Annotated in this window: 41 protein-coding genes; 16 read left to right on the top strand and 25 right to left on the bottom strand. The window is 34.6% G+C overall.

What is annotated here, in order from left to right; all coding sequences use genetic code 11:
• The 4 genes from HOG71_04270 to HOG71_04255 all read left to right on the top strand — a co-directional run.
• Positions 1 to 505, top strand: a 505-nt coding sequence (locus tag HOG71_04270) for a DUF3822 family protein (GenBank protein ID MBT5990048.1), incomplete at its 5' end; no start/stop codon positions are given.
• Positions 496 to 1,041 carry a methyltransferase domain-containing protein gene (locus HOG71_04265; GenBank protein ID MBT5990047.1) on the top strand — a complete coding sequence of 182 codons (546 nt, stop codon included), beginning with the start codon at positions 496 to 498 and terminating at the stop codon, positions 1,039 to 1,041. The genes HOG71_04270 and HOG71_04265, both read left to right, overlap by 10 nt.
• Positions 1,042 to 1,686, top strand: a complete 645-nt coding sequence (locus HOG71_04260) for an MBL fold metallo-hydrolase (protein ID MBT5990046.1) — start codon at positions 1,042 to 1,044, stop codon at positions 1,684 to 1,686.
• Between the two features lie 9 nt (positions 1,687 to 1,695).
• Entirely contained in the window at positions 1,696 to 2,205 is a 510-nt protein-coding gene (locus HOG71_04255) for a GNAT family N-acetyltransferase (GenBank protein ID MBT5990045.1), read from the top strand.
• Between the two features lie 107 nt (positions 2,206 to 2,312).
• Here the strand turns inward: HOG71_04255 and porV are convergent, their stop codons facing one another.
• A complete protein-coding gene (gene porV / locus HOG71_04250; GenBank protein ID MBT5990044.1) occupies positions 2,313 to 3,512 on the bottom strand; it encodes a type IX secretion system outer membrane channel protein PorV in 1,200 nt (399 codons plus the stop codon).
• A 60-nt stretch (positions 3,513 to 3,572) separates the two neighbouring features.
• Positions 3,573 to 7,409 (bottom strand): type IX secretion system sortase PorU, encoded by a 3,837-nt coding sequence (gene porU / locus HOG71_04245; protein ID MBT5990043.1) that lies wholly within the window; start codon positions 7,407 to 7,409, stop codon positions 3,573 to 3,575.
• A 77-nt stretch (positions 7,410 to 7,486) separates the two neighbouring features.
• On the opposite strand from porU, the gene HOG71_04240 reads away from it, so the two are divergent.
• The 3 genes from HOG71_04240 (at position 7,487) to HOG71_04230 (ending at position 10,937) form a co-directional block, all read left to right on the top strand.
• Complete coding sequence (locus tag HOG71_04240) at positions 7,487 to 8,473, top strand: type IX secretion system membrane protein PorP/SprF (protein MBT5990042.1); 987 nt, start codon at positions 7,487 to 7,489, stop codon at positions 8,471 to 8,473.
• Positions 8,474 to 8,535: 62 nt separating this feature from the next.
• Positions 8,536 to 9,966, top strand: coding sequence for an SUMF1/EgtB/PvdO family nonheme iron enzyme (locus HOG71_04235; GenBank protein MBT5990041.1), 1,431 nt, complete (start codon positions 8,536 to 8,538; stop codon positions 9,964 to 9,966).
• A 29-nt stretch (positions 9,967 to 9,995) separates the two neighbouring features.
• On the top strand, positions 9,996 to 10,937 hold the full coding sequence (locus HOG71_04230) for a PorT family protein (protein MBT5990040.1): 942 nt from the start codon (positions 9,996 to 9,998) through the stop codon (positions 10,935 to 10,937).
• A gap of 63 nt (positions 10,938 to 11,000) precedes the next feature.
• Here HOG71_04230 and HOG71_04225 read toward each other — a convergent pair whose 3' ends face one another.
• The 7 genes from HOG71_04225 to HOG71_04195 form a co-directional block, all read right to left on the bottom strand.
• Positions 11,001 to 11,219 (bottom strand): hypothetical protein, encoded by a 219-nt coding sequence (locus tag HOG71_04225; protein ID MBT5990039.1) that lies wholly within the window; start codon positions 11,217 to 11,219, stop codon positions 11,001 to 11,003.
• 66 nt (positions 11,220 to 11,285) lie between these two features.
• Entirely contained in the window at positions 11,286 to 12,599 is a 1,314-nt protein-coding gene (gene der / locus HOG71_04220) for a ribosome biogenesis GTPase Der (protein MBT5990038.1), read from the bottom strand.
• 132 nt (positions 12,600 to 12,731) lie between these two features.
• Positions 12,732 to 14,363 (bottom strand): chaperonin GroEL, encoded by a 1,632-nt coding sequence (gene groL / locus HOG71_04215; GenBank protein MBT5990037.1) that lies wholly within the window; start codon positions 14,361 to 14,363, stop codon positions 12,732 to 12,734.
• A gap of 30 nt (positions 14,364 to 14,393) precedes the next feature.
• Entirely contained in the window at positions 14,394 to 14,669 is a 276-nt protein-coding gene (locus HOG71_04210) for a co-chaperone GroES (GenBank protein MBT5990036.1), read from the bottom strand.
• Positions 14,670 to 15,149: 480 nt separating this feature from the next.
• Positions 15,150 to 15,818, bottom strand: a complete 669-nt coding sequence (locus HOG71_04205; protein MBT5990035.1) for an HAD family hydrolase — start codon at positions 15,816 to 15,818, stop codon at positions 15,150 to 15,152.
• 7 nt (positions 15,819 to 15,825) lie between these two features.
• Entirely contained in the window at positions 15,826 to 17,295 is a 1,470-nt protein-coding gene (locus HOG71_04200; protein MBT5990034.1) for a hypothetical protein, read from the bottom strand.
• Positions 17,296 to 17,307: 12 nt separating this feature from the next.
• A complete protein-coding gene (locus HOG71_04195; GenBank protein MBT5990033.1) occupies positions 17,308 to 19,119 on the bottom strand; it encodes a hypothetical protein in 1,812 nt (603 codons plus the stop codon).
• An 84-nt stretch (positions 19,120 to 19,203) separates the two neighbouring features.
• On the opposite strand from HOG71_04195, the gene HOG71_04190 reads away from it, so the two are divergent.
• Both HOG71_04190 and HOG71_04185 read left to right on the top strand, forming a co-directional pair.
• On the top strand, positions 19,204 to 20,679 hold the full coding sequence (locus tag HOG71_04190; GenBank protein ID MBT5990032.1) for a proline--tRNA ligase: 1,476 nt from the start codon (positions 19,204 to 19,206) through the stop codon (positions 20,677 to 20,679).
• A 13-nt stretch (positions 20,680 to 20,692) separates the two neighbouring features.
• The gene (locus tag HOG71_04185) at positions 20,693 to 21,421 is read left to right on the top strand and encodes a hypothetical protein (protein ID MBT5990031.1); all 729 of its coding nucleotides are present in this window, start codon (positions 20,693 to 20,695) and stop codon (positions 21,419 to 21,421) included.
• Here the strand turns inward: HOG71_04185 and HOG71_04180 are convergent, their stop codons facing one another.
• From HOG71_04180 to HOG71_04165, 4 genes are read right to left on the bottom strand one after another with little or no spacing between them, the layout of a single operon-like run.
• Positions 21,422 to 21,922, bottom strand: a complete 501-nt coding sequence (locus tag HOG71_04180; protein MBT5990030.1) for a dihydrofolate reductase — start codon at positions 21,920 to 21,922, stop codon at positions 21,422 to 21,424.
• Complete coding sequence (locus HOG71_04175; protein ID MBT5990029.1) at positions 21,922 to 22,410, bottom strand: dihydrofolate reductase; 489 nt, start codon at positions 22,408 to 22,410, stop codon at positions 21,922 to 21,924. Before HOG71_04175 ends, HOG71_04180 begins: the two co-directional genes overlap by 1 nt.
• Before the next feature lie 11 nt (positions 22,411 to 22,421).
• A complete protein-coding gene (locus HOG71_04170) occupies positions 22,422 to 23,216 on the bottom strand; it encodes a thymidylate synthase (protein ID MBT5990028.1) in 795 nt (264 codons plus the stop codon).
• Positions 23,217 to 23,223: 7 nt separating this feature from the next.
• Positions 23,224 to 24,024, bottom strand: a complete 801-nt coding sequence (locus HOG71_04165) for an alpha/beta hydrolase (protein MBT5990027.1) — start codon at positions 24,022 to 24,024, stop codon at positions 23,224 to 23,226.
• A gap of 150 nt (positions 24,025 to 24,174) precedes the next feature.
• Between HOG71_04165 and HOG71_04160 the strand changes: the two genes are divergently transcribed.
• From HOG71_04160 to HOG71_04135, 6 genes are all read left to right on the top strand, one after another.
• Positions 24,175 to 25,212: an isochorismate synthase gene (locus HOG71_04160; protein ID MBT5990026.1), complete on the top strand. Its 1,038-nt coding sequence runs from the start codon at positions 24,175 to 24,177 to the stop codon at positions 25,210 to 25,212.
• A 9-nt stretch (positions 25,213 to 25,221) separates the two neighbouring features.
• Complete coding sequence (gene menD, locus HOG71_04155) at positions 25,222 to 26,880, top strand: 2-succinyl-5-enolpyruvyl-6-hydroxy-3-cyclohexene-1-carboxylic-acid synthase (GenBank protein MBT5990025.1); 1,659 nt, start codon at positions 25,222 to 25,224, stop codon at positions 26,878 to 26,880.
• Positions 26,881 to 26,933: 53 nt separating this feature from the next.
• Entirely contained in the window at positions 26,934 to 28,091 is a 1,158-nt protein-coding gene (locus HOG71_04150; protein ID MBT5990024.1) for a metallophosphoesterase, read from the top strand.
• Positions 28,092 to 28,161: 70 nt separating this feature from the next.
• Positions 28,162 to 29,277, top strand: coding sequence for a hypothetical protein (locus tag HOG71_04145; protein ID MBT5990023.1), 1,116 nt, complete (start codon positions 28,162 to 28,164; stop codon positions 29,275 to 29,277).
• A 21-nt stretch (positions 29,278 to 29,298) separates the two neighbouring features.
• A complete protein-coding gene (locus HOG71_04140; GenBank protein ID MBT5990022.1) occupies positions 29,299 to 30,357 on the top strand; it encodes a hypothetical protein in 1,059 nt (352 codons plus the stop codon).
• Between the two features lie 10 nt (positions 30,358 to 30,367).
• Positions 30,368 to 30,859, top strand: coding sequence for a gliding motility lipoprotein GldH (locus HOG71_04135; protein ID MBT5990021.1), 492 nt, complete (start codon positions 30,368 to 30,370; stop codon positions 30,857 to 30,859).
• A gap of 20 nt (positions 30,860 to 30,879) precedes the next feature.
• Here the strand turns inward: HOG71_04135 and gyrB are convergent, their stop codons facing one another.
• From gyrB to HOG71_04090, 9 genes are all read right to left on the bottom strand, one after another.
• Entirely contained in the window at positions 30,880 to 32,838 is a 1,959-nt protein-coding gene (gene gyrB / locus HOG71_04130; GenBank protein MBT5990020.1) for a DNA topoisomerase (ATP-hydrolyzing) subunit B, read from the bottom strand.
• Between the two features lie 111 nt (positions 32,839 to 32,949).
• Positions 32,950 to 33,543 carry a dephospho-CoA kinase gene (locus tag HOG71_04125; GenBank protein ID MBT5990019.1) on the bottom strand — a complete coding sequence of 198 codons (594 nt, stop codon included), beginning with the start codon at positions 33,541 to 33,543 and terminating at the stop codon, positions 32,950 to 32,952.
• The gene (locus HOG71_04120) at positions 33,540 to 34,511 is read right to left on the bottom strand and encodes a YbbR-like domain-containing protein (protein MBT5990018.1); all 972 of its coding nucleotides are present in this window, start codon (positions 34,509 to 34,511) and stop codon (positions 33,540 to 33,542) included. The genes HOG71_04125 and HOG71_04120 overlap by 4 nt, the downstream gene beginning before the upstream one ends.
• A 5-nt stretch (positions 34,512 to 34,516) precedes the next feature.
• Positions 34,517 to 34,822, bottom strand: a complete 306-nt coding sequence (yajC, locus tag HOG71_04115; GenBank protein MBT5990017.1) for a preprotein translocase subunit YajC — start codon at positions 34,820 to 34,822, stop codon at positions 34,517 to 34,519.
• 29 nt (positions 34,823 to 34,851) lie between these two features.
• A complete protein-coding gene (locus HOG71_04110; protein MBT5990016.1) occupies positions 34,852 to 35,385 on the bottom strand; it encodes a hypothetical protein in 534 nt (177 codons plus the stop codon).
• Positions 35,386 to 35,391: 6 nt separating this feature from the next.
• Entirely contained in the window at positions 35,392 to 35,841 is a 450-nt protein-coding gene (locus HOG71_04105; GenBank protein MBT5990015.1) for a DUF1573 domain-containing protein, read from the bottom strand.
• A gap of 38 nt (positions 35,842 to 35,879) precedes the next feature.
• On the bottom strand, positions 35,880 to 36,803 hold the full coding sequence (gene nusB, locus HOG71_04100; GenBank protein ID MBT5990014.1) for a transcription antitermination factor NusB: 924 nt from the start codon (positions 36,801 to 36,803) through the stop codon (positions 35,880 to 35,882).
• A gap of 178 nt (positions 36,804 to 36,981) precedes the next feature.
• Complete coding sequence (locus HOG71_04095) at positions 36,982 to 39,228, bottom strand: T9SS type A sorting domain-containing protein (GenBank protein ID MBT5990013.1); 2,247 nt, start codon at positions 39,226 to 39,228, stop codon at positions 36,982 to 36,984.
• 154 nt (positions 39,229 to 39,382) lie between these two features.
• Positions 39,383 to 40,393, bottom strand: coding sequence for a dihydroorotate dehydrogenase-like protein (locus HOG71_04090; GenBank protein ID MBT5990012.1), 1,011 nt, complete (start codon positions 40,391 to 40,393; stop codon positions 39,383 to 39,385).
• 158 nt (positions 40,394 to 40,551) lie between these two features.
• On the opposite strand from HOG71_04090, the gene HOG71_04085 reads away from it, so the two are divergent.
• Entirely contained in the window at positions 40,552 to 41,238 is a 687-nt protein-coding gene (locus HOG71_04085) for a DNA alkylation repair protein (protein ID MBT5990011.1), read from the top strand.
• Positions 41,239 to 41,277: 39 nt separating this feature from the next.
• On the opposite strand, the gene HOG71_04080 is transcribed toward HOG71_04085, so the two are convergent.
• From HOG71_04080 to HOG71_04070, 3 genes are all read right to left on the bottom strand, one after another.
• Positions 41,278 to 42,066, bottom strand: coding sequence for a YARHG domain-containing protein (locus HOG71_04080; protein ID MBT5990010.1), 789 nt, complete (start codon positions 42,064 to 42,066; stop codon positions 41,278 to 41,280).
• Positions 42,067 to 42,119: 53 nt separating this feature from the next.
• Positions 42,120 to 42,500, bottom strand: a complete 381-nt coding sequence (locus HOG71_04075) for a hypothetical protein (protein MBT5990009.1) — start codon at positions 42,498 to 42,500, stop codon at positions 42,120 to 42,122.
• A 274-nt stretch (positions 42,501 to 42,774) separates the two neighbouring features.
• Positions 42,775 to 43,221: SDR family NAD(P)-dependent oxidoreductase (locus HOG71_04070; protein ID MBT5990008.1), on the bottom strand; the 447-nt coding region annotated here is incomplete at its 5' end.

The raw sequence follows: 43,221 nt of genomic DNA, 5'->3' as shown, positions 1-43,221 counted from the left end.
TGAAGATTGTAAGTGGGATCAAATAACAAAAGCAGATTCCTATCTCGTTTATAGCAGAGGAAAAGAATACCAAAAAATAGCAGCCTTATTCCAGCCCGATATCAGTATCCATGCTAGCACTGCCCTTTTGAATGCTTTATTGGCCAAAACATATTATGCTGACTCAAACGATATGTTTATTGATATCTCAGAAAAGTTTTTCAGTGTTTTTCTGATTAAGAATAAAAAGTTTTTATTGTTTAACTCTTATCCTTTCAAAAAGGAAGAAGATATCTTGTATCATTTACTGAATATCAGCGAACACTTTGAATTTAACACACAAAAAGATAACTACCACTTTAGTGGATTAATTGACCGAAATTCGGCTCTTTACGAATTGCTATTCAAATACATCCGTTATCCGTTTTTCTTGCGAAAGCCAGAAAATTACAAGTACGATTCTATTTTTGAAGAGCAGTCAATGCACCCTTATTTCAAATTATTTTCATTAGCATCATGCGTATAATATCTGGTAGTAAAAAAGGAATTGTTATCCATCCACCATCTGGATTACCAATTCGTCCAACAACTGATTTTTGCAAGGAAAGTTTATTCAATATTCTCGAAAATCAAGTCTATTTTGATAAAATTAGTGTATTGGATTTATTTGCAGGAAGTGGTGCAATTTCTTTTGAATTTGCTTCTCGTGGATCAAAAGACGTTGTTGCAGTAGATAAATTTTCAAAATGTGTTGGGTTTATTCGCTCTGAAAGCATCCGACATGGACTTAAACAAATCAAGACTTTTCGCGAAGACTGTCTGAAATATTTGAAAAGAAGCGCTAAAACTTTCGATATCATTTTTGCGGATCCTCCTTATAATTACACCCAATACCACGAAATGATTGATCTTGTTTTTGGCAAAAATCAATTAAATAAAAGTGGCATGCTGATTATTGAACATGCTGAACAAATAAACTTTAGTGATCATGCTTTTTTTAAAGAGAAAAGAAAGTACGGCCAAAGTATCCTTAGCTTTTTTCAGGACAAAACAGACAAATAAATGATTCATATTAAAAAATTTGCAGTAAATCCCTTTGGCGTAAATTCACTTGTGGCCTATGATGAAACCAAAGAATGTATTGTAATTGATCCTGGCTATTCTACCGATGAAGAAAAACAAATGCTTCAATCATTCATAGAAAATGAACAGTTGAAAGTCGTTAAACTCGTCAACACACATTGCCATATTGATCACATTTTAGGAAATCGTTTTATTTGTGACACGTATCAGGTTAAACTTCATGCTCATGCAGAAGATCAATATAATATTGACTCATCAAGTCAAACAGCTATGATGTATGGGCTTCCCGAACCTAATTCACCCGATATTGATGTGTTTTTGATGGAGGGAGATACAATTGACTTTGGCAGCTCAAAGCTTAAAATACTATTAACACCCGGGCACACAAAAGGCCATATTTGTTTATATGCTGATCAGGAAAAGTTTGCTATTTGTGGCGATGTATTATTTCAGGGAAGCATTGGCCGAACCGATTTACCCGGAGGAGATTATGACACATTAATTCAAAGTATTAAAACAAAACTCTTTGTATTGCCCGATGATACCAAAGTATATTCCGGACATGGAGAAGAAACGTCAATTGGCTTAGAAAAGAGGTTTAATCCGTTTTTACAAGATAATTAAAATGTCAATATGCAATTCTCAAATTTATCATTCAGACTTGCACAAACAGTAGATCTTAAAGATATCAATTGCATTTACAACCAATCTGTTCCTTCAAGATGCTCGGTTGCAGATTTGGACGAATGGGACATGAGTCGTAGAAAAATCTGGTTTGATCACCACCATCCAAAGGATTACCCAATTTATGTTTGTTTATTGAAAGATGAGATTATTGGCTGGTTTTCGTTTAGCGCTTATCGACCTCAAAAAAGGGCACTTGCTCAGGTAGCCGAAGTAAGTTATTTCATTAAGTCTGATTTTCATGGGCAAAAGCTGGGAACACACATGATGGAATTCATTCTGCAGATTGCTCCATCCCATAACAAGAAACACCTAATTGCCATATTGCTAGATAAAAATGCAGCAAGCATTAAGTTGCTTACAAAATTTAACTTTAAGGAATGGGGACGAATGCCTTCTATCCTCAATTTTGAAGGAGAAATATGCGACCATTTGTATTATGGTTTGAGTTTAGGTTAAACTTCTCATAAACACACCCTAAGAAAATCAAATAGCACTAATACCTTCAGTTTAACCAAAAAAAAACGCAAGCTTTCACTTACGTTTTGTGTCTTTTAATAAGAAATTTACTTCCCTGTTCCTAAATTAAACAGTAATGAAAAACGAACCGTATTCTGTAAAGGACTGGTTTCACTTGCTGTTTTCTTACCCGTTGGCAGAATATAAGAAACATCCAGGTTTAGAATATTATACTTTAAACCAATACCCAACGTTAAATATTGTCGATTACCTTTTGTTTCGTGCTCATAAAAATAACCAGCTCGTGCTGCCACCATTCTATCATACCAGTACTCAATACCAAAAGCAGGATTAATCTCTCTCATTTCTTCTTTAAATCCACCTGGTGCATCACTAAAGGATTGGAAGAGACCTTGCATAACTGGAACGTCAGGATTTTTCCCCCAAAGAATGAGGAATTCTCCATTAACAAAACTATCTGGATCATAAATTGGAGAAGTAGGTACCAATAATTTATTCAAATCGAAAGTGAAAGCAAATTCATTGTATTCATCAATGTGATAATTAAAATAAGCACCAACCCGTAAATTCATTGGAATAAAATCTCTGTCAGTTTCCACTGTATAAGTAATTCGGGAACCAAGATTTGAAATATTTCCGCCAAGAGCTATATCCAGTTGTTTTCCGTCTAACTTAACAGGTTCTGGTTTCCAATATGCGGATATATCACCTGCAAAAGCAACACCTGGTTTAGTTTCTGTTCCATTTGATAAAGGAGTATTTCCTGCCAAATTAGAATAAATTAAACGCAAGGCTAAACCCAAAGAAAATGTTTCAGAAAGTTTTCGTGCATAAGCTCCATCAACAGCCAATTCATAAGGTCGAAAATCGCCTAAAAACTCACCATAATCATTTGTAAAAGTAATATCACCCAAGGAAAAATACCTAAGTGAAGCACCAAAGGCTGATTTTTCATCAATGCGAGAATAACCTGATAAATAGGATAAATTAATGTCAGGCACCAACGCTTTTAACCAAGGAACATAGGATAAGGTAAGTCCCATATTTTCTTCTGCAAATGCCAGCTTAGCCGGATTCCAATGAATTGCATTGGCATCCATGGGTAGTGCAACTCCTGCATCTCCGAGTGCTCCTGAACGTGAATCCGGAGTAATCATTAAAAAAGGAACTGCTGTAGTTACAACATTTCTTCTGCCATCGAAAGTAAACTGGGCAGATAAAGTAGAAGGAAGCAAACTTAACAGTGCAACCAAGGAAAGGAAACTTAATCCTTTGATATTTTTCATATTTTCTCGTTCAGATTGATCTACAAAAATAGTAAAACGAATCAATTGTTAAATTATTATCTAATGTACATAAATAAGTCTACCCGATTTTTGGGCAGATTCTCCTTCAGGAGTAGTAATTATTAGCCTATATAAATAAATACCAGCCTCAATAGAATTTCCATAGTCATCATAAGGAGACCAGCTAATACTTGTTTCCCGATTTCCAAAAGTAAACAAATCATCTTCAATCATTTTGATCAAATTTCCCTGCAAACTATAAATCCCTAAACTATAATGTATATCTGTTTCAGCCTGATTATGTTCAAACGAAAATGTAGTTGATCTGGAAAACGGATTTGGGTAATTGAACAAATCTTCTATCAATAACTGATCTCCAAAGGTGACCACAAAATCAATACTGGCTGTTGCTGAATTATTTTGAATATCCCATACTTTAAGCACCAGACTATGCAAGCCTTCTGTGAGATTAAAAAATTGATAATTTATTTCACCTGCCTGATAACTGTTTAGATAGGATTGGTAGTAATCATTCAATACGGTTGGATTATCATCATCCAGGAAAGCAATTATTTCGTGTCCTATCCCATTTCCTACTGTATTAATTCCACTTTCATCATAAACACGTGCTAATAATATCGGATTTTCATTGGTCAAGCCGCCTGATACAAAATTGGTGTCACCAATATATAATTCTATCATTGGCCCTAATGTATCGTAATTAATAGTATCAGCCGTACCTCCAACAACAATATTGTCGTAATAACCACTTGCTTCTATTGTGTCGTTGCAAGCATAAAAACTTATTTTTCCCTGACCATTGAAATAGGAAATATCTTTAGGTACAACAAATTGGAATGAAAAATCGCCATTAACAACAGAAGCTTTTCCTTTATAAATGATGTTTTTTCTTAAATTAAAATCACGTGCTTTGCCTGTATTGTCATTATCTAATGTTCTAAGCTTGCTCTGTTTATCGAAAATAGTTGGATATACTGTTCCATTAAAACCAGACATCTTACCACCCAGATAATCCCTGACTTCACCTTTTATTTCAACCAATTGAAAAGCTTTTAAAGTATCAGGAACGGAAGTAGCCACAACCTGATTGTCAGGTAAAGCCAACTTCATAGAGGGATCACCAAGCAAAATAAACTTTCGTGTATTTTCGTGAAAAGTTGCCCGATTCTTTGTCATTACAATTATTTGACCCAGAGTTTTATGTTTATTATCCTTCAAATCAAAAATATTACTATCATAAAGTTTATTGGTCAAGTCATTATTTGCATGTACCCATACTACACGTGAAGTTGTCAGTAAGGCTACACCTCCTCCATTTGGATTTAGTAAAACCAACTCTCCGGCTGAAACACGCTCTGGATCATCATAACGACTGAATTCACATGTTGCTGTTACAAACACAGGCAACTTATCGAAATTATCCCAAGACTTAATGTCAGCCACTTCAAGAACTCTTTCATGTGCCCAACCTACTTCTCCACCATGTCCAATATAATTAATGATTAGCGCTCCACTATTCATTCTATTGTTTATGGCTTTTGTTGCTTCTGGATATTTATGACCATTGGCAGACGCTACTTGCTCGTATGCATCCATGTATATTTTTTGTGGATTTAATAGTTTGCTTTTGTATGAGATGAGGCCAGTTAATACTTCTGATTGTTCGAAATGAGCATTTAATCCGCTATCGTCCACATCATCAGACACAAATGCAACAATGTTACGCCAATCGCCAAAGGATGGTTTTTCTGTATAATTAATAATTTTGTCAACCACATCCATAGCTTGACTGGCAGAATTCACAGGCAATCGACCAATTCCAATATCTAATTTATGATATCGGGTTGCTGAATCATCATCCCAATCTCCTTCGTTTTCGTCCAAAAATCCGTAATAATCATCCGAAGCATAGGAATATATTGGTGAGTATATTTCAAAGGATTGGTAAGTCGGAATGTCATTTGTGTTTCCTGTTAGTACATCCTTAAAATCGTATGAGGCATCACCTATCAGCAATAAATATTTTAATTCCTTTCCAGGGGCATTTTCCTGATCATATACATGTTTCACAAAATCACGGATCGCAGTTATATCCTGAGCTCCTGAGCAAAACTCATTATATACAGCTCCAATTTTTACAACTTCAACTGTATAGCCATCTTTATTTCTCCGATATTCTGCTAATTTATTAGCTGCATCAATATATTTGGGGTGGGTAATAATTATTAATTCAACATCATGAATCGCATGCAGGTTTTGATTATCTATTTTCTCAACAAAAATAGGCACTTTGGCATTTGCATGTTCAAAAGCTACATATTCAGTTAAGGCTGTATCAATTGATCGGAAATAAAAATAACCGGATTGTTTTTGTGCTAGAATCTCTTTTGGATTTTGAATGTCGGCTACATTCCAAATAGTCATATTGCTTAGTGTAGATGAAATACGATATTCTGTAACGTTAAAATTAATTGATTCAATATCCCTGAATTTCATCTGACCTGAATTCAATACTAAATTGGATGTGGCATTTAAAACAATATAATTCATCCACCCCATGGAATTACTGTTGGGCTTCAAATACGTATAGGAAAAATTGAGGTCACCACTTTTCGGGATGAAATCATTGGTTTGTGTATTTACATTACAATATTGAGCTAAATAATCAGATGTAATTGTTTTATTAAAAGATTGTGTATAGTTATTCCCATCAACCACTAATTCAAAACTATTAAAGGATGATGATCTTCCTGCTAAACTGGAAACAAACTTAACCGGATAGGACTTATTTATTGTAGGGATATTAAAAGGAAAAGATTTCTGTGTTGTTAAACTGAATTCATCTGCAAACCAATCGCGACCAGATTTAACATAATCGGTTACTTCTGTTCGCATGTTTTTTTCATAAAAAGCACGATACTGGTAAGTAGTACTGGTATAATTAGCAGCTTGAGTAAGGCTGGCTTGATTTTGCACACGATTTCCTGCTTCGTTTCCAACGGTGATAAAATAATAGGCAAAATCGCTATAGTAATTGTATTGGTGCAGAAACATTTCCTTTACATCATTGTACACCCATGGATGAGGCCCTTGTGCATAAAACAAAATGTAATCTGATTTATCAAAAGAATTATCGGCCTGACCAGCAACATAAATTGCATTTTCCTGCAAATCATCAGGACGCTCAACAAAATTTGGTTGAGGAAGCATGCCTCCTCCATTGCCAAAAATTCGAATGTTCTTGGGATTAATTGAATTTACATCAATGCCCATATCTTTCAGCATATCATAACCAATGCGATAAACACCTGATTCTGTAACTTTTACTTTATACCAACTACCACTTGATAAAACTGAATTTGTTGTTGCTCTTTTACTAACCACAGTTTTATCAATAGCAGGACTACTGGAAACATTCAATGTAAAACTAATTAAACGTTCAAGCTGATTTGTTTCTTCCGCCAATCGGAAAGGAAATATCAAAATATCAGCAAATACTTCTTTAGCGGCATAAGATTTAGAAGAATTTATCTGAAAATCCTGTTTAATATCGAAATTAATATAAGGGCTTTTATTTATCTGTTCTGTAACAATATTTGTAATCTCAACCTGTATAATTCCATCCAAATTAAGCGGAATTGACTCAAAAATATAGGGCATATTACTCTCTGCATCAGGATAATAGGCACTCTCAAAGCTTTGAACAAGCTGCTGCATACCAGTCCTCTCATTATATTTGGAAATTTCTTGCCAATTAATCCTTTTATTAATTGCTATTTCTTGTGAAAATCCTTGTATATTAGCTGTTGATAAAAAAAGTATTATAATAATAGATATAATTGTCCGTTTTTTATAAATATCAATCGGTTGGTTCATCATTTATTATTTTTATTCATTAAACGAAATTAATTCGTTAAAATTGTGGCTCAAAATAAGTCCTAAGTGAAAGTTATATGAGAAAGCTTTTATTTGCAATTTTACTACTAATTCAAGGATTATACCATTCCTATGGACAAGACCCTCATTTTACCCAATTCTACGCAAATCCCTTATTTTTAAATCCTGCCATGGCTGGATCTGCCATGCAACACCGTGTCATTTCCAATTATCGCAATCAATGGCCCAATATTTCAGGAGCTTATGTTACATATGCAGCATCTTATGACGGATTTTACGAAGAAATTGCAGGAGGTTTAGGTTTTCAGGTTATGTATGACAAAGCAGGTGAAGGAGATTTATCGACTACTTCAGGAAGTTTTATGTACTCATATCACCTTGCTGTTTCAAGAAAGTTTGCCATCAAAGCCGGGCTTCAAGCACAGTTTATGCAAAAAAGCATTGACTTCTCCCGCCTTTCCTGGTTTGATATGATAGAACCACGTGCAGGTTTTGTAAATGGTACTGCAGAACCTTATCCTGATAATGGGTTTTATAAATCTAAATTGGTCACTGATTTTTCAGCTGGTTTAGTTGGCTTTACTGAAAAATTTTATGTAGGTGTTGCAATGCATCACATCAATCAACCAAATTTATCTTTTTACGAAAGTAATCAAAGCATCATCCCAAGGAAATTTACAGCACATTTGGGCATGCAACTACCTTTGGATAATGAACGTAAACCAAAACATTATTTTTCACCCAATGTTTTGTTTATGCAACAACACAATTTCGCTCAGTTTAATATAGGCGCTTATTATATAAAGGATTTCTTGATTGCCGGTGTTTGGTATAGACACACATCTGTTGGAACAGAAGGTTTTATGGCATTGATCGGTTTAAAAAAGGATCCATTTAAAATTGGATATAGCTACGATTTAACCAATACAGATGTTCGGATTGGTTCAATCAGCAGTCATGAAATTTCAATTTCTATTGAATTCAAGACCTACAAAAGTCCTCCACAGAAGAAATGGATTAAATTAATTTGCCCCGGATTCTGATAGTATTATAATTTTTTGATATAATTTTGCGTTACGTAACTATAAAAAGTAAAATCTGCATCATGAAAAAGATATTTCAATTACTATTTTTAGCAAGCCTTACAATACTTATTTTAGGCTCCTGCTCTAAAGAAAGATCCAGTACCACCGGCTGGAAATATAATGATGTGAAATGGGGTGGATTCGAAAAGCATGAATATAAAGGTCAGGAAACCGGACCTAATTTAGTATTTATACAAGGTGGTACCTTTACCATGGGACAAGTCGAAGGCGATGTAACCTATGATAACAATGCATATACACGTAGAGTAACTGTATCGTCATTCTTTATGGATGAAACCGAAGTAATGAATATTGATTACCGCGAATATTGCTATTGGTTGCTTCGTGTATTTGTCGATTATCCTGAAGTATACGAGCAAGCTTTACCTGATACCAATACATGGAGAAACAAATTAGCTTTCAATGAGCCAATGGTCATGTATTATTTCAGACATCCAAATTATAATGACTATCCTGTTGTTGGCGTTAATTGGATTCAGGCATCTGGTTTTGCTGCTTGGAGAACTGATCGTGTGAATGAAATGATTATGATTAGAGAAGGTTTCCTTAAGCCTAATCCAGATCAGATCAATGAAGACAATTTTAATTCAGAAGCTTATTTGGCTGGCCAATACGAAGGCTTGGTTAAAAAGAAAGTAAAGAGCTATAGTACAACTGCAAAAGAAAGAAGAGTTAAAATGGAAGATGGTATTTTATTACCAGCTTATCGTTTACCAACTGAGGCTGAATGGGAATATGCAGCATTGGCACAAATTGGTGATGCTTTATTTGAAAATGTTAATACCCGTAGACAATATGCATGGGCCGGACATTCATTAAGAAAAACGGATACAAAATATAGAGGAAAAATTCTCATTAACATGCGTAGAGGAAAGGGTGACTTGATGGGTACTGCAAGTGAACTTAATGATGCAGAATCAAGAACAGCAGCAGTTCGCTCCTATTGGCCTAACGATTATGGCTTATATAACATGGCTGGTAACGTTAGCGAATGGGTTCAGGATATTTACAGACCTCTTTCACTTGAAGATATTGTTGACTTAGATCCTATGAGAGGAAATGTTTTTCAAGTACCTGCTAAAGATGAAGACGGATACCTTCTTGAAAAAGATAGTTTAGGACGTATTATTTACAGAGATGTAACCCTTGAAGAAAATATTGATAGAAGAAATTACCGCGATGCCGATAACATTGGTTATTTGGATGAAGCGAATTACGAAGCAGGTGCTCAAATGTATGATTATGGTATTTCTTCATTGGTAAACAATAAAGCCCGCGTATACAAAGGTGGATCATGGTGGGATCGTGCCTACTGGCAAAACCCTGGTACCAGAAGATATTTGGATGAAGAGCAGAATTTACCGGTTCTCGGTTTCCGCTGCGCAATGGTTTCAGTTGGTGAAGCTAAAAAACATTCACGCAATTTCTAATTAAGATCAAATACACAAAAAACAGATTTATGAAATTTGGTAAAATTCTTTTATTCGTTTCTTTGTTTGTTCTCGGAATTGCCTTGAGCTCACAAGCACAATTATTTTATGGGTTTAAAGGTGGTTATACCGGATACAAACTATCTGGAGATACCTATGGTGGAATCAATTCCCTCAAGAGTCCTTCAGGAGGAGCAATCTTAGGATATAAAATGAAAATTGATTTTAGCATACAAGGAGAATTTCTGTATGTAAACAAAGGTGTTCATCAACTATTTACACATCAAAAAACAGTTCATTCATTTGAAAGTGATACCACACCTGTTACAATATTGGATACCAAGAAATACGATAACTCCCTTACCTTATCTTATATTGAAGTTCCCATTTTGTTTAAGAAATCATTTTCCTTTAAAGGAGGCGTTTTCCCATATGACAGAAAAACGGGCAAACTCGATTTAGATATTTTTCTAGGCCCCTATATGGGATACCGCTTTGGATCATCTAACAAGCTAACCACTGTATGGAAACAAGATGTAACTATCTATAATAACACAACAGCTGGTGTTGAAGCGAATTATGATACCACTTCATTTTTCATTGGTCAGGATGTTACAATAACTCGAGTCGATACATCTTTTCCAGAAGCTTTATTTCTTAATTACATTCCAAAAGATAAGCCATCTATTTCTGGCCTGAGTTCTTTTGATGCTGGAATAACAGCAGGTATTGGTTTTAGTTTAGAAATTTCAGAGAATTCAAAGTTTACAATTGATGCTAGATACTCTGTAGGAATATTATCAATCGACAAAACCTATTTCAATGATGTTGAATATGAGTTTTCACCATCAACTACTGGAGACTTAACTATTGCAGGAAACAAATTTGCTATGGTTGAAAGAAGAACAAAAGTAGATTTGAAAAATACAGGAATGGGTGTATATGTTGGTTATATATATTTTCTAAGATAAGAGCACAAATTCAAATAAAGAAAAAGCCCTCAGAATATTATTTCAGAGGGCTTTTTTTATGTCTTATTCAGAACTTACATCTTCACTGGGCACTTCATTTACTTCATCTTCAACGACCACTTCTTCCGCCACTTCTTCTTCGATTTCTCCTCTCATGGCTTCTTCAACTGCTTGTTCAATATCTTCTGCTTCCTGTGCATTTGTACTTTCAGTTTGTTCAGAATTACATGCAGCAAAGAAAATCATGCTCATGATAATAAGCATTGCAAAAAGTTTTTTCATAAAAATAATTTTAATTTATTATTAAATAAGTGATTACAAAGTACGTTAAAATGGAAGAACAAATTATTATTTTTTTCGAAATGATATTCTGATAGGAACACCATTAAAACTAAACTTTTCCCTTAACTTATTCTCTAAATAACGTCTGTATGCATCTTTAACATATTGAGGATGATTACAGAAAAAAGCAAAAAATGGAAATGATGCAGCGATTTGAGTTACATATTTAATTCGAACAAATTTTCCTTTAACAGCTGGAGGATGAAACTCATTTATAGCTTCCAACATTACCTTGTTTAATTCAGAGGTAGATATTTTCCTTTTTCTATTTTCAAAAACTTCCAATGCTGTATCGAGAGCTTTCATGACTCTCATTTTAGTCAAGGCTGATATGGTAATAATAGGTACATCGTTGAAAGGTGCCATCTTCTTTTTAATAGCAGTTTCATAATCTTTTGCTGTGTTGGTCTCTTTGTCAACCAAATCCCATTTATTCAACAAAATAACTAAACCCTTTCTTCTTCTCTCAACCAGGCTCATAATACTTTGATCCTGACTTTGAATTCCATCTTGTGCATCAATGAGCATAAAACAAACATCCGATTCGTCAATTGCTTTGACTGCACGAATCACGGAGTAAAACTCAATATCTTCATGCACGGAACTCTTCTTTCTTAATCCAGCCGTATCGATAAGGGTAAAACGTTTACCAAATTTATTATAATCAGCATGAATAGAATCGCGAGTGGTTCCAGGAATAGTTGAAACAATATTTCGATCTGCTCCTAACAAGGCATTCACAAAAGTAGATTTCCCTACATTAGGTTTGCCAATAACAGCAATTTTCATCAAATCCTCATTGTTAGCTTCACTTACTTCATCTTCATCTCCAAATAGTTCAACAACTTTATCAAGTAGCTCCCCAGTTCCTGATCCATTAATGGATGAAACAGGAATTACCTCTTTAAAACCTAGTGAGAAAAACTCGTATGTATCGTTTATTCGCGCATGATTATCCGTTTTATTGGCTACAATAACAATGGGTTTCTTAACTTTTCGCAAGTAGGCAGCAAAAGTTTGATCTTGACTTGTAATCCCCACACTGGTATCAACCATAAACAAAATTACATCGGCTTCTTCAACAGCAAATTCGACTTGTTTCCTGATTTCAATTTCAAAAATATCATCTGAATTTTCTACATAACCACCTGTATCAACTACAAGAAATTCTCTGCCTGACCAATCAGAGTATTCGTATTGACGATCTCTGGTTACTCCACTAATATCATCAACAATAGCTTTTCTGCTTTCAACCAAGCGATTAAACAAGGTTGATTTCCCTACATTAGGTCGTCCAACAATAGCAAGCAGTTTACTCATATCATATTATTAATAGCTGCAAAATTACTCATTTAAATCTTGTCGCTGATTTCAATTCTATTGATCGTATAAAAAAAGAGACTGCCTCTTTAATCTTAGCGACAGTCTCTTTTGTATTTAGCAGGAATTTACCTAGTACATTCCTCCACCCATTCCTGGATCCATTGGAGGCATTGGAGGTGAATCCTCTGGAATATCAGAAATAACACATTCTGTGGTTAAAACCATACCAGCAACTGATGCGGCATTTTCCAAAGCAATTCTGGTTACTTTAGTTGGATCAATAACACCTGTCTCATATAAATTTTCATATGATTCAGTTCTGGCATTGTATCCAAAATCACCTTTACCTTCTTTCACTTTCTCAAGTACAATAGAACCATCGTTACCAGCATTGGTTACAATAATTCTGAGCGGACTTTCGATTGCTTTGCGGATAATCTGAATACCTGTTTTTTCATCGAGGTTGTCAAATTTCACTTTATCCAATACAGGAAGAGCACGAATATATCCAACTCCACCACCTGGGATGATACCTTCTTCAACCGCTGCGCGTGTTGCATTCAATGCATCGTCAACGCGGTCTTTTTTCTCTTTCATTTCGATTTCGGAAGAAGCACCAACATAAAGTACAGCAACACCACCAGCTAATTTAGCTAAACGCTCTTGCAGTTTCTCTTTATCATAATCAGAAGTTGTTGTTTCAATCTGAGCTTTAATCTGACTGATTCTAGCTTCGATATCTTCTTTCTTTCCTTTACCGTTTACAATTGTAGTATTGTCTTTGTCGATGGTTACTTTTTCGCAAGTACCTAGATAGGTCAAATCAGCATTATCCAGGTTATAACCTCTTTCTTCAGAAATAACAGTACCACCCACAAGAATGGCAATATCTTCAAGCATTGCTTTTCTTCTATCACCAAAACCAGGTGCTTTAACAGCAGCAACTTTAAATGTACCTCTGATTTTATTTACTACTAATGTTGCTAATGCTTCACCTTCGATATCTTCAGCAATAATCAGAAGTGGCTTACCCGTTTGAACAACTTTCTCAAGAACAGGAAGTAATTCCTTCATGTTTGAGATTTTCTTGTCATAAAGTAAAATATATGGATCTTCCAATTCAGTTTCCATTTTTTCTGAATTGGTAATAAAATAAGGTGATAAATAACCTCTATCGAACTGCATACCTTCTACAACATCAACATACGTTTCTGTTCCTTTGGCTTCTTCAACAGTAATAACACCTTCGTTTTGCACTTTTGCCATGGCCTGAGCAATCAGTCCACCAATTTCATCATCATTATTTGCAGAAATTGTTGCTATTTGCTTAATTTTTTCGTTGTTGTCTCCAACAGGATTTGACATTGCTCCTAATTCTTTAACAACAGCTTTAACTGCTTTGTCAATTCCTCTCTTAAGATCCATTGGATTAGCACCTGCAGTAACATTTTTTAATCCCTCGGTTATAATGGCCTGAGCAAGAATTGTTGCTGTGGTAGTACCATCACCAGCAGCATCAGATGTTCTGGATGCAACTTCCTTAATCATTTGAGCACCCATGTTTTCAATACTGTCTGCCAATTCGATTTCTTTAGCCACTGTAACACCATCTTTTGTTACTTGAGGTGAACCAAATTTTTTATCGATAACTACATTTCTACCTCTAGGGCCTAATGTTACTTTAACTGCATTTGCCAATGCATCAACACCTTTCTTTAAATGATCTCGTGCGGCTGAATCAAATTCAATATTCTTTGCCATATCTCTATTCTTTTTTTTATTTATTAATTATTAGATAACTGCAAGTATATCTGATTCTTTCATAATAAGATAATCAGTACCATCAATTTTAATTTCTGTACCTGCATACTTTCCATAAAGTACTACATCACCATTTTTAACTGTAGTTGGTTCATCTTTCGTACCAGGACCTACTGCGACAACTGTACCTTTTTGTGGTTTTTCTTTGGCTGTATCAGGAATAATAATTCCAGAAGTGGTTGTTTCTTCAGCCTTTGCGGCCTCAATTATAACCCTGTCAGCTAATGGTTTAATATTTAATGCCATTTGACTTTTAATTTTAGATTTAACAATAAATTTTACTATCATCTGGCAATTATCACATTATATGCCAAAAGCTTATTTGGTCAATTTTGCATAATGAAATGCATTCCCTCGTCATTTTGTCAGACCTTCTCTGAAGCTAAAAACGAATATGCTTCTTAAAACCTGAGTTCGGGATAAGCTTTGCTCACAGTTTCAGATGATTAGTTCATAGACAACTCCAATTTTCGAAGTACTATCTGGATAATTCCTGCCCGACTTTGTCATTCAGGCGAGGCAAGGAAATTTGAGAAAGTATATGGGCTAATCATCGAAACCCATGAATGGGAAAGCTAATTGTACATCATCTTTGAACTTAAAATCACTTGAAATAGCATGCTATAACTTCAGGATTTTAAGCCAAATCTAACCTGCCCGAATAAATCCGTTCAGGCGGGTGCCCCATTAGTTTTCTGTGCGTTAAATCTTATCCCGAACTCAGGTTTAAAGTAAAATGTCAAGAATTTGATTAGGATGATCGATCATGTAATCAGGACTCAAAGCGCTTAACGATTGCTTTGTTCGATAGCCCCAGCTAACTGCAATCACTTTCATAGAAATACTTTGAGCTGCTAATACGTCAGCATCCCCATCTCCTACGAAAATCACTTCATCTGCTTGAAGACCCAACTCGTCCAGAACGAAGCGAATGGAAGCAGGATGTGGCTTGAGTGGCCTTTCGGGTATAGCTCCAGCTACAACACTGAAATGCCAGTTTGATAACAACTGGCTTACTAAGGTTTGTGTACTTGTTTGAACTTTGTTAGATAATACAGCAAACACATACTTTCGTTTACTTAGTTGGTTTAACATCTCATCTACACCATCATAAAGAGCTGTTTTATCAAGCCATCTTGTGGTATATTCTTCTCTCATTTCTGAAACAAGCAAATCCAAATAAGGCTTTTCTCTAAATTCTTCAGGAACTGAATGCTTGACTAAATCAAACAATCCATGACCAACTAGTGCACTGCACTTTTTTGTTGTAATTATAGGATGATCGTGCGTTTTTAGTATATGGTTTAAGGAATCTTTAATATCCTCTATACTATTAATTAAGGTGCCATCTAAATCAAAAATGACACCTTTAATTTTTCGTTTGAATGTATTCAATATTTTACTAGAATCTGAATCCTACAGTCATTATCAGATTGGTTCCTTTTATATCTTTTGTTGCAGGATCTACTTCAACAGAACTTAATATATAAGGTATCTCATATTCATTGGTAACAAATCTTTGCCATGCCAAATCAACATAATAGGCTTTTTCTCTTAATCCCAATCCAAGTGAATAAATCGTATAAGATCTATCTCCATTCTCTGGCTCATACTGGGGATCATACGGTGATTGATTGATAGCATAACCTCCTCGAAGAGCAAATATGCCAATTTTGTATTCTCCACCAATACGAATATTATTGGCTGCCTTGTAAAACTCATTTACGTTTTTATTTTCATAGGTAAATGGATAATCATTGGAGGATAAAATGGCCGTACTATAATCAATATACTCATAATCAATTGATATAAATCCACTTTTTCCTGCAATAATAGCTAAACTAGCAGTTGCCTTGAAAGGAGTAGTTGCATTGTATTTAAATTTACCTTCAATAGATTCAGGATCTGTTATCGTGGTATCTAATTCCGAGGTAATTTGTTCGTAATACTGTTCTGTTACCCGATAAAAAGTTGGAGACATAATGCTTCCACCAATTCGGATATATTTATGTGGTTTGACAATAATTCCTAATCCTGCATTAAAGCCAACTGCACTTACATCCAATTCGCTTTCATATTCAGATGACAAATAATTACTTCCTGCAAGGAGGTTGTTCTCATTAAATGAAAATGAATTAATATAATCGACAAATGGGATTCCTACTTTTGCACCCAAATATATAATGTTGGAATAATTAGCTGCATAAGCAAAGTTCATATCGTATGCAGAACCGTGAGAGGCCGAGCTCTTATTCTGAGCAATTTCATAATTTGAAACAGAGTCTCCTAAAGCACTAAAATATGATTTAGCCATATTGGGATTATTAATGAGCCATGTTTGATAGGCTAACCAAGTAACATTTGGAAGTTGGGATGGAGTTCTTCCTTCAGCACTTTCTACATAATAATCCAGTATTGATGATTTTGTATTTTTTCCAGCATAATAACTTCTACCCAGAAAACTATTTGTCCGATTAATGCCAAATGCAAACGTATTAGAGACCCAGCCGTCAGTAACAACTTTGCCATTAACTCTATTGATAGTCGGAAAAACGAAACCCATGCTGGGAATGCTCAACTGGTTTCTTACTGTTTTGTCTTCATTGCCTAAATAGGATGAACTTGTGTTTATTCCATTAAAAGCTGCAGAAATCAAATATTCTCCACGTCTAAAAAAAGCTAAACCTGCAGGATTGATTACAGATGAAAAATAATTTGCTCCAACTGCTCCCATGGCATTACCAACAGCTGCACTTCTGGCATCTGATTGATATAGATTTTGTGAAAGTTGAAGAACTTGCAGGTCGTATTGACCAAAGACTCCTATTGTTCCCAACATGATTAAAACTGGGACTATCAGTAACTTTTTCATATTTTGATTTAATTATCTTCTGTTTGGTGAACTACTTCTTGAACTGGATGATGAACCAGAGCTTTTTGAGCTGGATGACGAACTTGAACTTCGTGAGCTGGATGATGAACTTCTGGCACTTGATCCTGAACTGGAGCTTCTGCTTGGTGATGAATAAGATCTTGAACTACTACTTCCACTGCTACTCTTACTTGGACTTGAGTATGTTTTAGAAGAAGATGAGGATGAACGGCTGCTTGAAGAACTTGGTGATGCAGTACTTCTGTTGCTACTTCCACTACTTGAACTTGGTTTTGAATAACTTCTTGATGTTGAAGTAGATGATCTTGGTGTACTGCTAGAACTTCTTGTACTTGTTCCTGAACTTCTGCTTGGAGATGAATAACTGTTGTTATTTGACTTATTCTCACTTCCTCTTGATGGTGTTGAATACGTTCTATTCGTTGAAGAACTTGGCTTTGTGGTTTGAGTATTTGTTTTACTTGAAGTTGAACTTCCTCTATTATAACCACTGGTTCCAGAATTATTTCCTTCAGGTCTGGTGTAAGTTCTTGTAGATGTATTTGATTTTGTTGGAGTGGTTGTACTTGAATTCCCTGGACGTGTATAGTTATTACTTGAAGGATTCTTTTCAGTACTTACCCTTGTACTTGAACCAGTATTGGTATTAACATCTCCTTTTGTTGTACTTGTATTCAAATCATTTCTACTTGATGTAGTTGTATTTGAAGAACCAGTCTGACTTGTGGTGCCAATTGTACTATTTCTATTTTCATCATTAATACTTCCAGTACCTTTACTTACATCCTTGTGAATGGTTGTACCTGCACCTCTGCTTGTTGTTGATGTTCCGGCTGGAGATACAGTTGATTTGTTATCAACACTCACTCGTTCATTAATATTGTCTTTTGTTCTATCAGGACTGTTTTGAGTACTCGTTCTAGGATAGGAACTACCACTTCCGGTCATTGTTGCTCCTGTTGATGTAGATGAAGTTCCTCTTAATGAATTATCTGATTTTGTATTTGGATCTTCACTTTCTCTTCTCGAACCAAAATAATCTTCAGTTCTTACATCCCTGCTAGACACATGGCTTCCAACACCTTGGCGTGGACCATAATAGGTTTTACCTGAGGCAATTGGATTGTTGTAATAATATTCATTGTTGCTTGAATATCCATCCCAATAGCCATTGTTGTAACCGTTGTTATATCCCCAATAGTAGGAGTTATATCCATAGTTATAATGATGTCCATAATAATAGGGATGATGATGGTGGTGATTATAATACCCATAGTTATGATAATATGAGCCATAATAAAAAGGATCATAATGAGCATATCCGTATCCGTAGTTCCAATAGAAGCTACTATTCCATCCACCATAATATGGATTGTACCAATAAGGATCGTAAAAGAATGGATCGTAGTAACTAAAAGATACATATGGACGATGAAATCTTCTTATTCTTTTGGTATAAGCGTAATCGTAGTCATAATAATCGTAATCATCATATACATCTACATTATCATAATAATTATTTGTAATGTATGTATCACCATTTTCATCCTGATAATACTCAGAATCTTCTGTATCATAATATTGATCGTAGCCATTGCTTTCATTTTCAACGACCTGTTCTTGCTGAACTATTGTTTTTTCTTGTACAATAACCTTGGTTTTCTCAATAACAACTACTTCGCTTACAACTTCTGATTCATCAAAATAGACATCATCATAAGATGTAAGGTTTTTTGTATTTGAGCAACTACTTAATATTATTCCAGAGACGACTAGTAAGGAGACTACTTTTAACGTTTTCATAACTAAGTGTTTTAATTGTGCTCAGAAAAATTTTATCTTTGCTGTTATTGAAAAAACAAAAACTATTCCAAATATAACAATAGAATGGCAAAGAAAATAACTAGCAGACAACAGGATTACTCACAGTGGTACAATGACCTTGTGAAAGAAGGGCAATTGGCAGAGCATTCTGCTGTGAAAGGATCAATGGTTATTAAGCCTTACGGATATGCCATTTGGGAAAATATCCAGTCAGATCTTGACCGAAGATTCAAGGAAACAGGCCACCAGAACGCTTATTTCCCACTTTTTGTGCCAAAATCATTCCTAAGTAAAGAAGCCGCTCATGTAGAAGGTTTTGCAAAAGAATGTGCTGTAGTTACACATTACAGATTAAAAACTTCGGAAGATGGAAAATCAATAGTTGTTGATCCGGATGCAAAATTAGAAGAAGAATTAATTGTTCGACCAACTTCTGAAACTATTATTTGGAATACGTATAAAAACTGGATTCAGTCTTATAGAGATTTACCCTTGTTGATTAATCAATGGGCCAATGTGGTTCGCTGGGAAATGAGAACACGTCTTTTTCTGCGCACTTCAGAGTTTTTATGGCAAGAAGGTCATACAGCTCATGCCAGCTCTCAAGAAGCAGTTGCTGAAGCAAGATTGATCCTTGATATTTATGCAGATTTCGCTGAAAATTATTTGGCCATACCTGTTCATAAAGGTTTGAAAACTGTAAATGAACGATTTGCAGGTGCTGTTGACACTTATTGTATAGAAGCTCTGATGCAAGATGGGAAAGCACTTCAAGCAGGTACATCACATTTCCTGGGTCAAAATTTTGCAAAAGCATTTGATGTAAAGTTTCAAAGCAAAGAAGGCAAACAGGAATTGGTATGGGCAACATCATGGGGTGTATCTACCCGACTGATTGGTGGCTTAATTATGGCTCATTCTGATGATCATGGATTAATTCTTCCTCCAAATGTTGCTCCAATTAAAGTAGTTATTGTTCCTATTTACAAAACAGATGAAGAATGGGCAAAGGTTGATGAGGTTGCAAAAAGAATCACAAAAGAATTAAAATCCTTAGGCATTTCTGTTAAATACGATGATGATGATAATAGAAAGCCAGGATGGAAATTTGCAGAATATGAATTAAAAGGGGTTCCTTTACGAATTGCAATTGGGCCAAGGGATGTTGAAAAAAACAGTGTGGAATTAGCCAGACGAGACACCCTGACGAAAGAGTTTGTATCAGCTGATAATCTTGGACAATACATTTCAGATTTACTTCCTGTAATCCAGAAAAGTATTTTCAACAAAGCGTTAAAAAATAGAGAAGAAAATACCCATAGTGCAAACAGTTATGACGAATTGAAAGACATTCTGAAAAATAAAGGTGGTTTTGTTTGGGCAAATTGGGACGGTACAACCGAAACTGAAATAAAAATTAAGGAAGAAACAAAAGCTACCATTAGGTTTATTCCTTTGGAAGAAGAAAAAATAGAAGGAAACTGTATTTATTCAGGAAAAGCCGCAAAACATCGGGTAGTATTTGCTAAAGCATATTAAAATTAATTATTTCATGAGCACGAATCCAGAACCATTACCACAGGATAGTAAAATCCTTGAATCATTTCTGAAAAAAGCAGATTCAAAACAAGATATATACGTGTATACATCTAAAGCTTTTGAATTAATTAAAACTGAAATAAAAACTGCAAGCGAATGGATCAATGAGTACATCAAACGCAAAGAAGTTGCTGTTAATGTGAATATAAAATATCAGGATCACGGCAAATATGAAACTGAAATGAAATTTGCAGGAGATACATTATTCTTTATTATGCATTCCAATGTATTCACATTTCCTCCGGAGCATTTTATTTTCAAAACTGATTATGTTAAACAAGACCCTTCCCGAGCATATTGTGGCATGATCCTCATCTATAATTTTTTGTCCGACTCCATTAAATACAATAGAGTAAACGATTTGGGTTATTTGTTGGGGCGTATATTTATTAATAAGGAAGGGCATTATTTTATGCAAGGAAAAAGACAATATAGTTTTTTGCATAGAGATTTTTCGCGTTTGATTTTTGATCATGCGGCTGTTCGAACAATCGTAGAATCGGCTGTTACTCAAGCTATTGAATTTGACTTATTTGCACCACCTATTGATTCTATTCAGCAAATTTCTTTAATGGAGAAGATACAAGCCACAGGCAATATCGCATTAAAAACCGGTAAGCGAATGGGCTTTGATCTCGATCCTCGGGAGCATGATGACGATATCAATATGAAGATAAAATAATTAGACTCGATCGTAAATCATAAATGAATAATCAAACGGATTATTTACATCCTTATTTCGATTATTTGTTGAAATACACGTCCATTCATTCCAATTGATTTCTGGGAAAAATGTATCTCCATCATTAATTAATGTATGAATACGGGTTAAATATAATCGATTGGCAATTTTTATTGTTTGCTTATAAATGTTTCCACCACCTATTATAAATATTTCTTCTTCCTTATTTGCTTTTGCAAAACCAATGGCTGATTCTATAGAATTAAAAACAATAGTTCCTTTTAGTTTTAAATTCTTTTCATGACTTACTATCAGGTTTACTCGATCAGGAAGTGGTTTACTTACGCCAAATTCATGAAAAGTTCGCCTTCCCATTATCACATGATGGTTTTTAGTTACCCTAAAGAAATACTTCAAATCTTCAGGCATGTGCCATGGCATTCCTCTATTACGTCCAATTACATTGTTTTCAGATAAGGCAGCAATAAGTGAAACTCTCATTATTTATTGCGCTCTAATAGTAAATAGGAATAGCCCAATGGATTGCTTTCACTTTTAGGATGATCTTCTCTTGAAACCTCTGTCCATTCAGCATAGTTAATTTCTGGGAAAAACACATCTGCATCATAAACTTGATGCACTTTTGTAAGATAAAGTCGATCAGCAATTGGCATAAACTGATTATAAATCATTCCCCCTCCAATAATAAAACATTCTTCATCGGGCGGGCAAAATTTCACAGCTTCATCAATACAATAAACCGTTTCTGTACCTTCAAACTTTTCAGTGGCAACATCAGTAATCACAATACTGGTTCGATTGGGTAAAGGTCTTCTGGGTAAAGACAAATAGGTGTTTTTCCCCATTATTATTTTATGACCAGTGGTTAACTTTTTAAACCTTTTTAGGTCGTCAGAAATATGCCACAATAAATCATTGTTCTTTCCTATTGCATTATTTTCTGCTATGGCTACTATAATTGAAATCATATTTTAATTCATTAAACAGCTATGGGTGCTTTAATGTGTGCATCAGGATCATATCCTATGAGTTCAAAATCTTCAAACTTGAAATCAAAAATATCCTCTACATCAGGATTAATTTTCATTAAAGGTAAAGATTTAGGAGTTCGACTCAATTGAAGTTTGGTTTGTTCCAAATGATTAATATACAAATGCGCATCACCAAAAGTATGCACAAAATCACCAGATTCTAATCCACAGACCTGTGCCATCATCATTGTGAGCAAAGCATAAGATGCTATATTAAATGGAACACCCAAAAAAACATCCGCACTTCGTTGATACAATTGACAACTCAGTTTTCCATCGGCTACATAATACTGAAACATAGCATGACAAGGAGTTAAAGCCATTTCATCTAATTGGCCAACATTCCAGGCATTCACTATAATTCTTCTTGAATCCGGATTGTTATTTATGGTATCAACACATTTTTGGATTTGGTTAACAGTTGTTCCATCTCCTTTAGGCCAGCTTACCCATTGCTCACCATAAATTGGCCCCAAATCACCATTCTCATCTTTCCAATCATCCCAAATGCTTACACCCTGGTCGTTTAAATATTTCACATTGGTTTCTCCTTTCAAGAACCAAAGTAATTCATGTATGATGGATCGTAAATGCAATTTTTTTGTCGTCAATAACGGAAATCCTTTTGACAGATCGAACCGCATTTGATACCCAAATACACTTTTCGTCCCTGTTCCTGTTCGGTCTGATTTTTCAATACCATTTTGGAGAATATGATCGAGCAGATCAAAATATTGTCGCATACTTAACTTATTGACGTTTTGGTTTTTGAAAAACAGATTCAGCAAATTCTTTAATGAGTTTGAAACTTTCTTTCTCTGCTTCAACAAAACCCATATGGCCAGTTCCATGCAATATTTCCAACCTCACTTTTGGTGCTGTATTAGCTTGCTTCTTCACCTTATCAATGGGAATTCTGGAATCCTGATCGCCAGCAATCATCAGAACAGGGATACGTAGTTTTGTCAATGAAGCCAAATGATCATTACGATCTCGCATACCTCTTAGTGACGAAATTGCCCCTTCCTTGGATGTGCTGATTGCTATTTGCTTTAGATTATTAATTTCTGCTGGAAATTTTTCAAGATTATCCTTTGCAAATAATGTTTCTGTAAAATTTCCTAGAAATTCCAAATGATCTTTCTCAACTATCTCAATAGTCCGATCTCTATTAATCTTATCTTCATCAGAATCGGCCTCCACATGTGTATGGAACAACACCAAACCTCTTAAAAGCCGTGAGTATTTTGACGCAAAATCAATAGCAGCATAGCCCCCCATAGAATGGCCAACCAATAAACATTTGTGAATTCCAAGAATTTCGAGTATTGTTTTAACTTCTTCAGCAATCATTTCCATCGATTGATTATCTGATACCACAGAGGACCGACCATGACCTGGCAAATCCAAACTAATTATCCTGTATTTTCCATTTAATTTATCGGTGAACTTATCCCAGATTTCGTGTGATTCAAGAAATCCATGAAGGAAGACAATAGCATCGCCTTGACCATCATCAATAAAAAATATTTCGGGTGCTTTTCTTTCCATATTAATGTAGAATTATTATTTCTATGCTATACGAATTTAGGTATTTTATACTTAGATAGCTCCTGGAAAATTGTGATTCGAAAATCATAAGCTCTAACTTATTGCTAGTTTTTCAATATTTTTGTAAGAAGTTTTCCATGCCAAATTTATATGACCAAATTGAGCACAGATATTAAGTCCACACTTTTTCAAGCAATCGACAAGAAACAAACTTTTGCCGCTTGGCGACTTCCTGATGAAAGCAATATTCAATTCATTGAAGGCCAGATTTCAAGCAAAAGAATTTCTGATCTCAGTTCAACTGCATTTATTATTTCACCTTTTGAGAATAATGAAAATACGTTTTTAGTAATTGAGGAAAATCGAGATAAAAGCGAAATTGCAAAACATTTTATAAAAGAAGATCCAGTAAAACACCATTCAAAATCCGATTATCTTAATCTTGTATCGAAAGGTATACAAGCTATTAAGAATGGGCAATTCGAAAAAGTGGTTCTATCGCGTATGGAAGAGGTTGAACTTCCCACCTCATTTCATGCTGCTGAGCTGTTTTTAAGATTGGTTGAATCTTACCCGAAAGCATTTGTATCTATCGTAAATTCGATTGAAACAGGAACATGGATAGGAGCTTCCCCAGAATTATTACTTAAAAAAGAAGGGAAAGAAATTCAAAGTATTTCGTTGGCCGGTACAATTAGTAAATCTAATAGCGGAAACCTTGAAGATATCAGCTCAAAAGATCGAGTTGAACAAGAAATAGTTTCTCAATTCATACGCGAAAAATTAGATTCTTTTCACATTGCATTTGATGAATCAAATCCTCAAATAGTGAATACAGGTAACCTGAATCATATTAAAACATCCTTCATTGCCAGTGAAACTGAGATTTCGCTTGAGCAACTTATTTTAGGTTTGCATCCTACTCCAGCCATTTGTGGTTATCCTAAAGATATTTCTAAAACATTTATTCTGAAAAATGAGGATTATTCCAGGCAACTATACGGTGGCATTTTAGGACCCGTTTATCATCAAAATAAAGCTGAACTTTACGTTAATTTACGATGTATTCAAGTTACTCGCGAGAAAGGATATTTATATGCGGGCGCAGGCATTTTGCAAGACTCCATTCCTGAAAATGAGTGGCAGGAAACCGTAAAGAAAATGGATACACTCAGGTCGTTACTTTAAATTATCGATATGGCAAAAGACATAAACCAGATTACACACAATCTTATTGAAATTTGTGATAAGCTTTCTATACGCTATGCAGTTTTAGCTCCGGGTTCCAGATCAGCTCCTTTAGCTCTTGCGTTTATTCGAAAAGAAAACATCAAGCATTTTGTTGTTAGCGATGAAAGATCTGCCGCTTATATGGCTCTTGGTATTGCCAGAAAAACAGGTGAAACTGTGGCTTTGGTATGCACCTCGGGAACAGCCACCCTAAACTTTGCTCCTGCCATTGCAGAAGCATATAACCAAGGGATTCCGCTTTTGGTTCTAACAGCAGACCGACCTGTTGAGTGGGTGAATCAAGGAGAAAACCAAACCATCAATCAGGAAAATATTTATGAACCAAATATCCGTAAAAGCTATCGTTTAAATATTTCTTATCCTGATATAGATGCAGAAAAGGAAGCATATAGGCTATTATCTGAAGCAATTCACAAATGTAAATTTCCATTTCCCGGACCTGTTCATGTAAATATTCCTCTTCGAGAACCCCTTTATGAAAATTATAAAAAAGCATCGATACCTGACTATAAGTTAATACGACAAGAAAATGCTGTAATTGATTTGTCTAAAAATCGCTATAAGGAGTTATTTCAACAATTGGTTACACCTAAAAAAGTGATGATTTTGGCAGGGATGTTAGCACCTGATACAAAACTTAGGCGAACATTAAACAAACTTTTCACACTTACAGACTTAGTTTTTGTCAGAGATATTACTGCAAACTTATCTGATTTTGAAAGGGCGATTACCTTTCCTGAGCAAATCATAAAAGATGCTGATGAAAATTTGCTAAAAAAATTACAACCAGAATTACTGATTACTTTCGGAAATTATATCATTTCGAAAGAATTACGACAATTTATCCGAAACTATCCCCCAAAATATCATTGGCACATTGGAATTCATTCCAGTTTCATCGATACCTATCAATCATTGACCCGTGTTCTTCCAGTTGCTCCTGCATCATTTTTCAGCAATTTATTAAGAGAAGTAAAAGTATTTGAAAAACGTAGTTATTCAGGTTATTATCGATTGTGGGAAAAGGCGAATTCTAAAGCCATTCAAACAGTTGCGCAAAAATGCGAACAGGATAGTGAATTAGGCTATTACAAAAAAATAGTAAATGCAATTCCTAAAAATGCCGTTCTTCATATTGGCAATAGTTCTTCCATACGATTTGCAAATGAATTGAGTTTATTTGAAAATAAAAATGCAAAAAACATAGAAGTATTTAGCAATCGGGGTAGCTCTGGAATTGATGGAAGCTTAAGCACAGCAGTTGGCTCATCCATCGTTAGCGATAAACTCCATTTTGTTATTATTGGCGATCAAAGCCTGATGTATGACCGTAACGCACTTTGGAATAAATACATTAAACCCAATCTAAAAATCATCCTCATTAATAATAAAGGTGGTCAGATATTCAGTCGTATGGAAGGTCCAGCCAGTCAAAATGAACTGGACGAATATTTTGTAAATCATGTTGAAACTGATTTCAAAATACTTGCAAACCAACATAAACTTAATTATAGCAAAGCTACACATCTGGAAACCTTCGATAAAGTATTTAAGAAGTTTGTAAAAGAAAATGGTGCAGCTTGTGTGTTAGAAATTGACATTTAGACATACTTTTAATTCAGGAATAATCCTTGTTATAGAAGAGCAAATAATTATTCATGAAAACCTCCATTGCGATCATTTTCGTTTCCATAGTACTCCTTGTATATTCATCCGTTAATTACTACATATTTATACGGGGTTATCATTCCATTCCTGAAGGAAAAAACTATCGTATAATTTATACATCAATATTTCTGATCTTGGCTACTTCTTTTGTTATTGGTCGATTTGGGATGTATTTTCTACCGGAAAAATTATCAACAATTTTTATTCGTGTGGGTTCTTTTTGGATGGCTTTTATGTTGTATTTCTTTCTCTTGGTTTTGGTTTTTGACATAATCAAAGGTGTGCATCATTTTACCAATTTCCTTCCTTCAGTAATCACCGATTCAATGCTAAAAACCAAACAGATATTATTTATTATATCCGTGATTTCAATCGGTTTGCTTGTTCTCGGTGGTCATATAAACGCACTAAATCCAAGAATCAAAAAATTAAATCTAAATATTGAAAAGAATATTGAAGGACGCTCAAACCTGCAAATAGCCCTGATTAGTGATTTGCATTTGGGTTATGTAATCGATCGAAAATATTTGGCTAAAGTAGTAAAGAAAATAAATAATCTGGATCCGGATATTGTTCTATTAGCCGGAGATATGTTAGATGAAGATATTAAACCTGTTTTGTCAAAAAACATGGGGAAAGAGTTTCTGAAATTGAAAGCACCACTGGGAGTAATTGGGATTACAGGAAACCATGAATATATTGGAAATGCTGAAAAGTCCTGCAAATATCTTGAAGACTGTGGGGTGAAAATATTGAGAGATTCTTCCGTATTGGTTGATAATAGTTTTTATATAATCGGCCGAGAAGATCGAGACAAAAAGCGGTATAGCAAAACAGATAGACAAAATATAAACGCCTTAAGCGAACATCTTGATAAAAGCAAAGCGTTAATCATGCTCGACCATCAACCCTACGATTTTGATGAGAAAGAAAATGCTGGCATTGATTTATCTCTTCACGGACATACCCATCATGGCCAAATGTGGCCTCTCAGTTTTATTACCAAAGCTATTTTTAAACTTAGTTGGGGACATTTACAGCAAGGGAAATCGCATTTTTATACTTCATCCGGAGTGGGTGGATGGGGGCCAAGAGTTCGAATTGGCAACAGACCTGAAATTGTATTTATCGAATTGACTTTTAATTAATATTAAGCATTTATAGCATCATAAAGTCCCTTCATTTTGGTTATTTTTGAATTCAGAAATAATACCAATAATGAAGTTTTCGGAGGTAGCAGGTCAGGAGAAAATAAAAGAACAATTAATAAGAAGCACGACAAATAACATGCTTAGTCATGCGCTTTTGTTTATTGGCCCCGAAGGTTATGGAGGATTGCCTTTAGCACTCGCTTTAGCCCAATATCTTAATTGTTTACATCCAGTCGATAATGATTCATGTGGAGAATGTTCTTCTTGTAGAAAAATGGAGAAATTCATTCATCCCGATGTTCACTATACCTTTCCAACCATAAGTGAACAAGGAAAACCATCAATAAGTAGTAAGTTTTACAGCCAGTGGAGAGTAGCATTACTTGAAAACCCGTATTTAAGTTATTACGATTGGTTGCAGCAAATTTCTTCAGAAGCAAAGCAGGGAAATATTCCTGTGGCTGAATGCCATAATATAATTCGGAACTTAAGTTTGAAAGCTTTCGAGGGAGGCAAAAAAATTCAAATTATCTGGTCAGCCGACCTGATGGGAACCAATGGAAATAGCCTATTAAAAATTATCGAAGAGCCGCCACCACACACTCATTTTATTTTTCTTGGAAGAAATAAAGACAGCATATTAAACACCATCCTTTCAAGAACTCAACTGTTATTACTTCCTCCAATTCATGCAACTGGAATTGCAAATAAGCTTAAGACCGATTTACAGCTGGATGACAGTGAAACACAAAGAATTACACAGCTAGCCAACGGGAATTATGCTGACGCGATACGAATAAGTAAAAGCGGAGAAAGTAGTCATGAAGAAGACTTTATTCAGTGGATGCGATTAAGTTTCGATTTTAAAGCTAGTGAAATATTTAGCTTGGTGAATAATCTGAATGCAAAGGGTCGTGAATATATTAAGGACTTTTTACAATACGCCATTCGTATGATACGTGAATGTATGCTGATTTCAAATCAAGCTGATCCTATCACTCGACTTTCTGCTTCGGAAGAAGAATTTGCCCGCAAATTTTCTCAATTTACTACTGGCGAAAAAGCACAGGAATTCTATGAATTACTAAGCAAATCGCAGTATTATGTTGAAAGAAACGCCAATCCAAAAATCATCTTTTTTAATTTATCTTTGCAATTTCACAAGCTTTTAAAGAAAGCCTGACCACTATAGTCAACTGACAAAATGGAATCAAATAGCCTAAATATAAATCCCCAGGACTTACAACTTCCCAAGCCTTCCAGTAGAGATTCTTGTAAGTTTTGTTGTAGCAAACTTGCTACTAACGATTGGATGCAAAAATACATGGATCCGGATATTGCTGCCATACCGGAAATTGTGGAGGTTCAGTTTAAAAGTATCCGTAAGGTTTTTTGTAAAAATCCAAAACAATTAAGCATCAAAGTAGGTGATAAGGTAGTTGTGCAGTGTGCAACAGGTTATGATATTGGTTTTGTGAGTATCAGTAGTGATTTAGTTCGCCTTCAAATGAAAAAAAGGGGTGTAAAAGCTGATTCTGAACATATTTTAAATATTAGTCGAATAGCGCACGAAAAAGATCGTCAGAATTGGGAAGAAACAAAAAAGACTGAATATACTACCATGATTAAAGCCCGACAAATCGCTAAGGATTTGAATTTACAAATGAAATTCAATGATGTCGAGTTTCAGGCTGATCGAAAAAAGGTAACTTTATATTATACGGCAGAAGGCCGTGTTGATTTCCGAGAGTTGATTAAGGTTTTTGCCAAAACTTTTAAAACCAAAATTGAAATGAAGCAAATCGGAATCCGACAGGAATCCGGTCGTTTGGGTGGAATTGGTGATTGTGGTCGCGAGTTGTGTTGCTCAGCTTGGTTAAATGATTTTACAACCGTACCTACTATTGCTGCCAAACAACAAAATCTTTACCTGAATCCAGCTAAACTTTCAGGACAATGCAGCCGCTTAAAATGTTGCCTTAATTATGAATTAGATAGTTACCTGGAGGCTTTTGAGAGTTTTCCGGATGAAAGCATTGAATTACATACAAGCGATGGTACTGCTCGCGTTTTTAAAATTGATATTTTAAAGGGATGGATGTGGTTTATTAATCGTGATTCAAATATGAGTAGTCCTTTTCCCATGCACATAAATAATGTTAAGAAAGTACTCAGCATGAATCAGAAAAAGCAAAAACCAGATATCAGTAAATATATTGAAAAAATTGAAGTTGAAGCTAGTCCAGGTCTTTTAGATTATTAATATGTTAATCATGAGAAAGAATTTATCATTAAACCATATTATTGTCTTGCTATCTATAGGAATTCTCTTTTTTGCAAGTTCATGCACAGAGTCAATCCTTTATCAAAAACATAAGAAAATTCCAGATTTCGTTTGGAAGTATGATTATAAAGTACCCTTTAATTTTGTTATTAAAGATGAAAAAGCCAAATACAATACCTACTTCAATTTGAGAACAAGCAGTTATTACCCATATAGTAACATTTGGATTTTAGTTAAAAAATTCAACAAGAATGGTTCTCTTATTTCCGAAAAAAAATATGAATTTATCCTTGCAGATATTGATGGAAGATGGTTTGGAGATGGATTAGGTGATATTATTGACAATAAGTTATCATTAGAAAATAATATCTCCTTTGAATCAAAAGGCGAATATTCCTACTACATCAATCACGAAATGCGCTCCGATAATCTGGATGGGATTATGGATATTGGAATTAGCGTAGAAAAAGTTATTGAATAAACTTATAAACTGAGCTCGGTTTACACATCAATATTTGCATATCGAGCATTTTGCTCGATAAACTCTCTTCGAGGTGCAACCTCATCTCCCATTAACATCGAAAAAATACGATCCGATTCCGCTGCATTTTCAATATTCACTAAACGCAAGGTTCTTCGATCAGGATCCATGGTTGTTTTCCAAAGCTGCTCAGCATTCATTTCACCCAAACCTTTGTAACGCTGAATATTAACAGAACTCTCTTTCCCCTCGCCTTTCATTCGCTGAATAGCTAAATCTCTTTCATCATCATTCCAGCAATATTGTTCCTGGCTGCCTTTTTTGACTAAATATAATGGAGGTGTTGCAATATATACATAACCACTTTCTATCAGTTTTTTCATGTAGCGGTAGAGTAAAGTGAGAATCAATGTAGTGATATGACTACCATCAACATCGGCATCAGTCATGATGATAACTTTGTGATAACGAAGCTTATCCATATTCAGGGCTTTGTCATCCTCTTCTGTTCCAATATGAACGCCTAATGCGGTAAACAGATTTTTAATTTCCTCGTTATCGTATATCTTATGCTCTAAGGCTTTTTCAACATTCAGAATTTTTCCTCTAAGTGGTAAAATAGCTTGAAACTGTCGGTTTCTTCCTTGCTTTGCTGTTCCTCCCGCTGAATCTCCCTCAACCAAATACAATTCACAAATAGAAGGATCGCTTGACGAACAATCAGCTAATTTCCCAGGTAATCCGGCTGAGTTAAATCCCCTTTTTCGCTGCACCATTTCACGTGCTTTGCGTGCTGCATGACGTGCCTGTGCTGATAATACAACTTTATTTACAATGAGACGCCCTTCTTTTGGATGCTCATCTAAATAAGCATTTAGTGCTTCGGTAACAAAACTATCGACTGCTCCCATGGCTTCCGAATTACCAAGTTTAGTTTTCGTTTGTCCCTCAAACTGTGGTTCAGCAATTTTAACAGACAATACAGCTGTTAATCCTTCACGAAAATCATCTCCACTTATTTCGAATTTAACATTTTTCAAAAGTCCTTCTTTCTCTGCATAGTTTTTAAAACTACGGGTCAATGATCTTCTGAAACCTGAAATATGAGTTCCACCCTCTATTGTATTGATATTATTCACATAAGAATGAAGGTTCTCATTATAGGATGTATTATATTGAAAGGCAATGTCAATAGGAACTCCATTCTTTTCTCCTTCAAAATAAATTGGCTCTGGAATTAAAGAATCTCTTGTTTTATCAATAAACTGAACAAATTCAGACAAGCCACCTTCAGAATAATACTCTTCAAAGCGAGGCCCATTTCCATTTTCATGTTCACGTAAATCTTTAAGACTGAGTTTTACCCCTTTATTTAAATATGAAAGTTCTTTTAATCGAGTTCTAAGCGTATCAAATTTGTATTCAAGAACCTGAAAAATGCTATCATCAGGTTTAAAAGTAACATAAGTACCCGTTTTATCGGACTTACCCATTTCTTTTACAGTATACATTGGTTTGCCACATTCATATTCCTGCATATAAACATGCCCATCTCGATGTATTTCAGCTTTCAAATGTTTTGATAAAGCATTTACACAAGAAACACCAACACCATGCAAACCGCCAGATACTTTATAGGAATCTTTGTCAAATTTACCACCAGCATGTAATACGGTCATTACAACCTCTAAGGCTGATCTTTTTTCTTTAGTATGCTCTTCAACCGGAATTCCTCTACCATTATCTTGTACAGTAATGGAATTGTCTTCATGAATGATAGTATGAATTTCATCACAATGTCCGGCAAGTGCCTCGTCAATTGAGTTATCGACTACTTCATAAACCAAATGATGTAAGCCTCGGGTGCTAATATCACCAATGTACATAGCAGGTCTTTTTCGAACTGCTTCCAACCCCTCTAAAACTTGTATATTATCAGCTGTATATTGGCTGTTATCTTTTACTTGATTTTCGCTCATTCTAGCATATTTTAATTCAGTGTAAAAGTACTAAACACTATTGTCTTTAGGCTAATTTTTTATTGCATTTTATCCACAAATTTCAGGGCGAATTGTGATATCTATCTTATTCTAAATTAGGGATTTAGAAAGCTCTTTGTGGAGACTTAAAATCTGTCGAATAAGTGGGTGTTTCATGTCGTTAAAAATAACAAAATCGCTTCGTTTCATTTTCTCAACATCTGCAAGTTGATTATGCACTCTTTTTAACAATTCTTCTTCATTTGTTTGATCTCTTTCCATCAATCTTTTGAGGCGCATTTCCAATGGAGCAAACACAGCAATAATGAAGTCCAGATTTTTATAGGTATTGGATTCAAATAAAAGAGCTGATTCTTTAATTACATAGGCATGTTGTTGATGCTGGGAGCACCAAGCATTAAAATCATCAACTACTGCAGGATGAACAATTGAATTTAGCGTTGCTAAAGCCTTTTCATTAGAAAAAACAAGGGAGGCTAAAGCTGCTTTATTCAAATTATTTTGGTCATCATAAAGATGGTTGCCAAAGGCAGCTTTAATTTGCTTGATTAAGCCACTATTTGATTGAATTAATTCTTTTGATTTCTCATCTGAATAATAAACAGGAACACCAAGGTGTTCGAAGATGCTGCAAACAGTAGTTTTGCCACTTCCTATTCCTCCGGTTACTCCTACCTTAATCATTTTATTACAATATAGTCTACGTATTCAGGATCTATACTTACCCGATAAATGTATTCCTCTTTAAGCTTGCAATATACCTTAATTTTTTCATCAGAAGCGTTATTAAAATCTTCCAACTTAATATAGGGTTCAAAATCAAAATGTGAAACTGAATTAAAAACACTTACTGCGGCATGAAACTTAATCGTAACTTTTTCTGGGATTAAGCTTATAGTATCTCTAACACTAGCGGGTATATTAATGGGAATAATCAGACTACCTTCACTCAGTTGCTCTACGGGTATTTTTAAATTGAATAGCTCCTGACTATAGCTTATATTTTTTGAGCTTAAATCCACCAAGCTTATTTGATCGTTGATTTCTGCTTCTAACTGTTTATAATCACGAAACTTGGTTCTTATTTCCTGAATTTTATTGACTTCGGATTCTGGCCCTGAAATCACAACAGTTTGAGGTTCAATTTGTACAGGCCCCGACAAACCATATTGGCTATTAAAATGAATATCCAAATTATGAATAATTGGAACTTCCTTAATAATCAATTTCTCAAAATCCATAATCAGCACTTCAGGACTAACTAATAGAAATTTAATATTTGCAATCTCTTCCGGCAAATGAGAAATTAATAGATTTGATGTTTTAATGGACTTTTGTTCAGCGAATTGAGTCAAGTTTAATACTATTGACTTTTTCCTTTTGAAACGCTTGAACTTCATTATATCCCAACCTGTAGATTCATAATGAACTTCCAAATGATCAGGCAAGGGTTTTTTTAAGGTCAAACCATCTGGTGAATACAAATAAGAAATGGGGAAATGGATTTTGGCTTGATAGGTTTGATCAAATGATCGTAACAACCAAAAAATTGTTGCTACAAATACAGCTATAAAAAAAATAACCAGACCTTTACGATTCGCAGGTCTGGGCATTTCAGTTAATATGGTCTTGGAATCTGTATCCCTCACCATTTATATTAGCTATTATTCAAACCTTTAGAAGCTTCCATTGAAACAGCTTCTTTTTGAATAGTCATTTTTACACCATTTCCAACTTCAATGATGAAATCCTTCTCCTTGATTTCTACAATTTTTGCATGTACTCCACCAATTGTGATAATCTTATCTCCTTTACTTATGGTGTCCTTAAAACCTCTTTGCTCTTTCGCCTTTTTTGATTGAGGCCTGATCATAAAGAAATAAATGATTACTAGGATTAGAATAAAAGGCATGAAAGTTTGCCACATTGGCTTTGCCTCCGCACCTTCTTGTGCTGGCATCATTAATAAAATGCTTAATAAATTTAGAAATGTCATGGTTTAATTTTTAAAATAATAAAAGTTTTGGGTAAAGTATCATGTAATCCTTTGGGATAATAATTCAAATAAAAAATTGCGTCAAAAGGGATTAAACGACATAGAGTTCTTAATGCTACCTTTTGAAAACTAATCCTATATCCAGTCTGGCTATCAATGACTTGTAATTGTAAAATTAATTTCCCAATTGTTTGACCTGTAAATGATTCAAAAATAAAACAATATACCAGATAAAAAACTACATTAATGGTATGATTTGTTTCCTGAAAAAATGTAGACGATATAATTGTTCCCAAAGTAACTGATATAACAATATCAATAAAAAAGCTAAGTAACCTTAAATACCATGGGGCAAGTAAAAACGTTTGACCATTTATAATGAGGTTTTGTTTATTTCTTTTAGTTGACAAAATTACTATGACTGGAACTATAACAATAATTATAAATGGTAGTAAGGAAAACAGGGGATTTGCCTTCACACTTCCATTTGAAACCTGCAATAAAACAACTATATTGTTTATAATTTCCAAACTAAATTAATTAATTATTTTTCCTTTAATATATAATTGTCGAACGTTTGGGACAGTATTTGAATAAACTGAAATATTTTTATCAAACTTATCTTCACGTCCTTTACTATCAAATATAATTTTTATAAAATCTGAATTACCGGGTTTAATTGGATATCTTGGAAACTCCGGAACTGTACATCCACAGGCAGGAACACAATTCGAAATAATTAAATCGCCATTTCCTGTATTGGTAAATTTAAACGCATAACTATATTTACCACCTTCCTTAATAGTTCCAAAATCATGTGTTTCTGTTCGAAATGTCAAAATAGCCTGATTATTACTCTCTTTTCCAGATGCAGTTGAAGGAACATTAATCAAATCGGTATCAATTTCTCCTTCAGTGGAAGTTTGCTGGCATGAGAATAATCCCATGACGAAAAATATAGATACAAATAAATGCAATTTTTTCATTCTTTGACGATAATTATTTTTAGCAAATTTATAAAACTCTATTTATCAATCAGTCCAATTCCCTTCTTATTTATTCTTTTTTCCTTTTCAAAATCAATTAGCAAATTATCCAATACCCCATTTATAAACTTTTTGCTGTTTGGTGTACTGTAATTTTTTGATAACTCAATACATTCATTGATTGTAACTTTAACAGGTATATTAGCAAAGAATAAAAACTCAGTCACACCCATTTGCAAAATAATGCTGTCAAGAAGTGGTATACGGCTTGGCTCCCATTTCTCTATTTTTGCAGCAATCAATTCTTCATTCTCTTTTTTTCTGGCCACTGTTTCTTTGAACAAATCTTTAGCAAAACTAAAGCTTACATCATCATCATGCGAAAGTGGAAGAAGAAAAACTTCATTTTCGGGATCAGACAATATGTTTTTGAACGTTTTCACAGCCATTTGCACAGCTACTTTCGAATCATCCAACCAATTAAAAAACTTGTCTTCCAGAAACTGATCGACTAGCGAGAAGTTTACAGTATAGTGTTTCAGGATAAAACTAAATAATTCAAATAACTGCTCTTCTTTTGGATCTTTCTCGTAAATGAAATCTTTATAAACATCGCTGGTTTTGAGATTGACAAACACTTTTCTTAACATACTCAAATCTTCAGAGTCCCATAGCAACTTGTACTTTTTCAACTCTTTTTCAAGTAATTCGCTTGAATCCAGCTTTTCAATAAGAACATTTGTATAAAAATTCTTATGCATATTTATTTCACGAGCAGATGGAATATTGTTATCCCGAACTTCGCTATCGTACTTCTCGGCTAATGAACATAACTCTTTGGTAAACAGGAGAAGAAACAAATAAAGCTCATACATCTTGTTTATGCTGTTCATCATGTCCCTCTCTGCCTGATATTCTTCTTTATCAGTCCCTGAACTCCAAAAGGAATACAATGCTTGCATTACCTTAATCCTAATGTGCCTTCTGTTGAGCATAAATCAATTGTTAAAATAAGCCAGGCATTCAATAATGCCTCATTTTTGAAAGGTCAAAGTTAGATTAAATAACACAGACTAAATAATTGAAACTCAAAAAAAAAGACCTGACAAAGCAGGCCTTTTAGATCATTCAAAAACTGAATTAGTTTAAGATAATTTTATGGACTTCGGATATTCCATCCATTTTGAAAATGAGGAAATACAAACCCTTATCCAGATGGTTTAGCTGAATTTCTTTTTGCTGCTGATTGTATCGAATATCCATTTGACTTTCATATACAATTTCTCCAAGCATATTGCTTATTTGCACATTTGCTAATCCGTTTCTTTCGCTTTTAATCGAAATATTGATTTGTCCATTTGTTGGATTTGGGTATAAAATGAGTTGATTATCCCGACTTCCTTCCTTCATGCCAACACCTCCAAATGGAAATGGCTCGGATGTAGACTTACAGCCATATTGGTTAGACACCTCTATTTTGTACCACCCAGGTATGGTTGCATAATATCCTTGCGAATTTGAACCAACCAATAAAGTGTCATTTCTATACCACTGATTTCCTGTTAAGGAGGACGACACTAATATAGAATCTCCACTTGTGCTTATGCTTGGTTTAGGTGGTTTAGGGTAATTTGAAATAACTAGATTCAGGGAAGTTCCATTGCAGCCAGCAGCATTTGCTGCAAACAAAGTATAGGTTCCTGCATCCTTCACAATAATTTGCTTCGATGTGCTGATTAAATTTCCATCTTTTCGCCATTCATAGGTATTGAAATTACTAACAGGCTCTACAATCAGGCTATCGCCTATGCAAATAACTTTATTTCCTGAATGATTCAAAACAGGTGTTAGCTGACCCAATGAAATAGCTATATGCGCAGATGAACCTACACATGGACCTGATATTACCTTCAAATAATAATCACCTGAATCGTATACAGTAAGCGTTTGCTCATTTACTCCCTCTATGATAATTACTCCGTTTTTATACCAGGTATAATAATCGAATCCCGACTGCCCAACTATAAAAGCGCTATCACCAATACAAAATGAAGTGGCTGTTGGTGTAATAGATGGCTTTAAATTGTTGACGACAAAATTAAATGTATCGGAATATCCTCTACACAAATCAGTATTTAGTACTTCAAGCCATACAGTTTTTGTAGATGTCACTACTATGCTTTTTGTCGTTTCACCTGTTGACCATTTATATTCTGTATATCCATCTTCAGCGGTAAGGGTTCGCTGGTCTCCTTTACAGAAAACTGTCCCTGACACATCGAAAGTAACTTTTGGCTTATAATCGTCACAAATGGTAATTTTTCGAATAACATGATTATTAAAATCAGCTACATAAACAAAATGATAATCACTTGGATCGACCACCATTTGGCGTGTATCATCAAAACGTGCTGCTGTAGCAGTATCATTAACATAACCCGCTACATTTATTTGAGGACTACCGGCAAACACTGACGATTTGTTTCCATCCCAGCGAACAATTTTATGCTGATCACTTACATAAACAATTCCTCTGGAATCGATGTAGACATCACTTGGAGTCCACAATGTTGGGTATATTAATACAGTAGAAACTTTTCCGCCCGATATTTTTCTTAATGCCTGACTTTGCCATTCTGCTACATAAATATCTCCATTGGTGTGGACGTAAATACCCGTTGGCCAGTTAAACAAAGCTTGACCCAAAGCATTTCCATCTGCATAACCGGCTGAATCGGGAATACCAGCAATAGTAGTTACCATGCCATTAATGCCAATTTTCCGAATACAATTATTTCCCTGATCAGCTACATAAATATTACCAGCTGCATCGCAATCTACATCAGAAGGATTTTTAAATTTTGCTGTTTGCCATGTTCCATCACGGTGTCCGGGGTAACTGGTAAAACAATTAGGATTACCGGGTCCGGGAGCAGAATATTTTCCTGCTTTAACCCCACACCAAAGTGCTTTTCCTATGGATGCCTGCATAGGGTCAATTCTACGAACACAATGGTTTCCAAAATCTGCCACATACAGTGTATCGTCTGGTCCAAAACAAATTCCCGCAGGATTACTGAATTTAGAAGATGTTGCTGCTGCAATATCAAAACAGTCTTGTCCAACAGCTCCGGCTTTCGTATAAACCATACCACTGGGTGCTATTACACGAATGGTATGATTCGACCATTCCGACACCCACATATAACCGTCTTTGTCGAAAGCAACACCTACAGGGTTGTTAAATTTTGCATTCAAACGCGTTGTTCCTACTGCATTATGCCCGGCAACATTAGGTGTACCAGCATAAAGGGAAACATTTTGCGCTAAAGTTTGAGTAGTTGATATTATCAGAATACCAATTAGGAGTGTAAATACGCTTCTCATAATAAATAATTTGTTTATCAATTTCAGGCTTGTTGCTTACAAAGTTATAGAAAAATTAGAATGTGATTTCAAATAAGGAATAATAAAATTAGTGGTTTCGGTGGAATTAATCAAAAAAGAGAGGTCTTTTGAACCTCTCTTTTGCTTATTCAATTTATCTGGGAGAATACTTCTTGAAGATATGATCCGACTTCATCAGTATATCGACATATTGTGCCCTTTTGTAAGCATAAGGATCGTTAATTGACTTTTTCGACAGTTTCCCTTTAAAATCATCTAACTTATAATAGTTCTTACTTTGCATATAAGCCTCTATTTCTTCCAACATCGTTTTAATATAGGTGACCTTATTCTTATACAATGTGCTAACAATCTGCACAGAATCGGCTCCTGCCAAGATCATTTTTATAGCATCTTTGCCCGTATAAACACCCGTATTGCTACAAATGTTTGCATTAATTTGATTGTATAGTAAGCCCGCATATCTCAATGCCAATCGGTTATCATCTGGGTTACTCAAATTATATGGAAAAACCAATTCGTTGTTTTCAATATTAAAATCCGGCTGAAAAAGCTTATTAAACAGCACAAATGCACCAACTCCAACCTCATCCATTTTAGCGATAACATTTAATGGATTCGAGTAGAAAGGACTTAATTTAACACTAAAAGGTATCTTAATTTTTTCCTTAATCTTTTTAAGCATATTTATTTGGGCCGTTTCAATGCTGTGACCTTCTGTATCCAAATCCTTTGGAACTGCATAAAAGTTCAATTCAATTCCATCAACACCTGTTTCTTGAATTTTCTCCACATAATCAATCCATGTATCTTCATACACACAATTTAAGCTAGCAATGAGTGGGATGTTTAATATCTCTTTCGCTTTTTTGAGATTCATTAAATGTTCTTTGGGTCCTGCATGCTTCATGCTTGGAAATAAATTAATCATTTCGGCATGACGCTCATTGTATTCAGCCATTTCTTCTTCAAATTCCAATTCCTCAATTTGAATTTGCTCCTCGAAAAGAGATTTATAAACAATTGCTGCTGCACCGGCATTTTCCAGCTCTTTTAATGTTTCGTGATCAGTGACCAAATTACTGGCCCCTACTATTAATGGGTTTTTTAGCTCAATGCCCATATATGTTGTCTTCAGATCAATCATATGCTTTATTTTATTTAGGTATTAGATTACTTAATTAGGTTCTGTTCATAGTTTTATATGATGCGTAAATTTAGCCAAATAATTAATATTCTCAAATAGGAATAGATTATATAATCAGAATATTTTTATAAGCTTTGCATTAAAATCAGACTTTAATGAATTATTTAAAACCATTAATCGATTCATTCTCATCGAATGCTAATCCGGAATATGCAGTTTGGATGGAGAAATACATGCGCAATCAGTTTAGGTTTTTTGGTTTGCGTGGACCAAAATTGAAAGAATTAGGAAAGCAATTTATTAATGAATACGGGCTTCCTCCAATAGCCGATTATCCAGCAATTGTGAAACAACTTTGGGATTTGAATGAAAGAGAATTTCAATTTTTCGCCCTTAGCTTAATGGGCAAAATGAAAAAACAAACAGATGCTAGCAACATTGTTGTATACGAATTTCTGATTACTGAAAAAAGTTGGTGGGATACGGTAGATCATCTGGCAGCAGGGTTGGTTGGCTATCATTTCATTCGTTTTCCTGAACAAATTATACCCAATACAGAAAAATGGATGAGTTCAGGAAATATGTGGTTGCAACGCTCAGCCTTGCTCTTTCAACTCAAGTATAAAAAAGAAACTGATTTTGATTTACTCACTTCATACATCAAACGCTTAATGCACTCCAAAGAGTTCTTTATTCGTAAAGCCATTGGCTGGACACTGCGTGAATACTCTAAAACCGATCCTGCATCGGTTATCGATTTTGTACAGAGCTACGAAGAGCAGCTTTCGGGCCTGAGTAAACGAGAAGCACTGAAAGCGATTGAACGGAAGAGTAAAAAATAATGCTTGACGATACAGGGGAGCTCATGTTAGGCAGCGAATTTATTCTTTTTCCTTTAATATTAATCTAATATTTATTTTCTCAATCGGGTTCAATTTGGATTCAACATTAGATGCTAAAGGTTTATACCATTCTTTCGACTCAAAGTATAATTTCCATTCTGAAGATTTGAATATATATCCATGATCAGCATAAATTTCATTTCTCATTAAATCAAGGTCATGTTCTGGAATCGAATCAAGCTCTGTTTGGCTGATTAGTCTGACTGATGTAAATGGATATTTGCGATTTTTCTGTGGATAAAATGGACCTATTTTTTGCAATATACCTTTCTCTGATATAATGAAATGACTATATGCGATTTTTTGATGCTCTACTTTTTGACTTGAAGTATTGTATTCTTCATAGGTTGTTTCACAAATAATCAATGAGTCCTTTATTTCAAAATTCTTATAATCAGAAAAACTCAGATCTTCATAATGATGACCTGATTCGATTTGGTCAATAAATTTTCCTGTTTTATCTAAAATAATTAGAATCTCTTTCTCACACATTCCTCCAGCTGCACATGGAATATTAACCCGAAACATATCATAATTTGAATGTTCATATATTTTCACAGGATAACATCTATTCTCTTCAGGATTAAATTCTATTTTAAAAAATGTCTCTGCTAATTTGTTCGGTATCCTTAAAGAACCTTCAACTTCAATAAACTCAACAAAATTCAAATCGTTAAAATAACTTTTCAAGCTATCATATTTGTCTTCCTGAGCATTGATCAATGTCCAGCTAATAATTATCAATATGGTTAAACCTGTTCTTTTCACTTTTATGCTGCCTACCGTTCAGCTTTTAATAGTACGAAGCGTTAAGCGAAGTATTATTTGAAGCTGGTGTTGTGTGTAGTTTTAATTATTTCAATTGCAAGATTTTCAAACTTTTGAATCAAATTTAAAGAAAATTTAATACTCATATCGAAGGCCAGCAAGTCTATGAAATAGTTTTGAGTCTTGAAGTAATCCTCAAATTCTCTAGTTAACGTAATATTATCCTTTTGATATTGGTTTTGGTCATTGTAAAACAATAATAAAGTCATTATTTTTCTCAATCCAAGTATTCCTACTTTTCGGCTAACTATTGTAAACGCTTCAATTGACTGAAGTTCATTCAAGGATACTTTCAAGAATTTTATCAAACCATCAGGTAAATTACTAATAGGTGTAAATTTTAAATTGGTTCCAGTTTCAATTTCGTAGTTCATCTTTCTTCAAATTTGGAACAACGTTTTTGTATCGTACTGATTATTAATATTATATAGATTCTGTTTTGCTCATACACTATTAATTTTCCACTCTTAAACGTTCGCTTGGAGAATCTATTTCTCTGACGAAATAGAGAGGATTACACACAACTATTAAATATCCGCTTTCTTGTAACAATAGTCGTTCAAGAAATGCAACTAGCTGCTACTGAAAATCTAAGTTTTACATTAAGCTAATTTCGATAATTATAATTTGAACAGTATCATATTTCAACTAATTTTTAGTGAGATGGGTTTCTGACCCGATGTTGGACTTTTCTTTAAACGCTTTTATTATCTCGATTGCGGATGTATGAGGTCTGCCTGCAGCTTTTTCAAAATCGGAGGGAATATCATTTGCACCATTCCTAATTCCTTCGTAAATCCCGGCTATAACAGTTCCTATAAAATCGCCTAATTCTTCTTTTCTTTCAGTTGCATATGCCTCTACTGAAACTGAATTATAAACGAGATTCGTTTTGTAGATTTTATTTATATAATCTGCAAGTTGACTTTGAGAAATGGGTTCGCCTACAAGATTATACAACTTTCCGCTATGTTTATCATCTATCAGCATTTTTGTGTATGCATATCCTAACTCTTCTCTGCATGTATAAGTACATTTTCCAGAGCCAGCACAATTTCTAATTTCTCCATCTTTAAGGTAGGTCTCAATGTACTC

Source organism: Bacteroidota bacterium, assembly GCA_018698135.1.
In the GTDB taxonomy this organism is placed as follows: domain Bacteria; phylum Bacteroidota; class Bacteroidia; order CAILMK01; family JAAYUY01; genus JABINZ01.
Note: the sequence above shows the minus strand (reverse complement) of the source record. Positions and strands in the feature narration are given on the sequence as shown.

What these genes read in the sequence shown, in the direction of transcription:
- HOG71_04265 (MBT5990047.1), top strand. Translation starts at nt 496, where the DNA reads ATGCGTATAATATCTGGTAGTAAAAAAGGAATTGTTATCCATCCACCA.
- HOG71_04260 (MBT5990046.1), top strand. Translation starts at nt 1,042, where the DNA reads ATGATTCATATTAAAAAATTTGCAGTAAATCCCTTTGGCGTAAATTCA.
- HOG71_04255 (MBT5990045.1), top strand. Translation starts at nt 1,696, where the DNA reads ATGCAATTCTCAAATTTATCATTCAGACTTGCACAAACAGTAGATCTT.
- porV (MBT5990044.1), bottom strand. Translation starts at nt 3,512, where the DNA reads ATGAAAAATATCAAAGGATTAAGTTTCCTTTCCTTGGTTGCACTGTTA.
- porU (MBT5990043.1), bottom strand. Translation starts at nt 7,409, where the DNA reads ATGAACCAACCGATTGATATTTATAAAAAACGGACAATTATATCTATT.
- HOG71_04240 (MBT5990042.1), top strand. Translation starts at nt 7,487, where the DNA reads ATGAGAAAGCTTTTATTTGCAATTTTACTACTAATTCAAGGATTATAC.
- HOG71_04235 (MBT5990041.1), top strand. Translation starts at nt 8,536, where the DNA reads ATGAAAAAGATATTTCAATTACTATTTTTAGCAAGCCTTACAATACTT.
- HOG71_04230 (MBT5990040.1), top strand. Translation starts at nt 9,996, where the DNA reads ATGAAATTTGGTAAAATTCTTTTATTCGTTTCTTTGTTTGTTCTCGGA.
- HOG71_04225 (MBT5990039.1), bottom strand. Translation starts at nt 11,219, where the DNA reads ATGAAAAAACTTTTTGCAATGCTTATTATCATGAGCATGATTTTCTTT.
- der (MBT5990038.1), bottom strand. Translation starts at nt 12,599, where the DNA reads ATGAGTAAACTGCTTGCTATTGTTGGACGACCTAATGTAGGGAAATCA.
- groL (MBT5990037.1), bottom strand. Translation starts at nt 14,363, where the DNA reads ATGGCAAAGAATATTGAATTTGATTCAGCCGCACGAGATCATTTAAAG.
- HOG71_04210 (MBT5990036.1), bottom strand. Translation starts at nt 14,669, where the DNA reads ATGGCATTAAATATTAAACCATTAGCTGACAGGGTTATAATTGAGGCC.
- HOG71_04200 (MBT5990034.1), bottom strand. Translation starts at nt 17,295, where the DNA reads ATGAAAAAGTTACTGATAGTCCCAGTTTTAATCATGTTGGGAACAATA.
- HOG71_04195 (MBT5990033.1), bottom strand. Translation starts at nt 19,119, where the DNA reads ATGAAAACGTTAAAAGTAGTCTCCTTACTAGTCGTCTCTGGAATAATA.
- HOG71_04190 (MBT5990032.1), top strand. Translation starts at nt 19,204, where the DNA reads ATGGCAAAGAAAATAACTAGCAGACAACAGGATTACTCACAGTGGTAC.
- HOG71_04185 (MBT5990031.1), top strand. Translation starts at nt 20,693, where the DNA reads ATGAGCACGAATCCAGAACCATTACCACAGGATAGTAAAATCCTTGAA.
- HOG71_04180 (MBT5990030.1), bottom strand. Translation starts at nt 21,922, where the DNA reads ATGAGAGTTTCACTTATTGCTGCCTTATCTGAAAACAATGTAATTGGA.
- HOG71_04175 (MBT5990029.1), bottom strand. Translation starts at nt 22,410, where the DNA reads ATGATTTCAATTATAGTAGCCATAGCAGAAAATAATGCAATAGGAAAG.
- HOG71_04170 (MBT5990028.1), bottom strand. Translation starts at nt 23,216, where the DNA reads ATGCGACAATATTTTGATCTGCTCGATCATATTCTCCAAAATGGTATT.
- HOG71_04165 (MBT5990027.1), bottom strand. Translation starts at nt 24,024, where the DNA reads ATGGAAAGAAAAGCACCCGAAATATTTTTTATTGATGATGGTCAAGGC.
- HOG71_04160 (MBT5990026.1), top strand. Translation starts at nt 24,175, where the DNA reads ATGACCAAATTGAGCACAGATATTAAGTCCACACTTTTTCAAGCAATC.
- menD (MBT5990025.1), top strand. Translation starts at nt 25,222, where the DNA reads ATGGCAAAAGACATAAACCAGATTACACACAATCTTATTGAAATTTGT.
- HOG71_04150 (MBT5990024.1), top strand. Translation starts at nt 26,934, where the DNA reads ATGAAAACCTCCATTGCGATCATTTTCGTTTCCATAGTACTCCTTGTA.
- HOG71_04145 (MBT5990023.1), top strand. Translation starts at nt 28,162, where the DNA reads ATGAAGTTTTCGGAGGTAGCAGGTCAGGAGAAAATAAAAGAACAATTA.
- HOG71_04140 (MBT5990022.1), top strand. Translation starts at nt 29,299, where the DNA reads ATGGAATCAAATAGCCTAAATATAAATCCCCAGGACTTACAACTTCCC.
- HOG71_04135 (MBT5990021.1), top strand. Translation starts at nt 30,368, where the DNA reads ATGAGAAAGAATTTATCATTAAACCATATTATTGTCTTGCTATCTATA.
- gyrB (MBT5990020.1), bottom strand. Translation starts at nt 32,838, where the DNA reads ATGAGCGAAAATCAAGTAAAAGATAACAGCCAATATACAGCTGATAAT.
- HOG71_04125 (MBT5990019.1), bottom strand. Translation starts at nt 33,543, where the DNA reads ATGATTAAGGTAGGAGTAACCGGAGGAATAGGAAGTGGCAAAACTACT.
- HOG71_04120 (MBT5990018.1), bottom strand. Translation starts at nt 34,511, where the DNA reads ATGGTGAGGGATACAGATTCCAAGACCATATTAACTGAAATGCCCAGA.
- yajC (MBT5990017.1), bottom strand. Translation starts at nt 34,822, where the DNA reads ATGATGCCAGCACAAGAAGGTGCGGAGGCAAAGCCAATGTGGCAAACT.
- HOG71_04105 (MBT5990015.1), bottom strand. Translation starts at nt 35,841, where the DNA reads ATGAAAAAATTGCATTTATTTGTATCTATATTTTTCGTCATGGGATTA.
- nusB (MBT5990014.1), bottom strand. Translation starts at nt 36,803, where the DNA reads ATGCAAGCATTGTATTCCTTTTGGAGTTCAGGGACTGATAAAGAAGAA.
- HOG71_04095 (MBT5990013.1), bottom strand. Translation starts at nt 39,228, where the DNA reads ATGAGAAGCGTATTTACACTCCTAATTGGTATTCTGATAATATCAACT.
- HOG71_04085 (MBT5990011.1), top strand. Translation starts at nt 40,552, where the DNA reads ATGAATTATTTAAAACCATTAATCGATTCATTCTCATCGAATGCTAAT.
- HOG71_04075 (MBT5990009.1), bottom strand. Translation starts at nt 42,500, where the DNA reads ATGAACTACGAAATTGAAACTGGAACCAATTTAAAATTTACACCTATT.